The organism is Staphylococcus sp. GDY8P131P, from assembly GCF_017891975.1.
GTDB classification, from domain to species: Bacteria; Bacillota; Bacilli; order Staphylococcales; family Staphylococcaceae; genus Staphylococcus; species Staphylococcus nepalensis.
Map to the genome: position 1 here is coordinate 346,028 of NZ_JAESKF010000002.1, position 57,671 is coordinate 403,698.

The 57,671-nt window shown below is 32.2% G+C and carries 56 protein-coding genes, 1 other RNA gene and 1 riboswitch (2 of these 58 running past the window's edge); of the genes, 49 read left to right on the forward strand and 8 right to left on the reverse strand.

What is annotated here, in order from left to right:
* Positions 1-185: the 3' portion of a ribonuclease Z gene (rnz, locus tag KA894_RS02270; RefSeq protein WP_096809600.1), read on the forward strand. Its footprint begins 736 nt before the window's first position; 185 of the gene's 921 nt are visible here — the last part of the coding sequence; its start codon lies beyond the left edge, outside the window; it ends in the stop codon at positions 183-185.
* Between the two features lie 232 nt (positions 186-417).
* On the opposite strand, the gene proC is transcribed toward rnz, so the two are convergent.
* Entirely contained in the window at positions 418-1,233 is an 816-nt protein-coding gene (gene proC, locus KA894_RS02275; RefSeq protein ID WP_096809603.1) for a pyrroline-5-carboxylate reductase, read from the reverse strand.
* Positions 1,234-1,376: 143 nt separating this feature from the next.
* On the opposite strand from proC, the gene KA894_RS02280 reads away from it, so the two are divergent.
* Entirely contained in the window at positions 1,377-2,135 is a 759-nt protein-coding gene (locus KA894_RS02280) for an SDR family NAD(P)-dependent oxidoreductase (RefSeq protein ID WP_096809605.1), read from the forward strand.
* A 386-nt stretch (positions 2,136-2,521) separates the two neighbouring features.
* On the opposite strand, the gene KA894_RS02285 is transcribed toward KA894_RS02280, so the two are convergent.
* Positions 2,522-3,436 carry an aldo/keto reductase gene (locus KA894_RS02285; RefSeq protein WP_096809607.1) on the reverse strand — a complete coding sequence of 305 codons (915 nt, stop codon included), beginning with the start codon at positions 3,434-3,436 and terminating at the stop codon, positions 2,522-2,524.
* 203 nt (positions 3,437-3,639) lie between these two features.
* On the opposite strand from KA894_RS02285, the gene KA894_RS02290 reads away from it, so the two are divergent.
* From KA894_RS02290 to xerD, 3 genes are all read left to right on the forward strand, one after another.
* Positions 3,640-4,182 carry an NUDIX hydrolase gene (locus tag KA894_RS02290; RefSeq protein ID WP_096809609.1) on the forward strand — a complete coding sequence of 181 codons (543 nt, stop codon included), beginning with the start codon at positions 3,640-3,642 and terminating at the stop codon, positions 4,180-4,182.
* 104 nt (positions 4,183-4,286) lie between these two features.
* A complete protein-coding gene (gene fur, locus KA894_RS02295) occupies positions 4,287-4,733 on the forward strand; it encodes a ferric iron uptake transcriptional regulator (protein WP_096809611.1) in 447 nt (148 codons plus the stop codon).
* A gap of 45 nt (positions 4,734-4,778) precedes the next feature.
* Positions 4,779-5,657 (forward strand): site-specific tyrosine recombinase XerD, encoded by an 879-nt coding sequence (gene xerD, locus KA894_RS02300; RefSeq protein WP_242692936.1) that lies wholly within the window; start codon positions 4,779-4,781, stop codon positions 5,655-5,657.
* 93 nt (positions 5,658-5,750) lie between these two features.
* Here xerD and KA894_RS02305 read toward each other — a convergent pair whose 3' ends face one another.
* Positions 5,751-6,257: a DUF309 domain-containing protein gene (locus KA894_RS02305; protein ID WP_096809615.1), complete on the reverse strand. Its 507-nt coding sequence runs from the start codon at positions 6,255-6,257 to the stop codon at positions 5,751-5,753.
* Positions 6,258-6,349: 92 nt separating this feature from the next.
* Here KA894_RS02305 and KA894_RS02310 point away from each other — a divergent pair, with 92 nt between their 5' ends.
* From KA894_RS02310 to KA894_RS02335, 6 genes are all read left to right on the forward strand, one after another.
* Positions 6,350-7,084: a segregation and condensation protein A gene (locus KA894_RS02310; RefSeq protein ID WP_096809616.1), complete on the forward strand. Its 735-nt coding sequence runs from the start codon at positions 6,350-6,352 to the stop codon at positions 7,082-7,084.
* The gene (gene scpB, locus KA894_RS02315; protein WP_096809618.1) at positions 7,068-7,616 is read left to right on the forward strand and encodes an SMC-Scp complex subunit ScpB; all 549 of its coding nucleotides are present in this window, start codon (positions 7,068-7,070) and stop codon (positions 7,614-7,616) included. Before KA894_RS02310 ends, scpB begins: the two co-directional genes overlap by 17 nt.
* Positions 7,609-8,346, forward strand: coding sequence for a pseudouridine synthase (locus KA894_RS02320; RefSeq protein WP_096809620.1), 738 nt, complete (start codon positions 7,609-7,611; stop codon positions 8,344-8,346). Before scpB ends, KA894_RS02320 begins: the two co-directional genes overlap by 8 nt.
* A gap of 137 nt (positions 8,347-8,483) precedes the next feature.
* Complete coding sequence (locus tag KA894_RS02325; RefSeq protein WP_210133683.1) at positions 8,484-9,209, forward strand: response regulator transcription factor; 726 nt, start codon at positions 8,484-8,486, stop codon at positions 9,207-9,209.
* Complete coding sequence (locus tag KA894_RS02330; RefSeq protein WP_115342144.1) at positions 9,193-10,965, forward strand: ATP-binding protein; 1,773 nt, start codon at positions 9,193-9,195, stop codon at positions 10,963-10,965. The genes KA894_RS02325 and KA894_RS02330 overlap by 17 nt, the downstream gene beginning before the upstream one ends.
* Positions 10,966-11,261: 296 nt before the next feature.
* A riboswitch (FMN riboswitch) is annotated at positions 11,262-11,396 on the forward strand.
* Between the two features lie 64 nt (positions 11,397-11,460).
* Complete coding sequence (locus KA894_RS02335; protein ID WP_096809626.1) at positions 11,461-12,006, forward strand: ECF transporter S component; 546 nt, start codon at positions 11,461-11,463, stop codon at positions 12,004-12,006.
* Between the two features lie 198 nt (positions 12,007-12,204).
* Here the strand turns inward: KA894_RS02335 and KA894_RS02340 are convergent, their stop codons facing one another.
* Entirely contained in the window at positions 12,205-12,453 is a 249-nt protein-coding gene (locus KA894_RS02340; RefSeq protein WP_019468351.1) for a ferredoxin, read from the reverse strand.
* A 109-nt stretch (positions 12,454-12,562) separates the two neighbouring features.
* On the opposite strand from KA894_RS02340, the gene KA894_RS02345 reads away from it, so the two are divergent.
* The 4 genes from KA894_RS02345 (at position 12,563) to ypdA (ending at position 17,663) form a co-directional block, all read left to right on the forward strand.
* Positions 12,563-13,528, forward strand: a complete 966-nt coding sequence (locus tag KA894_RS02345; protein WP_107644067.1) for a helix-turn-helix domain-containing protein — start codon at positions 12,563-12,565, stop codon at positions 13,526-13,528.
* Complete coding sequence (locus tag KA894_RS02350; RefSeq protein ID WP_096809629.1) at positions 13,515-14,894, forward strand: RecQ family ATP-dependent DNA helicase; 1,380 nt, start codon at positions 13,515-13,517, stop codon at positions 14,892-14,894. Before KA894_RS02345 ends, KA894_RS02350 begins: the two co-directional genes overlap by 14 nt.
* Before the next feature lie 146 nt (positions 14,895-15,040).
* Positions 15,041-16,513, forward strand: coding sequence for an elastin-binding protein EbpS (ebpS, locus tag KA894_RS02355; protein ID WP_232164813.1), 1,473 nt, complete (start codon positions 15,041-15,043; stop codon positions 16,511-16,513).
* A 163-nt stretch (positions 16,514-16,676) separates the two neighbouring features.
* A complete protein-coding gene (ypdA, locus tag KA894_RS02360) occupies positions 16,677-17,663 on the forward strand; it encodes a bacillithiol disulfide reductase YpdA (protein ID WP_096809633.1) in 987 nt (328 codons plus the stop codon).
* 95 nt (positions 17,664-17,758) lie between these two features.
* Here the strand turns inward: ypdA and KA894_RS02365 are convergent, their stop codons facing one another.
* Positions 17,759-18,733, reverse strand: coding sequence for an asparaginase (locus KA894_RS02365; RefSeq protein WP_096809635.1), 975 nt, complete (start codon positions 18,731-18,733; stop codon positions 17,759-17,761).
* A gap of 78 nt (positions 18,734-18,811) precedes the next feature.
* On the opposite strand from KA894_RS02365, the gene cmk reads away from it, so the two are divergent.
* The 25 genes from cmk to KA894_RS02490 all read left to right on the forward strand — a co-directional run bounded on the left by cmk (position 18,812) and on the right by KA894_RS02490 (position 44,109).
* Positions 18,812-19,468: a (d)CMP kinase gene (cmk, locus tag KA894_RS02370; RefSeq protein WP_103373237.1), complete on the forward strand. Its 657-nt coding sequence runs from the start codon at positions 18,812-18,814 to the stop codon at positions 19,466-19,468.
* 299 nt (positions 19,469-19,767) lie between these two features.
* On the forward strand, positions 19,768-20,949 hold the full coding sequence (rpsA, locus tag KA894_RS02375) for a 30S ribosomal protein S1 (RefSeq protein ID WP_103373236.1): 1,182 nt from the start codon (positions 19,768-19,770) through the stop codon (positions 20,947-20,949).
* Between the two features lie 193 nt (positions 20,950-21,142).
* Entirely contained in the window at positions 21,143-22,453 is a 1,311-nt protein-coding gene (gene der / locus KA894_RS02380; protein WP_096809641.1) for a ribosome biogenesis GTPase Der, read from the forward strand.
* A 16-nt stretch (positions 22,454-22,469) separates the two neighbouring features.
* Positions 22,470-23,468: an NAD(P)H-dependent glycerol-3-phosphate dehydrogenase gene (locus KA894_RS02385; protein WP_096809643.1), complete on the forward strand. Its 999-nt coding sequence runs from the start codon at positions 22,470-22,472 to the stop codon at positions 23,466-23,468.
* Between the two features lie 169 nt (positions 23,469-23,637).
* Entirely contained in the window at positions 23,638-23,910 is a 273-nt protein-coding gene (locus KA894_RS02390; RefSeq protein ID WP_002483248.1) for an HU family DNA-binding protein, read from the forward strand.
* A gap of 340 nt (positions 23,911-24,250) precedes the next feature.
* Positions 24,251-24,820, forward strand: coding sequence for a heptaprenyl pyrophosphate synthase subunit A (locus KA894_RS02395; protein WP_210133684.1), 570 nt, complete (start codon positions 24,251-24,253; stop codon positions 24,818-24,820).
* A gap of 6 nt (positions 24,821-24,826) precedes the next feature.
* Complete coding sequence (locus KA894_RS02400; protein ID WP_103373243.1) at positions 24,827-25,528, forward strand: demethylmenaquinone methyltransferase; 702 nt, start codon at positions 24,827-24,829, stop codon at positions 25,526-25,528.
* A gap of 26 nt (positions 25,529-25,554) precedes the next feature.
* Positions 25,555-26,508: a polyprenyl synthetase family protein gene (locus KA894_RS02405; RefSeq protein ID WP_170006899.1), complete on the forward strand. Its 954-nt coding sequence runs from the start codon at positions 25,555-25,557 to the stop codon at positions 26,506-26,508.
* A gap of 149 nt (positions 26,509-26,657) precedes the next feature.
* Entirely contained in the window at positions 26,658-27,107 is a 450-nt protein-coding gene (gene ndk / locus KA894_RS02410; RefSeq protein ID WP_096809651.1) for a nucleoside-diphosphate kinase, read from the forward strand.
* Positions 27,108-27,528: 421 nt separating this feature from the next.
* Positions 27,529-28,695 carry a chorismate synthase gene (gene aroC / locus KA894_RS02415; protein ID WP_096809653.1) on the forward strand — a complete coding sequence of 389 codons (1,167 nt, stop codon included), beginning with the start codon at positions 27,529-27,531 and terminating at the stop codon, positions 28,693-28,695.
* A gap of 39 nt (positions 28,696-28,734) precedes the next feature.
* Positions 28,735-29,802 carry a 3-dehydroquinate synthase gene (aroB, locus tag KA894_RS02420; protein ID WP_096809655.1) on the forward strand — a complete coding sequence of 356 codons (1,068 nt, stop codon included), beginning with the start codon at positions 28,735-28,737 and terminating at the stop codon, positions 29,800-29,802.
* 9 nt (positions 29,803-29,811) lie between these two features.
* Complete coding sequence (aroA, locus tag KA894_RS02425) at positions 29,812-31,110, forward strand: 3-phosphoshikimate 1-carboxyvinyltransferase (RefSeq protein WP_115342147.1); 1,299 nt, start codon at positions 29,812-29,814, stop codon at positions 31,108-31,110.
* Positions 31,111-31,114: 4 nt separating this feature from the next.
* Complete coding sequence (locus tag KA894_RS02430) at positions 31,115-32,362, forward strand: tetratricopeptide repeat protein (protein ID WP_115342148.1); 1,248 nt, start codon at positions 31,115-31,117, stop codon at positions 32,360-32,362.
* Between the two features lie 21 nt (positions 32,363-32,383).
* The gene (locus KA894_RS02435; protein ID WP_103372626.1) at positions 32,384-32,944 is read left to right on the forward strand and encodes a YpiB family protein; all 561 of its coding nucleotides are present in this window, start codon (positions 32,384-32,386) and stop codon (positions 32,942-32,944) included.
* A 4-nt stretch (positions 32,945-32,948) separates the two neighbouring features.
* The gene (locus KA894_RS02440) at positions 32,949-33,551 is read left to right on the forward strand and encodes a DUF1405 domain-containing protein (RefSeq protein WP_096809664.1); all 603 of its coding nucleotides are present in this window, start codon (positions 32,949-32,951) and stop codon (positions 33,549-33,551) included.
* 37 nt (positions 33,552-33,588) lie between these two features.
* Complete coding sequence (locus KA894_RS02445) at positions 33,589-34,284, forward strand: zinc metallopeptidase (protein ID WP_096809666.1); 696 nt, start codon at positions 33,589-33,591, stop codon at positions 34,282-34,284.
* Between the two features lie 281 nt (positions 34,285-34,565).
* Positions 34,566-34,883, forward strand: a complete 318-nt coding sequence (locus tag KA894_RS02450) for a nucleotide pyrophosphohydrolase (protein WP_096809667.1) — start codon at positions 34,566-34,568, stop codon at positions 34,881-34,883.
* Between the two features lie 32 nt (positions 34,884-34,915).
* Positions 34,916-36,064 (forward strand): N-acetyl-alpha-D-glucosaminyl L-malate synthase BshA, encoded by a 1,149-nt coding sequence (bshA, locus tag KA894_RS02455; RefSeq protein WP_096809668.1) that lies wholly within the window; start codon positions 34,916-34,918, stop codon positions 36,062-36,064.
* A complete protein-coding gene (locus KA894_RS02460) occupies positions 36,057-37,256 on the forward strand; it encodes a CCA tRNA nucleotidyltransferase (RefSeq protein ID WP_107643889.1) in 1,200 nt (399 codons plus the stop codon). Before bshA ends, KA894_RS02460 begins: the two co-directional genes overlap by 8 nt.
* Positions 37,249-38,220 (forward strand): biotin--[acetyl-CoA-carboxylase] ligase, encoded by a 972-nt coding sequence (locus KA894_RS02465; protein ID WP_096809670.1) that lies wholly within the window; start codon positions 37,249-37,251, stop codon positions 38,218-38,220. The genes KA894_RS02460 and KA894_RS02465 overlap by 8 nt, the downstream gene beginning before the upstream one ends.
* A gap of 23 nt (positions 38,221-38,243) precedes the next feature.
* Complete coding sequence (locus tag KA894_RS02470) at positions 38,244-40,943, forward strand: helicase C-terminal domain-containing protein (RefSeq protein WP_115342149.1); 2,700 nt, start codon at positions 38,244-38,246, stop codon at positions 40,941-40,943.
* A gap of 94 nt (positions 40,944-41,037) precedes the next feature.
* Positions 41,038-42,330: an asparagine--tRNA ligase gene (asnS, locus tag KA894_RS02475; protein ID WP_096809672.1), complete on the forward strand. Its 1,293-nt coding sequence runs from the start codon at positions 41,038-41,040 to the stop codon at positions 42,328-42,330.
* 81 nt (positions 42,331-42,411) lie between these two features.
* The gene (locus KA894_RS02480) at positions 42,412-43,098 is read left to right on the forward strand and encodes a DnaD domain-containing protein (RefSeq protein ID WP_103372620.1); all 687 of its coding nucleotides are present in this window, start codon (positions 42,412-42,414) and stop codon (positions 43,096-43,098) included.
* Positions 43,088-43,747, forward strand: a complete 660-nt coding sequence (nth, locus tag KA894_RS02485; RefSeq protein WP_096809674.1) for an endonuclease III — start codon at positions 43,088-43,090, stop codon at positions 43,745-43,747. Before KA894_RS02480 ends, nth begins: the two co-directional genes overlap by 11 nt.
* A 5-nt stretch (positions 43,748-43,752) precedes the next feature.
* A complete protein-coding gene (locus KA894_RS02490; RefSeq protein WP_107643893.1) occupies positions 43,753-44,109 on the forward strand; it encodes a YpoC family protein in 357 nt (118 codons plus the stop codon).
* Positions 44,110-44,554: 445 nt separating this feature from the next.
* Here KA894_RS02490 and KA894_RS02495 read toward each other — a convergent pair whose 3' ends face one another.
* Together KA894_RS02495 and recU are read right to left on the reverse strand one after the other, a co-directional pair.
* Positions 44,555-46,708, reverse strand: a complete 2,154-nt coding sequence (locus KA894_RS02495; RefSeq protein WP_115342150.1) for a transglycosylase domain-containing protein — start codon at positions 46,706-46,708, stop codon at positions 44,555-44,557.
* Complete coding sequence (gene recU, locus KA894_RS02500) at positions 46,705-47,331, reverse strand: Holliday junction resolvase RecU (protein WP_096809680.1); 627 nt, start codon at positions 47,329-47,331, stop codon at positions 46,705-46,707. The genes KA894_RS02495 and recU overlap by 4 nt, the downstream gene beginning before the upstream one ends.
* A 249-nt stretch (positions 47,332-47,580) precedes the next feature.
* On the opposite strand from recU, the gene KA894_RS02505 reads away from it, so the two are divergent.
* From KA894_RS02505 to KA894_RS02545, 9 genes are all read left to right on the forward strand, one after another.
* The gene (locus KA894_RS02505) at positions 47,581-47,919 is read left to right on the forward strand and encodes a DUF1798 family protein (protein WP_096809681.1); all 339 of its coding nucleotides are present in this window, start codon (positions 47,581-47,583) and stop codon (positions 47,917-47,919) included.
* Positions 47,916-48,482 (forward strand): SLOG family protein, encoded by a 567-nt coding sequence (locus tag KA894_RS02510; protein ID WP_103372748.1) that lies wholly within the window; start codon positions 47,916-47,918, stop codon positions 48,480-48,482. The genes KA894_RS02505 and KA894_RS02510 overlap by 4 nt, the downstream gene beginning before the upstream one ends.
* Positions 48,483-48,493: 11 nt before the next feature.
* Complete coding sequence (gpsB, locus tag KA894_RS02515; RefSeq protein WP_096809685.1) at positions 48,494-48,847, forward strand: cell division regulator GpsB; 354 nt, start codon at positions 48,494-48,496, stop codon at positions 48,845-48,847.
* 134 nt (positions 48,848-48,981) lie between these two features.
* An RNA gene (gene rnpB, locus KA894_RS02520) (RNase P RNA component class B) lies at positions 48,982-49,356 on the forward strand.
* A 299-nt stretch (positions 49,357-49,655) separates the two neighbouring features.
* The gene (locus KA894_RS02525; protein WP_103372747.1) at positions 49,656-50,789 is read left to right on the forward strand and encodes a THUMP domain-containing class I SAM-dependent RNA methyltransferase; all 1,134 of its coding nucleotides are present in this window, start codon (positions 49,656-49,658) and stop codon (positions 50,787-50,789) included.
* Positions 50,790-50,821: 32 nt separating this feature from the next.
* Positions 50,822-51,727, forward strand: a complete 906-nt coding sequence (gene rarD, locus KA894_RS02530; protein ID WP_210133685.1) for an EamA family transporter RarD — start codon at positions 50,822-50,824, stop codon at positions 51,725-51,727.
* A 281-nt stretch (positions 51,728-52,008) separates the two neighbouring features.
* The gene (locus KA894_RS02535; protein WP_096809691.1) at positions 52,009-52,644 is read left to right on the forward strand and encodes an SDR family oxidoreductase; all 636 of its coding nucleotides are present in this window, start codon (positions 52,009-52,011) and stop codon (positions 52,642-52,644) included.
* A gap of 256 nt (positions 52,645-52,900) precedes the next feature.
* On the forward strand, positions 52,901-56,341 hold the full coding sequence (locus KA894_RS02540; protein WP_103372745.1) for a dynamin family protein: 3,441 nt from the start codon (positions 52,901-52,903) through the stop codon (positions 56,339-56,341).
* Positions 56,342-56,362: 21 nt separating this feature from the next.
* Complete coding sequence (locus KA894_RS02545) at positions 56,363-57,244, forward strand: 5'-3' exonuclease (protein ID WP_096809696.1); 882 nt, start codon at positions 56,363-56,365, stop codon at positions 57,242-57,244.
* A 321-nt stretch (positions 57,245-57,565) separates the two neighbouring features.
* Here the strand turns inward: KA894_RS02545 and KA894_RS02550 are convergent, their stop codons facing one another.
* A protein-coding gene (locus KA894_RS02550) for a ribonuclease HI family protein (RefSeq protein ID WP_115342151.1) crosses the window boundary here: on the reverse strand, positions 57,566-57,671 show its 3' end. It continues 314 nt past the right edge of the window; the window shows 106 of its 420 coding nt (coding positions 315-420); the start codon falls outside the window, past its right edge; it ends in the stop codon at positions 57,566-57,568.

Sequence of the window (57,671 nt, forward strand, 5' to 3'; positions counted from 1 at the left end):
ATCACAGCCATATTGATGACGTTTTTGAATTAATCAGAGAAGCTCAAGTAGACTATAGTTTGATTACGCATATCAGTAATCGTTATACCAAAGAAGAAGTTAATGAAATTAGTAAAAGATTAAAATCTTTAGATGATACACCGCCATTTAATTTTGTTAGTGATTTTGATTCATGGCAGTTTTGAAAATAGGATTGAGAAATAAATAATATTTCAATCTCGAATATCATAGTAGCACTAGGTAACTGGAATGCAAATGTAAAGTCTATTTCCATTAAAAAAGCGGGGCAGAAAGTCTGGTTTTTAATCAGATTTCCTGTCCCGTTTCCGTGTAACAAACATAAATGAATCTCAAAGTTAATATGCTTTAGTTTTAAAAATCAATAGTTTTTTATTGCAATTTAAATTACAATTATGCTTAATCATTATCTTGGTTTGATAATTCAATACTTCTATTAACTGCAGCACGTAGACAATCTTCAAAAATACCTTCGATGTCGTGCTCTGCTAACGCATTAAGTCCTGATTGAGTCGTTCCACCTTTAGAAGTAATATTCTTTCTTAACTGTTCCATACTTAATTCTGAACGTTCAATCATTTTACTTGTACCTATAATTAAATTACGAATGGATTCTTCTACTTGGGATTTTTCTAGGCCCAAACGCGTACCAGCAGTAACGTATTGTTCAAATACATGATATAAAAAGGCTGGCCCACTACCTGTAATGGCTGTAACTTGATGCAAATTATCTTCTGAAACTTCAATAGCAGAGCCAAACGCATTTATTAAATCATCAACTTCTTCTTTAGATTTAGCTCCGAAATTATTTGAGAAACTAATACCGGTTACGGAATGTCCTACTTGAGCGTTAGTATTTGGCATAGTACGTGCGATAGGATTGCTTGTTTCTAATTTATCTTTAATATAACTAATCGGTAACCCAGCCATGATTGAAATAAATTTATTTTTTTCGTTGATATGAGGTTTAATTCGCTCAGCTAAACTATCAAAATCATACGGTTTAGTGCCTAAAAACACATAATCAGCATCTTTTAATAAAGCGGCGTCGTCATAACTATAATTAACGCCTAATTCGTCTGCATATGCTTTTAATGCTACTTCATTAGATCGATTGGTTAAATAAATTTTATCGGAATCAATTACTTTAGAGTTAACAATTCCTGTAAATATTGCATGTGCCATATTACCAGCACCATAAAATACGAGTTTCATGTAAAGACTTCACTTCCCCTTTGTTTTTTATGTTTCCATACTAACATAGTTTTAAAATATGGCTAATAATTTTAAAAAATGCATGACAAAATGCAATTCAATACATATACTAGTACTAAGTTCAAAAAGGTAGGGATTTCATTATGATTGGTAAACATTATGTTTTAACAGGTGGCACAAGCGGGTTAGGTCAATCTATTTTACAGTCACTACTTCATAAAAGCGTGTATGTAACAGTGCTTGCAAGAAACCCAGAGAAATTAAATTACATTAAAGCGCAATACGACACAAATCACTTAACTATAATCAAATGTGATTTACAATCTCAAGCACAAATTTTAGATTTAGATATGCATTTTAAACATACAAAAATTGATGGTTTCATCTATAGTTCCGGACTAGGTTATTTTAAATCAATAGAAAACCATACAGTAACTGAAATGCAAGAAACCTATAATTTAAATGTGGTCCATTTTAATATTTTATTAAAAGTGTTACAACCTTATCTATCTAAAAATCCTTCTATTGTTGGTATTGGTAGCCAATCTGCTTTTTTAACACAAGGCTATGCAGCGCATTATGGCGGAAGTAAAGCGGCCTTGAATCAAGTGTTAAACGCATTACGCATAGAAAAACCAAATTATCATGTCATGACTGTCAACACTGGCCCAATAGCAACACCGTTCCATGATAAAGCAGACCCAACCTTAAAGTTTGCTCAAAAATATAAAAAAATGATGCTTAATCCTGATGTATTAGCAGACCAAATTATTAATAGTATCATAAACAAAAAGATAGAACTCAACGAACCCAAATGGATGCATATCATGCTAAAGTTTTATCAATTACTACCTCGTTTTATTGAAAAAAACTTTGTGTCATTGTTTAAAAACAAAGCTTAACCTTTTTACACAATGTCTAAATGATAAATCCAATATATCAAATAATTTTTTTATTATTAAGCTAGAGTTCTATAACTTTTATACTCTTTTTAGTTTAAAAAAGTTTAAAGCAAATAGTTATATCCAAATAACATAAGGCGTATTACTTCGGATAATTCAGGTGAATGGGATAGTCAAAAATGGTATCTATGAAAGTTGTGCTATTTTAGCTAACAATTGAATTGTATTCTAAAAAGGAGATAGGCGTTTTTAAGTTTGAGTCTACTGCTGCTGACAAAAGATGAACTTAAACTATTTATTTCTAATAACGCTATTTTTACAAAATAAAAAAACGTCAAGTTCCTTATAACTTGGAACCTAACGTTTTTGACTAAATGAAAAAAGAATTAATTTAAATGCTGTGTATAGTTTAAATCTTTAACACGATCTTGGGCTGCTTTTAATTTTTCTAGGCTTATATCTTTCGAATGTAGGTAGTTGTTTACATTTTCGTCTAGCTGTTCTGGGCTACTTGCACCAACGATAATAGAACCTAAAGCATCGTGTGAGGTTAAATAATTAAAGGTAAGCGCAGTTAAATTACTTTCTATTTCTTTAATTGAAGCAATTGTTTCTCCTAGTTCTTGATACGTATAATCAAAAATACCTTCGCTAAATTTTGAATCTAACACACTATTACTTTTTGCTGTTAATAGGCCTTTAAATACTGGCCCACGAGCTAAGACTTTTACTTTTTTAGCATGCACATCATCTAATAATGGCTCTGGTCTGTTATCAATTAAATTAAATTGAGACATAAGTGTTTCGATGTCGCTGTGTTTTAAATAATAATCAATCACGTTAGGTCTAATTGACGAGATACCGTAAGCTCGTATGATGCCTTCCTTTTTTAATTCGTCAAAGGCGCTAATCGTTTCATCCAAAGGATCACCGATTGTTCCGCCATGCAATTGATATAAATCTAAGTGGTCTAAACCTAATCGTTGTAGCGAACCTTTAACTGCTTCTTTAATATAAGATTTAGAAGGATCCCATGTTGTAGAGCCATCATCTTTCAAACGATTACCCACTTTCGTTCCAATTACAATATCGTCTCTGTTTTGATATTTTTTTAAAGCTTCTCCTACTATAGCTTCGTTTACACCTTTATCATACATATCAGCTGTATCAAAATACGTGATACCATGTTCTATTGCACGTTCTATGATAGGTTCTGCTTGCTTTTTATCAGTGCCGAGACTCATACAACCTAAACCTAACTCTGAAATTTCAATGCCACTTTTTAAAACATTTTTTTGCATGTTGTTTCTCCTTTCGATACACTTAAATAATAGGGCGTAGACATAATAAAGTAAGATGAACATTTTCATTATTAACTATCTATACATAGCTAAAAAACAAATAAATCATTTAACGCATTGATTTGTTAAATCGCTAACCCCTTAATTACTAATGTGTTTATCTTAACAATATCTTAAACCAATTAAAAGGACTGTGATTATTTATGAACTTATTTGAAAAAACAATACATAGAGCTTCCATTTATAAAGGCGCGATCATCGATTTGGAAGTCCACGATGTTGAACTACCCGACGGTCAAAATTCTAAACGTGAGCTGATATATCACAATGGCGCTGTTGCTGTTTGTGCTATCACGCCAGATGATAAGATTATATTAGTCAAACAATTTCGAAAAGCATGTGAAAAACCACTTTTAGAAATCCCAGCTGGTAAATTAGAAAAAGGGGAAGAGAGAGAAGCTGCAGCAAAACGTGAGCTCCAAGAAGAGACCGGTTATATTGCTGAAGAATTAGAACTTATTTCAGAAATGTATGGTTCTCCAGGTTTCTCAAATGAAAAAATATCTATATATTTAGCTAAAGATTTAAAAAATGGCGAAATGCATTTAGATGAGGATGAATTTTTAGAATTAGAATACTATCATATGAGTGAGATACAAACAATGCTAGATAATAAAGTATTAGAAGATGCAAAAACCATTATCGCGTTACAATATATTTTACTTAATTATAATCATTATAAATAAGAGGCGAGAATACTTGCGCTTTTTATCAATTATTGGTATTTTATATATATAAATCATAACTAAATTAAAATGATTATAATTATTAGTAGGGGAGTGAGGCTTCCGTGGAAGAACGTTTAAATCGCGTGAAGCAGCAATTACAGCAATCATCTTATAAATTGACTCCACAACGCGAGGCAACTTTGAGAGTTTTAATTGAAAATGAAAAAGATCATTTAAGTGCTGAAGATGTTTATTTAAAGGTCAAGGATAAGGCGCCAGAAATTGGACTTGCAACGGTTTATCGTACACTAGAATTATTAGCAGAACTCAAAGTAGTTGATAAAATAAATTTTGGCGATGGCGTAGCTCGTTTTGACTTAAGAAAAGAAGGTGCAAAACATTTCCACCATCATCTAGTTTGTATGGAATGTGGGAAAGTAGAAGAAATCGAAGAAGATTTGTTACCTCGTGTGGAGGAAAGAGTCGAAAATGAGTTTAATTTTAAAATATTAGACCACCGTTTAACGTTTCATGGTGTATGCGCTTCATGCCAAGCTAAAGGAAAATAAATCGAAAATGACTATTTCAGAAATAGAGGTAGTATAGTGAATAATATGATAGATGAATATTTAAAATTTATACAACTTGAAAAAGGATTAAGTGTAAATACAATAGGCGCATATCGCCGCGATTTAAAGAAATATGCTGAATTTATAGAATCACGCAAAATCAGCCATATAGATTTTGTAGATAGACAATTAATTCAAGAATGCTTGGGACACCTTCATGATGAAGGTGCCTCTTCGAAATCATTAGCTCGATTTATTTCAACCATACGAAGCTTTCATCAATTTGCTTTAAGAGAAAAATACGCTGCCAAAGATCCAACTGTATTAATTGAAACACCTAAATATGATCGTAAATTACCAGACGTATTAGAAGTCGAGGAAGTACTTAGATTATTAGAAACACCTAATTTATCTAAAAATAACGGTTATAGAGATAGAACAATGCTAGAATTGCTTTATGCTACAGGTATGCGCGTTTCTGAACTTATCCAAATTGAATTAGAAGATATTAATTTAATTATGGGGTTCATACGTGTATTTGGTAAGGGGAATAAAGAACGTATTGTACCATTAGGCGATACAGTTATTGAATTTTTAAATACTTATCTTGAAACAGTTCGACCTCAACTTTTAAAAAACACTGTAACTAATGCACTATTTTTAAATATGCATGGAAAACCTTTATCAAGACAGGCTATATGGAAAATGATTAAACAAAATGGTATTAAAGCAAATATTTTGAAAACTTTAACACCTCATACTTTAAGACATTCATTTGCAACACACCTGCTGGAAAACGGAGCAGATTTACGTGCAGTTCAAGAAATGTTAGGGCATTCTGACATTTCAACTACGCAATTGTATACACATGTGTCTAAATCACAAATTCGTAAAATGTATAACGAATTTCATCCACGAGCATAAACACAGACCAGTTTATTCGGTTGAATAACTAGTCTGTGTTTTTTAACATAGTATATGTGGAAAATATAACTTCAATAAAAAGCCACTATAATTTTATTGTGCATTATGTCGCGCTTGTAATGCACGTTGTCTAGCAGCTTCAACTTCAGTACGATCTCTTTTTAAATGGTGATCTATAATATAACTATCTTCTATTTTATAAAAAGTCACTATATAATTAGGATATCTTTTTAATATGTCTTCTTCCATTTCGTTTGTAATAGGTAATTGAATTGGCGTAAAAGTTCGTTCTCTATTAACTGTGTTTATCAAAGTTTGTATTTGCTGTTGATATGCTTGTATATCAAGACCAATGTTTAAAGCTGAATCAAATTTTCGAATCACACTTAATGCCTTTTTAAAAGATTTAACAGCGCCTACAAAATTTTGTCTTCTGTAATGATAACAACCTGTCGCAGTTAAGATTAAACTAACAATTGCGTCCTCTTTACTATAATGCGGGTTTGCTTTCCAAGCATCTTCTAAAATGTCATGACAAAGAAAGTAATGTTGTTGCGTATGAAATTGAAAATAAAAATCTTGTAATGCATTTCTTAACATGAATATCGCTCCAAATTTAAATGTTTATACTAAACATGCTATAATATTTTAGTGAATTCCGCACTTAACTTGCTAATATGAGGTAGATAAAAATGTATGAAGTAAAACTCGATGCCTTTAATGGACCTTTAGATTTATTATTGCATCTTATTCAAAAATTTGAAATTGATATATATGATATTCCTATGAAATCATTAACAGAGCAGTATATGCAATATATACATGCGATGAACCGATTAGAAATTAACGTGGCAAGTGAATATTTAGTTATGGCATCAGAATTACTTATGATTAAAAGTAAAATGCTATTACCTCAATCAGAAGACGTTGAGGATATAGACGATGATCCACGTGAAAATTTAGTTGAACGATTAATAGAATATCAAAATTATAAAGCGTATACAGTTCTTTTAAATGAAAAAAGAGCAGAAAGAGAACAATATTATGCTAAACATCCAACTGATTTAACGCATTTAGAATCAAATGAAACTTGGGATTCAAACCATACGATTGACTTAACTGAATTGATCATCGCCTATCAAAAAGTAAAAAATCGTGTCGAATATCAAACGCCTAAAACAGTCGATATTCGAAAAGATACATTTACAATTCAACAAGCTACTTCTCAAGTTACCAAACGTTTGAAAGATCATGAATCATTTAACTTTTTTAGCTTATTTAATTTTACTGAACCATTAGAAATGGTGGTTACTCATTTCCTTGCAATACTAGAAATGTCAAAATCAGGTATTGTAAATATAGAACAGCAAAAAAGCTTTGAAGATATAAATATTTTAAGAGGAGTTAACTATGGCATTGAACGATAAAGGAGTTCTAGAAGCATTACTTTATACAGCTGGGGATGAAGGACTTGAAGAAAAGCAAATTCTAGAGATATTAGAAATTGATCAAAATACATTGCATACTTTAATCACCGAATATGATGCTTCTGGGCTAGAGATCCAACATTTTGGCAATAATTATGTACTTACAACAAAAAAAGATGCTTCAGAATATATCGAAAAATTAATAGAACAAAAATCAAAATTGAAATTATCACAAGCAGCTATGGAAGCTTTATCTATTATTGCATATAATCAACCCTTATCTCGTAGTGATATCGAAATGATTAGAGGCATTAATTCAGATGGTGCCGTTAAAACTTTGATAGCGCGTGGTTTAATTGAAGCGAAAGATGAACAAGATTCTAGAAGCCAACAGCTATATACAACAGAGTTATTCCTAAATGTATTCGGCATTGAACATTTAGATGATCTACCAACTACAGATGAAGAAGATGAAGAAATTGAAGCTTTCTTTAGTAACTTAGTCAACCAAAAAGGAGATAATAATGAGTAAAGAAATAGAAAGATTACAAAAACGTATTGCAAACAGCGGTTATACTTCAAGACGTAAAGCTGAAACCTTAATCACAGAAGGTAAAGTCAAAGTAAACGGTGAAACAGAAACTGAACTAGGTACAAAGGTAAAGCCTACTGACACGGTGGAAGTAGAAGGCGTTAAATTGGAACAAGAAGATAAATTATATATCCTTTTTTATAAACCAGCGCAAGTGATTACGAGTGTGTCTGATGATAAAGGTAGAAAAGTAGTTACTGATTACTTTAAACAAATCAAAACAAGGATTTATCCAGTTGGTCGTTTAGATTATGATACATCTGGTTTACTATTGCTAACGAACGATGGAGAATTCACAAATTTAATGACGCACCCACGTTACAAAATTAAAAAGAAATACGTCGTTAAATTAAAAGGTTATCTTATGCGTGAAGAAGTTAAAGCGTTAGAACAAGGCATTAAATTAGAAGATGGTAAGACGCAACCTGCCAACGTAAAAATTAAAAATCAAGATAAAGACAAAAATTCAACGCTTGTAGAGATTACAATAACGGAAGGACGTAATAGACAAGTTAGACGTATGTTTGAGCATTTTGGTTACCAAATATCAAAATTACAACGTATAGAATTTGGGCCTTTAGATTTAAAAGGATTGAATGCTGGTGAAGGCAGAGTGCTTACACCGCATGAAGTAAAAGTATTACGTCAATTGGCTGAACATGGTCATTAATTGTGAGAACCTATAGGCAACAACCAGATATTGATAAAAAATTCACAAACTTTTCATTCTTAAGCACTTTTATGCTTCAACCTATGATATAATGTGATTGAAATTGAAAGATAGCAGTGTGGGAGGGTACGAAACCTATGTCAAACGAAATACTTATCGTTGATGATGAAGATAGAATCAGACGATTATTAAAATTGTACTTAGAAAGAGAATCTTTTGAAACACATGAAGCTAGAGATGGACATGAAGCGTATAAAATGGCAATGGAACATGATTATTCATGTATTTTATTAGATTTAATGTTGCCAGAGATGGATGGTATTGCTGTTGCATCTAGATTAAGAGAACATAAAGAAACACCTATTATTATGTTAACTGCAAAGGGTGAAGAAACAAATCGAGTAGAAGGATTTGAATCCGGTGCAGATGATTATATCGTTAAACCTTTTTCACCTCGCGAGGTTGTATTACGTGTCAAAGCTTTATTAAGACGCACTCAGGTAGCACATACAGAACAAAGCGAACCCCATGTACGAGATTTAATCGAGTTTGAACATCTTGTGATTGATAATGATGCGCATAGAGTACTGGCTGATAATAATCAAGTAAACCTGACACCAAAAGAATATGAACTTTTAATCTTTTTAGCGAAAACACCAAACAAAGTCTTTGATCGTGAACAGCTTTTAAAAGAAGTCTGGCACTATGAGTTCTATGGTGATTTGCGTACAGTTGATACACATGTAAAACGTTTAAGAGAGAAATTAAATCGAGTTTCAGAGAATGCAGCTCAAATGATTCAAACCGTTTGGGGTGTGGGTTATAAATTCGAGGTTAAATCTGATAATGAACCGACTCAATAATGTCGTAGTAAAACTGTGGTTAACTATAATCTTTATAGTAACGACAGTTTTAATTTTATTAAGCGCAGCCCTTATAACGTTTATACAATCTTACTTTACGCAAGAAACAGAGGATTCATTACTCAAAGATGCAAAAAGAATTAGCCATTTGGTTGAAAGTTCAGATGATAAAGCAACAGCTATTAGACACAGTAAATCATTAATCGAAGGTCCAGTAGGTCTGATTATTATGAATAACAAGCACATGGATAGTGCAAATAAAGATGAAACTAAAGAAAAGATGTTCAGAGAAATTAAAGATAATAAAGATTACGAAAAAGTATTCGACAAAGGAGAGCAAATATCAGAACACGTCACGGTTGATATAAAACAACAACAAAAGACATATGTATTAATTGGCTATCCATCTAAAAATCTTGATTCCAGTCAGCATAATAGCAAGTACAGTGGTGTATTTATTTACCAAGATTTAAAAACGATTGAAGATACAAACAATGTCATTACTGTCATTATTTTAATTATTGCTATAATCTTTTTAGCTATAACGACAGTATTTGCATTTTTCTTATCTTCTCGTATCACAAAACCACTTAGAAAATTAAGAACACAAGCACTCAAAGTTTCTAAAGGGGACTATGCACAAGTTGTTCCTGTTAATTCACGAGATGAAATAGGTGAACTTTCACGGGCTTTTAATACGATGAGCTCTGAAATACAACAACATATAGATGCACTATCATCTTCTAAAAATATACGAGATAGTTTAATTAACTCGATGGTCGAAGGCGTACTAGGATTTAATGATAAAAAAGATATTATTATATCTAATAAAATGGCACAAAACATTTTAAAAATATTGGATAAACATGATTTAGAAAAACTAGATCGTCAAAACGAATTAACATTTAAAACAAAACAAACACAATTCGAAGAATACGAGATTAGCACACGTTATTTTGTTATTATTTCAAGTTATATCGAACAAATACAACCAGACGGTAGAAGCGGTATTGTTGCAATTATTCGTGATATGACAAATGAGCATAATATTGACCAGATGAAAAAAGATTTTATTGCTAATGTATCACACGAACTCCGCACACCCATTTCTTTATTGCAAGGTTATACAGAATCAATCGTAGATGGTATTGTAACTGAACCTGAAGAAATACATGAATCATTGTCTATTGTACTGGACGAAACGAAACGTTTAAATCGTTTAGTAAATGAGTTACTCAATGTAGCACGGATGGATGCTGAAGGGTTAACCGTAGAAAAGGTTGTACAACCCATCGATCCGTTATTAAACAGAATGCAACAAAAATACCAAAAACAAGCAAATGATTTAGGTTTAACTATGAATTTAAATCCCAATACTCAGAATCAATTGTGGTATTTTGATACAGATAGAATTGAACAAGTGCTAACTAACCTTATTGATAATGCTACTAGATATACTGAACCTGGCGATTTAATTTCAATTAGTTATGGCGAATCTGATAATGAAAATATACTTTATATCACTGATACTGGTTCTGGTATAGCACCTGAGCATTTACAGCAGGTATTTGATCGTTTTTATAAAGTTGATACTGCACGTAAACGTGGCAAACAAGGTACTGGCTTAGGGTTATTTATTTGCCGTATGATTATTGATGAACATGGAGGCTCTATAGAAGTAAAAAGTGAACTAGGTGAAGGTACGACTTTCATTATTAAACTACCAAAACCAGTGGATCACGATATTAGTAAATAAATTTGCTAACATATAATTGTAGCAATCTCTCTTAATATTAAATAATTCAGAAATAACGTATTTAATTTAGAAAGAATGGGCAATAAGTTAAACCTGTATCATTTTATAACCATTCCATATTTGTATTTAAAAGTACATGGATACCTTCATCTAAAGTCGAGGTTAGAAATCAGTTAACATATTCTGTTTTCTAATCTCGTTTTTAATTTTATAAATGCTACTGTTTTAATGAATAAGAGCATGTCTGTTGTTTTTATCTGAGTAATAGGCTATGATATATTTATAAAAATTAAGAAATTCATCTTCGGGGCAGGGTGTGATTCCCAACCGGCAGTAAATAAAGCCTGCGACCTATTTATCTTTTAAAGATAGATGGCTGATCTAGTGCGAATCTAGAGCCGACAGTATAGTCTGGATGGGAGAAGATGGAGGGTTTTTGTTATGCAATTAAATCCTCCTTTTCTATGCAAGGTGAATGGAAGGAGATAATTTAATATGCAACAACAAACCAAAAGACTTATTACAATAAGTATGTTAAGTGCGGTTTCATTTATTTTAATGTTTATCAAATTTCCGATACCATTTTTACCACCGTATTTAACGTTAGATTTCAGCGATATTCCAGCATTGTTAGCTACTTTTAGCTTAGGCCCAATAGCAGGAATTATTGTATTGTTTATAAAAAACTTGCTTAATTTTTTGTTTAATATAGGCGATCCAGTTGGCCCTATTGCCAACTTTTTAGCTGGAGCAAGCTTTATTTTAACAGCTTTTTACGTTATCAAACATAAATCTACAATTAAAACACAAGTGGTTGGCTTTAGTATAGCTACGATTGTCATGACAATCGTCTTAAGTATTTTAAACTATTTTGTTTTATTACCGCTTTACGGAATGATAATGAACCTTTCTAATGTAGTTGAAAACATTAAAATCGTTGTTGTTTCAGGCGTTATTCCTTTTAATATTATTAAAGGAATCATTATTTCATTAATATTTATACTTTTATTCAAACGTTTAAAGCATATTTTACCTAAATAAATATATATAATAACCATAAGAAAGCTGGATGAAACCCATTTTATAAATAGGAGTTCAAAGTCCAGCTTTTTTTATGATGTGGTCTTATGGATACAATTATAAAACTAAATTGATTATTTAAAAATAAAAAAACCCAGCGTTTTCATTTGTTTAATGACTACACTGAGTTTTATAAGATGTTTTATTTGAATAGATGCTTTATTCAAATTTTAAAGGGTCTCCGTCAAATGATTCTTCTTCAATTTTAATGGAATCTGTTGGGCAACCTTCTAATGCGTCTTCCATATCTTCATATAATTCTTCTGGTACTTCTGCAGTACCTTGGTTGTCATCTAGTATAACGTACGCGATACCTTCGTCATCGTAATCATATATATCAGGGGCAGCAGCACCACAAGCACCACATGCAATGCATGTATCCATATCAACAATTGTATATTTAGCCAATTTCTTCGCCTCCTTTAACAAACATGCTACACTAATAACACAATTAGTATTGTAGTTACTGTTTTAAATTTTTTCAAATGTTTTCGTTTTATAAAATGAGGGAGTAAACATGTATAATATAATTCACTTATCACTTACACAAGCACACAATTACAAAACTGAAAAAAGCATATATAATATTATCACAGGGAAAAAGTCTCATCAAACCTTTTTTGACGCCTGTAGTCAGCAACTCTTATCATTGTATCATAGCTTACCCAACCTAAAGTATCCATCATTTGTGGGAAATGTTCATGATTTCAAAATGAACGAAGATTCGGAACAACGTATACGCGTTCATCCGCGCCATACATACGATAGCTTATTAAATACATTTAAAGCAATTCAACTGCTAGTCCAAACAGTTTCTAATACAGAACATGGGATGTTTCAATTTATCCCTGTTACCCATCACAGTACAATTCAACAACGGGTAAAAGCAGTATATAAGGAAATTAAAAACGCTGACACACAATATAAATTAATTGAAGAGTTAAATGTTTTATTCAAATCGATTATAGAAAAAAATAACACACTTTACATACACTATTACTTGCAAGGTTTTGAAGAAAGCATGTATACACGACAGCAAATCAGCCTAATAGAAAATGTCTCTCAAAAAAGACTGTTTGAATTAGAATTAAATGATTTGGTCATGATGATGTTTGAATTAGAAGAACAAGCAAAGTATCCCATTTTAAACCAGTTAATCATACTACCGACACTATTATTTAAGACTGAACAAACGTTTAGCGGAATTAAAAATGGTCTGAGCTTTAATCAATTAGCAAATATGCAAAACGTTAAGCCTAATACAATTGAAGACCATATATTAGAGTTATTTATAAAAGGTTATTTATCTAAATACAAAGATTATTTAAATAGTCAACATGACACTTCATTTTTAAGATTTTATATCGGAAATCGTGGTGAGCGGTTAAGAAATTATAAAGAAAAATTTCCAGAACTCAGTTATTTCGAAATTAAATTATTGATTGTTGGATTTGAAAGAGGTGATTTAAATGTTACAACATGAATTACAGAAGTGGTTCGGGTTTGACTCGTTTAAACCTGGACAGCAAGCAATTATCGAACATGTACTCAATGGCAAAGATACTTTAGGCATATTACCTACAGGTAGTGGGAAGAGCCTTTGTTATCAATTGCCAACTTATATTAAGCAAAAACCAACACTTATTATTTCACCCTTAATATCTTTGATGGACGACCAAGTTATGCAATTAAAACTTCATGGTGAACACTATGTTTCGTGTATTCATTCTGGTTTAGATGAAAATGAAAAACAACAAAATATGCAATTATTAAAACATAGTCGTTTTATATTTTTAAGCCCAGAATTTTTGTTGCAACCGCATAATTTCAAACTCATTCAAAACTTGGATTTAGGCTTGATTGTTTTAGATGAAGCACATTGTCTTTCTGAGTGGGGATACGATTTCAGACCTCATTATGCGCTTGTGGGCAAAATTATCGACCATTTTCCTGAAGCCAATGTACTTGCATTAACTGCTACAGCTCCGCCATATTTAACATCTGACTTAAATCAGATGCTAAATAAAAACTTCATTATTGTAAAAACTACAATGAATAGAGAAAACATATCTCTAACCCATAAAAACTTCGAAGACGATCATGCTAAGTTAAAATGGTTGCTACCACTTTTAGAACATTCAGGACCGACTATTATATACGTTTCATCAAAAAAAATGTGTCTCAACTTAGCAAAAGCAATTTATCAGTATGGGTTTTTAACAGGTATTTACCATGGAGATTTAACTTATCAAGAAAGGCACACAGTTCAACACCAATTTATAAACAACGAAATCCCAATTATTGTTGCAACAAGTGCATTTGGGATGGGCATCAACAAAAAAGATATTCGCACTATTATACATTTCCATTTAACTACTAGTCCATCTAATTATATGCAAGAAATTGGACGTGCTGGCAGGGATGGTGCATATAGTCAAGCTATAAGTCTTTTCCAGCCAGATGATAGTTACCTATTAGAAACGTTGCTGTTCGCTGATGTTATTACAGAAGAGGATGTAAACACTTTTGAGTTAGGCATGTTTTTGCCTCCAGAAAAGATAGAAATATTAGAGGTTTTATTTAGCTATTACTCTATTAAACAATTACGGCATATCTTTGCGACTGCGTTTCAAAGGAAAAAACAAGGTTATCATCGTATGCTGGGCTATAAACAGTTAGATCAATGTCGAAGAGCTTATATGGTTGAATTTTTTGGAGAGGAATTATCAGAAAAACCAAACCACTGTTGTGATAATGATTCAGAATTAATTGATATAAATATCGTAAATAGAAAAAAAGTAAAAAGAAAAATGGATTATAATGAAAAATTACAAAATCTTTTCAAATAAAAGATAAATGCTTTACTTCCGTTTTTCAATCAAGCTATAATACTAAATACATACTCATTTTATAGTTGTTTTATATATATAATTTATACATATTTACTACTTTTCAGGGTAAAACTGTATATAATAAATTAAAATACGGAAGGATGATGAATTTGTCTAATAATAATTTTAAAGATGATTTTGAAAAAAATCGTCAATCCATTGATCCAAAAGAACACAAGGATGATGTAGAGAACTCTGTCAATGATTCCGTTGACAATGTAAAAGAGGAAGTTTCTGATAAAAAAGACGAACAATTCCCTCCAAGAAATGCTCAAAGGAGACAGCGTAGAAGAGAAACCGCAACGCATCAAAATGAAGATAATCAATCTAATATTGATGAAAAAGACAGTACATCTAGTCAAGTTGACGCCGATCAACAGCAAGATAATGATACATCATCAAAATCAAATGAAATGAATAAAAACCAAGACCCTTCGGAAAATAATAATATTAATCAAAATCGCAGTGAAAAAGAAAATACAGCAGCTCAAGACAAGCAAACTAAAGATCAAAGTAGCAAGAAAAAAGGCGCTGCTGCCACTGGTGGTGCTGCCGCTGCTGCAGGTGCTGGCGCATACGCTGCGAAAAAACATAAAGATCAAAATAATAACGATGGAAAACAAAACAATGAAAATGAAGTAAAAGAAAGTAAGAAAGAGCAATCAAATAACGCTGCTGCAGGCGCAGGTGTTACCGCTGCTACAACGAAGAAAGATAATCAATATGATAGTTCTGATAAAAACAATACCTCTGAAGATAATAATCAACATAGTGATAAGAAAAAAGGCGCTGCTGCCGCTGGTGCTGCAGGTGTTGGCGCTGCAGGTGCGAGTGCCGCTCATTCAAATGCTTCTGGTGGTAATGATGGCAATAATGATAACAATAACGATGATAAAAATGATGACGACAATAATGATGAAAATAACAAGAAAAAAGGCGGTTTATTCAAAAAAATATTGCCTATTATTGCTGCAATCCTCATTTTAGCTGCAATTGGAATTTTTGCTGGTATGGCCTTAAATGGTAATAATGACGATAGCAATAGTGATGATAAACAAGTAGCTGATAATAAAGATAAAAATGATGATTCTGATAAAGACAGCAAGAAAGATTCTGATAAAGATTCTGGTAGCGATAAATCTGATAAAGATGATGACCAATCAGCATCAGATAATAGTAATGATAGTTCAAACCAAGCAAATTCTGGTTCAGAAAGTAATGCATCTAACAATCAAGATCAAGCTGCTACTTCTGACCAAAATAATCAAAACAATCAAAGTGACCAATCACAACAAGAAGATCAAGCCACTAATCAAAGTGACGGTTCAAATGGTTCATATGACCAAAATCAGAATGCGAACTCGCAGAACAATCAGCAAGATAACCAGCAAAATGATCAAGCATCAAGCAACAATTCAGGCCAACAAACACATACTGTAAATGGGCAAAACTTATACAGAATAGCAATCCAGTATTATGGAAGTGGCTCAACTGAAAATGTTGAAAAAATTAGAAGAGCAAATGGCTTACAAGGCAACGATATTCATAATGGCCAGCAACTAGTTATTCCAGAATAATGTTTGCTTATGATTTAGCAATAAGAGTAGGAATAGGAAATCAAATCTAATTTTGATTTTTGTCCTACTCTTATTTTAATTGTAATTAAATTTTCAAATTCTATCTCTTGGCTTTTTTTTATGTCCTGGTATAATAAATGGGTGGTAAAAGGAGGACAAAACTATGCAAACAGTAGAAAGTATTATCATAGGAGGCGGTCCTTGTGGTTTAAGTGCCGCTATTGAACAAAAGAAAAAGGGAATCGATACATTAGTAATTGAAAAAGGGAATGTTGTAGATGCTATTTATAATTATCCAACACATCAAACTTTCTTTTCTTCTAGTGATAAATTAAGTATTGGGGACATTCCATTTATTGTCGAAGAAAGCAAACCACATCGTAATCAAGCACTAGTCTATTATAGAGAAGTGGTCAAACATCATCAATTGCGTATCAATGCTTTCGAAGAAGTCCTTACTGTTAAAAAAATCAATAATCGATTTACGCTTACGACTACTAAAGACGTTTATCAATGTAGATTTCTGACGGTAGCTACAGGGTATTACGGTCAACATAATGCGCTTGAAGTAGAAGGTGCAGAGCTACCAAAAGTGATGCATTATTTTAAAGAAGCACATCCTTATTTTGATCAAAATATCGTCATTATCGGTGGTAAAAATTCAGCAGTAGATGCAGCACTTGAATTAGAAAAAGCAGGCGCTCATGTGACGGTAATCTATCGCGGCTCTGACTATCCGAAGGCCATCAAACCTTGGATATTACCAAATTTCGAATCATTAGTAAGACATGAAAAAATTAATATGGCATTTGAATCTGACGTTACGAAAATCACTGAAGAAAGTGTCATTTATGAACAAAATGGTGATTTAATTGAAATTCCTAATGATTACGTTTTTGCTATGATTGGTTATCATCCAGATTACAATTTCTTAGAATCAATCGGTATAAAAATTAATAGCAATGAATATGGAACAGCACCCGTTCACAACAAAGAAACTTATGAAACAAATGTCGAAAATTGTTATATAGCTGGTGTTATTGCTGCAGGAAATGATGCTAACACAATTTTTATTGAAAATGGTAAATATCATGGTGGTATTATCACTCAAAGTATATTAGCTAAAAAACAAACACCACTGGAGTCTTAATTTATTAAAAAAGAGTGAGACAAGTTACATAAACTTTAAAATCGGTTTATTCTAAAGTTTGTAATGTGACAAGTCTTACTCTTTTTTGATTTATCTTATAATGGCGCTTCAAAATATTTTTTTAATTGTTCGTCATTTAAATGATTACTTAAACCGATTAAAAGTTTTAATCTTGCTTTTTGGCCGTTTAAGCCATTTGAGAAAATGACGCCTTTTTCTTCTAACGTTGCTCCGCCCCCTTCATAAGCATATATAGGACCTACAATACCGTTAAACGATCTCGACACAAGTATAATAGGGATATTATTCCGTAAACATTGATTTAAACCTTCTAAGCAAGTGGGAGGCAAGTTGCCTTGACCCAATGCCTCTATAATGATGCCATCAACTCGGTTATCACTATGAAAAGTTAGTACGTCGCTTTTCATACCCATATACGATTTAACAAGTGGTATATTTAGATTTTGGTTTATCTCCGTTAATACTAAATGTTCAAATGGGCGGTGATGAAATTGTACACTTTGTTTAGTGATTACACCTAATGGACCGTGATTCGGGCTCTGGAAAGTATTTGTATTGGAAGTATGGGTTTTGGTAACATTTCTAGCTGTATGGATTTCATCGTTAAAGACAACCATAACACCCATGTTCATTGCTTCATCACTTATAGCTACTCTAATTGCAGACAAAAAATTATAAAGTCCATCTGCGCCAATTTCGTTTGAGGAACGCATTGCACCAGTTATAGCAATTGGCTTAGAAATATTTAGTGTTAAATCTAATAAATAAGCTGTTTCTTCTAAAGTATCCGTACCATGCGTGATAACGTAACCATCATAATAGTTCTCTTTTTCAGATTTTATGATAATTTGTTTTAATTCCTCTACATATTTAATATTCATGTGTGGCGAAGGTACATTAAAAGGTGTTATTTCAGTCACATCAGCATATTTTTTTATAATATTTTGATGATTGGAAATAGGATTATCAGTATTCGTTACGACTTTATTTGATTCATCTTGAGACATGCTAATTGTACCGCCAGTATGTATGACAAGAAGTTTTTTCATGTGTGCATTCCTCCTATTTATAAAATACATATTTATGATAAAATATTATTTATAAAACAACAAGGAAGGGTTACTAAAATGAAACCAATTAATATCGCATTAGATGGACCTGCAGCAGCGGGTAAGAGTACAATAGCTAAGCGTGTTGCAGCTAAATTATCTATGATATACGTAGATACTGGCGCAATGTACCGCGCCATTACATATAAATATTTACAATTAAATAAGACTGAAGATTTTTCAAGTCTTGTTCAATCATCAGTATTATCTTTGACATATGATGAAGAAAAAGGACAAAGGGTAATTCTAGACAACCAAGATGTTACGGATTATTTAAGAGAAAATGATGTAACAAATCATGTTTCTTATGTAGCTTCAAAAGAGCCTGTACGTACATTTGCTGTAGAAAAACAACAAGAATTAGCAGAAAAAAAAGGAATAGTGATGGATGGAAGAGATATAGGCACAGTTGTGTTACCTGAGGCAGAATTAAAAGTATATATGATTGCTTCAGTGGAAGAACGCGCCATTCGTCGTCAAAAAGATAATGAATTAAGAGGTATTCAATCTAATGTTGAACAATTAAAGCAAGAAATTTCTGACCGTGATCAATATGATATGAACCGAGAAATATCTCCGTTAAAAAAAGCAGAGGATGCAATTACTATTGATACTACGGGCATGAGTATTGAAGATGTTACAAATGAAATTTTAAATTTAGTCAGTAAACTTTAACCAATTTATTGCACGTTAACCTTTGATTAAGATTTAGGTCTCTTCTATTAAAATAATGTAAAAAAGTTATAAAATACCAAAAACAGGGTATAATATCATAGAACATTTTTTATTAACGGGTACTGCATATATATCAATGTAAATTGCTATTGAAATTAGAATATTAAATAAAGCAAAATATCAATTTACATCATTTTAACGATTGGAATTAGGATGCCTACTATAAAGTGGAATTTCTTGACAATTCTGTCAAATTATAAGATGTTATAAATATGTAGTGTAATAAGGAGGCAGACAAGATGACTGAAGAATTCAACGAATCAATGATTAACGAAATTAAAGAAGGGGATAAAGTTACTGGCGAAATTCAAGAGATTGAAGAAAAACAAGTCGTTGTACATGTAAATGGCGGCAAATTCAATGGTATTATCCCTATAAGTCAACTTTCAACGCATCATATTGACAACCCAAGTGATGCTGTAAAAGTTGGAGACGAAATCGGTGCTTATGTTACCAAAGTAGAATATGATGAAGAAAATGAAACAGGTGCTTATATTCTATCTAAACGTCAATTAGAAACTGAAAAATCATATGAATTTTTACAAGAAAAATTAGATAATGATGAAATCATTGAAGCTAAAGTCACTGAAGTTGTTAAAGGTGGGTTAGTTGTAGATGTTGGTCAAAGAGGATTTGTACCAGCTTCATTAATTTCTACTGATTTTATCGAGGATTTCTCTCATTTTGATGGACAAGTTCTAAAATTAAAAGTTGAAGAATTAGACCCAGCAAATAATCGCGTCATTCTTAGTCGTAAAGCTGTAGAAGCATTAGAAAATGCAGAGAAAAAAGAAGAGCTACTAAACAAATTGGATGAAGGCGATGTAATTGACGGTACCGTAGCACGTTTAACGAATTTTGGCGCATTCATAGATATTGGTGGCGTAGACGGTCTAGTACATGTTTCTGAATTATCACATGAACATGTTAAATCACCTGAAGATGTCGTTTCAATTGGTGATAAGGTGAAAGTTAAAGTTAAATCTGTAGACAAAGATTCTGAACGCATTTCCTTATCCATCAAAGATACGTTACCAAGTCCATTCGAATCACTAAGAGGCGAAATTAACGAAGGTGAAAACATTGAAGGTAAAGTAGTTAGACTTACAAGTTTTGGCGCCTTTGTTGAAATTAAACCTGGCGTGCAAGGATTAGTTCATATTTCAGAAATTAGTCATTCACATATTGGTACGCCTGGAGAAGTATTAGAACCTGGAGAAGTAGTAAGTGTTAAAATACTAAGTATTGATATTGAAAAAGAACGTATTTCACTTTCTATTAAAGCAACATTACCAGATGAAAATGTCGTTGAAAGCGATAGTGAAACGACACAATCTTATTTAGACCATGGTAATGACGACGAAGACAATCCAACATTAGGAGACGTTTTCGGAGATAAACTTAAAGATATTAAGTTTTAATAGATACACTTGAGACCAATTTTAAATCTTGTCCTATTTGAATTAGGGCAAGATTTATTTTTTTAATGTACATAGAAACAACTACGTAATTATTCTATCACTGAATACCAAAATGAATTCATTAATAATTTCTTTTGAAATACTTTCCCCTTATGATAGAATTATAGAGATTAAAAAAGAGAGGAAGTTAGTTATGACTAAACCTATAGTTGCTATTGTAGGAAGACCTAATGTGGGTAAATCTACAATTTTTAACAGAGTCGTAGGTGAACGTGTCTCTATTGTTGAAGATACACCAGGTGTGACTCGCGACAGAATTTATTCATCAGGTGAATGGTTAACGCATGACTTCAATATCATTGATACAGGCGGTATTGAAATTGGAGATGCACCATTCCAAACACAAATAAGAGCGCAAGCTGAAATTGCCATAGATGAAGCTGATGTCATCATTTTTATGGTTAATGTACGAGAAGGATTAACACAAAGTGATGAAATGGTAGCACAAATGCTATACAAATCAAAAAAACCAGTTGTTTTAGCTGTCAATAAGGTCGATAATCCTGAAATGAGAAATGACATATATGATTTTTATTCACTTGGTTTTGGAGACCCATATCCAATCTCTGGTTCGCATGGATTAGGATTAGGGGATTTATTGGATGAAGTAGTTAAACACTTCAAAGAAGAAGAACCAGACCCATACGATGAAGATACCATACGTTTGTCTATTATCGGTCGTCCTAACGTCGGTAAATCAAGCTTAGTTAATGCTATACTAGGTGAAGATCGAGTGATTGTGTCCAATGTGGCAGGTACAACCCGAGATGCCGTCGATACTGAATATAGTTATGATGACCAAGACTATGTACTTATTGATACTGCTGGTATGCGTAAAAAAGGTAAAGTATATGAAAACACTGAAAAATATTCAGTGTTACGTGCACTTAAAGCGATTGAACGCTCTAATATCGTATTAGTAGTTATTGATGCAGAACAAGGTATCATCGAACAGGATAAGCGTGTTGCTGGCTATGCTCATGAAGAAGGTAAGGCTATCGTTATAGTTGTTAACAAATGGGATGCAGTAGATAAAGAAACAAATACAATGAAAAAATTTAAAGATGAAGTTCGTAAAGAATTTCAATTCTTAGATTATGCTCAAATTGCATTTGTTTCAGCTAAAGAAAAGAAACGTTTATCTACGCTATTCCCTTATATCACTGAAGCTAGCGAAAACCATAAAAAACGTGTTCAAAGTTCAACATTAAATGAAGTTATTACAGATGCTATTTCTATGAATCCAACACCAACTGATAAAGGTCGTAGATTAAATGTATTCTATGCTACTCAAGTGGCGATAGAACCGCCTACTTTTGTCGTATTTGTAAATGACATAGAACTAATGCATTTTTCTTATAAACGTTACCTTGAAAATCAAATAAGAGCTGCTTTTGGATTCGAAGGCACACCTGTGCACATTATATCAAGAAGAAGAAACTAATAAATGGAGGGGTTACATGTCTAATATAACTGTATTTGGTACAGGAAGTTTCGGTACGGCGTTAGCAAATGTCTTAGCGGAAAATGGACATCAAGTATTAATGTGGGGAAAAAATAAAAATACTGTTCAAGAAATCAATGAAGAACATTTAAACACAAAATACCTTAAAAATGCACAACTTGAAACATCGATTACAGCAACTCATGATATTAATGCTGCGATAACACATGCAGATGTTTATCTAATGGCTCTACCTACGAAAGCAATGAGAGAAGTGGCTAATGAAATTGATTCACACTTAACCACTCAAAAAATATTTATACATGTAGCAAAAGGAATTGAAAACGATACTTACAAACGTGTATCTGAAATGTTAGAAGACAGCATATCTGAGGAGCATAATGGTGGCATAGGTGTATTATCAGGGCCAAGCCATGCCGAAGAAGTTGTAATCAAACAGCCTACTACAGTCGCTGCTTCTTCTAAATCACCAGAAGTGAGCAAGCTTGCACAAGATTTATTTATGAACGATTATTTAAGAGTATACACAAATGATGACTTAGTAGGGGTTGAACTGGGTGGCGCTTTAAAAAATATTATAGCCGTTGCGAGTGGCGTGATTTCTGGAATGGGCTTTGGAGATAACGCAAAAGCTGCATTAATGACTAGAGGTTTAGCTGAAATTAGTCGCTTAGGTGAAAAATTAGGCGCCGATCCACTTACGTTTTTAGGGCTCGGTGGTATTGGAGATTTAATTGTTACTTGTACTTCTACACACTCTAGAAACTATACACTCGGCTATAAGTTAGGCGAAGGTAAATCTTTAGATAAAGCGTTAGAAGAAATGAATATGGTTGTAGAAGGTGTATATACTACCAAATCTGTTTACAATTTAGCTGAAGCGCACAATATTGAGATGCCAATTACTACTGCTTTATACAAGGTTTTATTTGAAGATCAACCTGTCGATGAAAGTGTAAAAGACTTAATGGGACGTGGCAAAAAGTCAGAATAAAAAAGTACTATTACACTTTTTTGCAAATATATAACATTTTGATATTAAAATCCTATTAATTCAACGTTTTTTGCACATAAATCATTGCAGTTGCAGTAATCCTTGTGTTAAAGTCATAGCATAATGATATTAAGATATCATTATAGACCCCAGGGGAGGTGAATTCATAATGAACAAGACAGATTTAATCAATGCTGTTGCAGAGCAAGCCGACTTAACTAAAAAAGAAGCTGGTTTAGCTGTAGATGCAGTATTCGAATCAATTCAATCATCACTTTCTAAAGGTGAAAAAGTACAATTAATTGGATTCGGTAATTTCGAAGTACGCGAACGTGCTGCTCGTAAAGGTCGTAATCCACAAACTGGTAAAGAAATTGATATTCCTGCAAGTAAAGTTCCAGCATTCAAAGCTGGTAAAGCTTTAAAAGATGCAGTTAAATAATTCTTTACTTAAAAGCGAAGCCCTTTTAAAGGGGCTTTTTCTTTTTTTATAAGCTCTTTTAAATAAATAACTAAAAATTGATTGTTAACTATGCCTCTTAATATGATATCATTCGGTATAATGGTGTTATATTAAGAGCTTTTTAAAAATGATTAAACATAAACTTTTAATATATCGTTTTTCTTCAAAAATAATCAGTAAAAAGCTCATGGTTTATTTCACAAATTTTATAATTCACAAAATACATAAAACGTAAATATTTATCACTTTGAAAACCGTCGATTTTAATTTTCCTTATATAATGTTAATATGTATATTGATAATAACGTGAGGTGTGAACATGGAAACGACATTAAGCATTTTTGAAAAACAAATTACCCAGCGCTTGAAAGGTGTACATTATCATGACACTATTTATGTAAATAAAATGTTAGCTCAAATTCTTGATACCTATGATATACCTGAAGATGCTAAATTAGCTTGCCTCACTATAGATACTGCGATGCGTCATTTAGATGAGGTTTCTAAAAACCTATCCTCTAAAAAATCCATTTTGATTGGCGATTTGCTAAGCGCTCACTTTTATACATTATTAGCTAAGTTAAATGATCCAATTTATCAAAAGGAAATGAGTAAAGCGATTGTGGAAATCAACGAAATGAAATCATCCATTCATAATGGCGCAATTCCAGAAAAAGATATAGGGCATTACATTTTAAAGATAGAAAACAAATTTCCATTTATTACAATTAATCGATATGTGTCCAATAGCAAAATAGCAAATATCGATCAAAAATTATTAACTAACTTGTTAGAAAATCATCCTTCATATTTAAAAAATTATTCAAAAGATGAATTAAACACAATTTTAGAAGAAGTTAAATCAGAAATTTATTCAAAAAAGAGGTAATCAAACATGGCAGATAATAAAGCGAAAAAAGAACAAGTCCATAATGTGTTTCAAAATATTTCTGGAAAATATGATCGTCTCAATAATATCATTAGCTTTGAACAGCATAAAACATGGAGAAAACGTGTTATGAAAGAAATGAATGTTAAACCAGGTAGCAAGGCATTAGATGTTTGCTGTGGAACGGCAGATTGGACTATTTCTTTAAGTAAAGCAGTGGGGCATACTGGTGAAGTATTAGGTGTAGATTTTAGTGAAAACATGTTGGAAGTAGGTAAAAATAAAACAAAGGATATGCAAAATATTCAGCTTATTCACGGCGATGCTATGAATTTGCCCTTTGAAGATAATGAATTTGATTATGTCACTATCGGCTTTGGTTTACGTAACGTACCTGATTATTTAGCTACGCTTAAAGAACTCAATCGAGTTCTAAAACCTGGTGGCATGGTTGTTTGTTTAGAAACAAGTCAACCGAGTGCTCCAATATTCAAACAGTGTTACAAATTATATTTTAAATTTGTTATGCCTGTATTTGGAAAAATATTTGCAAAATCAAAAGATGAATACGAATGGTTACAACAATCTACTTTTGATTTTCCAGATAAAGAAAAATTAAAACGCTTATTCTCACAAGCTGGATTTAGTAACATTAAAGTACGTAGCTTCACTGGTGGCGTTGCAGCGATGCACCTAGGCTATAAATAAAAATGAAACAACCAAAGGTGATTACTGTGTCAAAGTTAAATATAAATAATGAAATTAAGATAATTGAAAAACAATTAGAAAAATCATTGATAAGCAAAGACCAAATCCTAGAGAAAGCTTCTTATCATTTATTTTCATCAGGAGGTAAACGTGTAAGACCTGCCTTCGTTATTTTGAGCAGTCAATTTGGTGAGGAAATGAATGAAGACGTGTACCGTGTAGCTGTTGCGCTTGAATTAATACATATGGCGACATTAGTCCATGACGATGTTATTGATAAAAGTGATAAACGCCGAGGTAGTCTAACAATCGCTAAAAAATGGGACCAGGATACAGCAATACTTACTGGAAACTTTTTATTAGCTGTGGGTTTAGAACATATTTCGAACATTGAAGATAACCGTGTACATAAAGTAATATCTAGTGCAATTGTTGAAGTATGTATGGGTGAGTTATACCAGTTTCAAGATCAATTTAACGCGAAGCAAACGATCACTAATTATTTAAGAAGAATCAATCGCAAAACGGCATTGCTAATCCAATTATCTACAGAAGTAGGCGCTATCGCTTCTCACGCTGATCACAAAACCATTCGAAACTTAAAAATGATCGGTCATTACATCGGGATGAGTTTTCAAATTGTGGATGATATTTTAGATTTTACTAGTACAGAAAAGAAATTAGGAAAACCAGTAGGTAGTGATTTAATGAATGGTCATTTAACGCTTCCAGTATTACTAGAAATGCGTAATAATCCAGATTTCAAACTAAAAATTGAACAACTTAGTCCTGAAAGCGAACAATCATTATTCGATGAATGTATTCAAACAATCAAAAACTCAGATGTCATTAAGCAATCACAAGCGATAAGTGATCGATATTTAGAAAAAGCACTTTATCTCATTGATCAGTTAGAAAAAGATGATGCGAAACCATTATTTAAAAAAATAATCAAAAAAGTAGGGAAAAGAAACGGGTAATTATGTGAAAACCATTGAAAGCGTTTTAATTAACTGTTAATATATTAATGTGCTATAAAACATAATAATGTTTTGTTTTATATTTTTGTTCAAAGTATTTAATTTTATCTTTGTACATTATACATAATTAACAGGGGGATAAACACACAATGGAAAGAACATTTCTAATGATTAAACCGGATGCGGTTCAACGCAATATGATAGGAGAAATTGTTTCTCGTATAGAACGTAAAGGGCTTAAACTAGTAGGCGCTAAATTAATGACAGTACCTAAATCACTTGCTGAAGCACATTACGCTGAACATACAGATAAACCATTCTACGGTAATTTAATCGACTTTATTACTTCTGCGCCTGTGTTTGCGATGGTAGTAGAAGGTGAAGATGCTGTCCATGTCGCTCGTCATATCATTGGCGCAACAAATCCATCAGAAGCAACACCAGGTACTATTAGAGGGGACCTTGGTTTAACTGTCGGAAGAAACATTATCCATGGTTCAGATTCAGTAGACTCAGCAAATAAAGAAATCAATCTTTGGTTTAATTCTGAAGAGTTAAGTGAATTTACAGAATCACGCGAAATGTGGTTGTACGAATAATCGTTTACAAGATAACTCAAATAATGTAGTTAATATGAAAATAAATAAAGTACATAAGTGTAATTTTAAGCGCAAACATATTAAACATTTGAAAATCTACTTTTACTTTCCATTACATTAAAAGTAAATAGGAAAGAGAACAGCTGACTGTATAGATTAAATTACAGTCAGTTTTTTTATTTTAAGTATCATACTATTGGAATAGCAATATTGCTTTCTAAAATAACAATTGAAATCCATGCTCAAGTCATTTAATATCATAAGTTATTACTGAAAAAATATTCAAATGTTATCATTGTACGTAGGTATATCATATAAACATTAACAATTTTGAAATTTTTCTGTTAATTTGAACTATTGAATATGATAAGATAAAGGACATATAATCATTTAAAGTACTAAAGAACGGAGTGGGTAAATAATGAGATATTTAACTTCAGGAGAATCGCACGGTCCACAATTAACGGTAATTATTGAAGGTGTGCCATCAAATTTAGAAATCAATGTATCAGATATTAATGAAGAAATGTTTAAACGTCAAGGCGGATACGGTAGAGGGCGTCGTATGCAAATTGAGAAAGATAGTGTTGAAATTGTATCAGGCGTACGTAATGGGATTACACTTGGTAGTCCAATTACGCTTATTGTTACAAATGATGATTTTAAACATTGGAGAAAAATTATGGGGGCAGACCCAATAAGTGATGAAGACCAAGAAAACATGAAACGCGTCATTACCAAACCACGACCAGGTCATGCAGATTTAATTGGCGGTATGAAATATAACCACAGAGATTTAAGAAATGTATTAGAACGCTCTTCTGCTAGAGAAACAGCAGCACGCGTAGCTGTAGGTGCAGTTTCTAAGATTTTACTTAAACAACTTGATATTCATTTTTATAGTAGAGTCATGGAAATTGGCGGTATTAAAGATGATTTAGAATATGACCTTGAAACAATTAAATCTAATGTTGATAAAAATGATGTCCGTGTAATTAACGATGAAATCGCACAACAAATGAGAGATAAAATAGATGATGCGAAAAAAGCAGGTGACACTATAGGTGGAGTTGTCCAAACAGTTATTGAAGGTGTACCTGTAGGCGTTGGTAGCTATGTGCATTATGATCGCAAATTAGATGGTAGAATAGCTCAAGGTGTAGTGAGCATCAATGCATTTAAGGGTGTGAGCTTTGGTGAAGGCTTTAAAGCAGCAGAAAAACCTGGAAGTGAAGTACAAGATGAAATACTTTACGATACAACAAACGGCTACTATAGAGGGTCAAATCATTTAGGTGGGTTTGAAGGTGGCATGTCTAACGGTATGCCTATCGTCGTTAATGGTGTGATGAAACCTATCCCAACATTATATAAACCGCTTAATTCAGTAGATATAAATACAAAAGAATCTTTCAAAGCCTCTGTTGAACGTTCTGACAGCTGTGCTGTACCTGCTGCAAGTGTTGTAGTAGAAAATGTAGTTGCTTTCGAACTTGCAAAAGCGTTGCTAGAAGAATTCCAGTGCAATCATATCGACCAATTAAAAACACAAATTGAAGAACGTCGTTTATTAAATATTGAATACTAAGATTAATTTAAAAATTTTAAGATTAACTAGGTGATATCTATGAAACTACAAACCACTTATGAATCAAATAATTACCCTATAATTATAAAACATAATGCTTTAGATCATTTACATCAATACATTAAGCAATATAAGGATATTGTGCTTATCGTCGATGGTACAATTGATAAAGAATGGAATGAAACTTTAAATTTCATCACGTCTGAATACGATGCACACAAACTTGTTATACCATCTGGAGAATCTACTAAATCTCTAGATTTTTATGGACAGTCAATAGAGACCTTGCTCAGTAACAAGTTAACTCGAAATACTTGCATTATTGCAGTGGGCGGAGGCGCTACTGGAGATTTTAGTGGTTTCTTAGCTGCTACATTGTTAAGAGGCGTCGACTTTATCCAAGTACCTACAACGATATTGGCGCATGATTCTAGTGTAGGAGGAAAAGTAGGCATTAATTCAAAACATGGCAAAAATTTAATAGGCGCTTTTTATAGACCTAAAGCAGTTATCTATGATTTGAATTTTCTTTCAACATTACCTTATACAGAAGTACTCAGTGGTTATGCTGAAGTATATAAACATGCTTTGTTGAACAATGATAATGATGTAAATGAGATTGAAACTCATTTTACAAATAAAAAAACATTAGCTTCTTTAAATGAAATTGAATATTATATTTATAAAGGTATCGAGACAAAATTGAATCTTATTGTCCAAGATGAAAAAGAATCGCATGTACGTAAATTTCTAAATTTAGGTCATACGTTTGGTCATGCAGTAGAGTATACATTTAAAATTCCACATGGCCATGCTGTGATGATAGGCATTATTTTTCAATTTATTGTAGCGAATAAAGTTTTAAACCAAAATTTTGATATAGCCCATTATATTAATTATTTAAAATCTTTAGACTACCCTTTAAATATTATAGAATCATTTGAATTCGACCCGCTTTATGAGCTTATGTTAAAAGATAAGAAAAATGATCAGTTAGGTGTGCAAATGGTCTTATTAGATGGCATTGGTCATCCTGTGGTTAAGCACGTAGGTAAATCAACTTTGTTAGAGAGTTTTAAAGATTTACAAACATATTTTAAAAAGTAGGTGGCATATTTGGTTAATAGTAAAACAGTTGATATAAAAGGGCCTCTTGTTGGAGATATAGAAGTCCCTGGGGATAAATCTATGACGCATAGAGCAATTATATTGAGCTCACTAGCATCAGGAAAGTCAACGATATATAAACCACTATTAGGCGAAGATTGTATTCGTACTGTAGAAATTTTTCGTTTGCTTGGCGTCGAAATAGAGGTCTTAGAAGATAAGATTGAAGTTAATTCCCCTGGATACAAATACTTCCAAACACCACACCAAGTACTTTATACCGGTAACTCTGGTACTACGACACGTTTAGTTGCTGGTTTATTATGTGGGCTCGGCATCGAAACGGTACTCTCCGGAGATGCTTCTATTGGGAAAAGACCTATGGATAGAATTATGAAACCTTTAGGCTTAATGAATGCTAATATTACAGGCATAAATGATAACTTCACGCCATTAATCATTAAACCCGCACGTATTAAAGGGATAACATACCAAATGGAGGTTGTCAGTGCGCAAGTAAAAAGTGCCATATTATTTGCGAGTTTATTTGCAAATGAGAAAACAATGGTTTCTGAAATAGGCATTACACGTAATCATACAGAAACGATGTTCGAACATTATCAAATTCCAATCAAAACAGACGGGCAGACAATAACATTGCCTGAAAATAGCATTGAACACATTAAAGCAGCAGATTTCCACGTACCTGGTGATATTTCATCAGCAGCTTATTTTATCGTCGCGGGCTTGATAACACCTGACAGTGATATTACAATTCACAATGTTGGCATAAACCCAACTCGTTCAGGTATTATTGATATCGTGACACAAATGGGTGGAAATATAACACTATTCAATCAAAATGATAATCCAGAACCAACCGCTTCTATCAGGGTACAATATACACCAGATATGAAACCATTACATATCAAAGGTGATTTGGTACCAAGATCGATTGATGAATTGCCAGTCATCGCTTTACTTTGTACTCAAGCTAGTGGTACAAGTATTATAAAAGAAGCAGAAGAATTGAAAGTTAAAGAAACAAATCGAATTGACACAACAGCAAACATGTTGAATCTATTAGGCTTTATGTTACAACCTACAAGTGACGGCATAATTATTCATCCATCTGAATTTGAACAAACAGCTACAGTAGATAGTTTTACCGACCATCGTATTGGCATGATGCTTGCTGTCGCTTCATTATTGACTGATGATTCATTAACAATTGGTCAATTTGATGCTGTCAATGTTTCCTTCCCAGGTTTCTTACCTAAATTTAAACAATTAGAAAACGAGGGATAAAAGTATGGAAGATATCTATAAACTTATAGATGATATCAACTTACAGAAGTTAGATAACTTAGATACACGTGTAAATGACGCGTTAAGTTCTCCAAAAGACGATGCACTCTTTATTCTTGGTGAAACATTATACAATTATGGTTTAATGCCACAAGGACTTGAGGTATTCCGCACGCTTTACCACAAATACCCAGACGAAAGTGAGCTCTTAATCTATTTTATTGAGGGACTTATTGCTGAAGATCAAACTGATGAAGCTTTAGAATACCTTAGTACAGTGGAATTATCTACAGAGCGTTTGATGTTAGAAGCAGATCTATATCAACAATTAAATATGCTTGAAGTAGCCATTGATAAATTAGTAGAAGCCATTGACATTGAACCCAATGATCCAATTATACATTTTGCATTGGCAGAATTACTTTATTTTGATGGCCAATATCTACGCGCTTCTTCAGAATATGAAACTGTGCTTGAAACAGGCGAATATCAAATAAACAACATTAATCTATTCTCACGTTTGGCTATTTGTAGTTTGCAAAGTGGTAATTATGGTGATGCGATTAAAATGTTTGATGAAATTAATGAAGATGAAATGGACTCTGAAATATACTTTAAAAAAGCGATTGCATATGAAAAGAATGATTTAACTCAAGAAGCCATCAAATTAGTTCAAACATTATTATCAAAAGACCCAGATTTCCTCCAAGGCTATTTTTATTTACAACAATTATATGAAAACGAACATAACCATGCAGATGCGATTGAAATTGGTAAAGAAGGATTACGACTAAGTCAATTCTATAAAGAATTAATGGTCTCAACAGGTAGTATTGCTATTGAACATGGTGATGCAAATGAGGGTGTAGAATTGTTATTACAAGCTTTAGAAGTAGATAACGCATACCAAGAACCACTCTTAATCTTAAGTGATTTCTTTAGACAAGAAGAAGATTACAACGCACTTATTGGACTATTGCAACATGTTGACGAAGAAGACTTAGATCCAGTGTTCATGTGGCATTTAGCACATGCGTTAGGCCAAGAAGAACGAGATAAAGAAGCTCAACACTTTTTTGAATTGGCTTATCCAACAATGCGTACACAATCTGCATTCTTAAGCGACTATTACTTCTATCTTGTAGAGATTGGTTATATTAAACAAGCTCAAAATATTTTAAATCAATTACTTGAAATGGACCCGTCAAATGAAACTTGGCACGATGAAGCTGAGCGATTGCAATCATTCTAATTAGTTAGGAAGGTGAGTATAATGACTGATACACTACAACAAGTAAAGGCTAGTTTTATTGAATATATATTATTCCAATATCGTTTTAAATCTAGAATAAGTGTATGGGTATTGAATTTAATAAAATCCTCACCTGAGTTATTGCAACACATTCACTTTGTTGATGCATATATTTCTAATCACAACACGCTAGAAATCGCGACAGATAATACAAGTCAACCAGCGATAAAATTCACAATGCAAAATCAAGTAATGATTAACAATGACAAAATATTTGATTATATCGCGGATCAAAAGATATCTTTTGATATTAAATTATATTTAAATCAAGAAGAAGTGCGAGATACAAAATTAGATGAATTATTATTAACTCAATTGCTAAATTCGCCATATTATGCGATATATATTCAAGATATATATCGCATTCCATTATCGAAACAAAGCGAGTCTTCTATCATCAAACATTTACAAGATAACATTGACCTTAGTTTACAATTGCACGACAAGGATTTATTTTATCAATTATCTCAAATTCTTAATACTTTTAAGTTAAGAAATTTAAATATATTACCGAAGGATTGACAGTATGAATATGAATACGCTCTGGCAACTTATTATTTATAACAAAGGTATGTTGTATTTCTTATTAGTATGTAATTTATTAGGGACAATTTATGGGTATATTTGGTATGGTTCACAAATAAGTATTACACAATGGCAATTCATACCTTTTGTGCCCGATAGCCCAACTGCATCGCTTTTTCTATGTATTGCTATCGCAGGTTTGATTATAGGCAAGAATTTGCCTATTATTGAAGCGCTCGCATTTGTTTCACTCATTAAATATGGTGTATGGGCTGTCATTATGAATATCATTTTATTTATTCAATACGATATGATTACAATCACAGGTTGTATGCTCATACTATCTCACGGTATTATGGCAATTGAAGCTTTCATTTTTTATCCAAGATTTAAAGTGACTATCGTAGCATTTTTTATAGCGATGGTATGGGTTTTCCACAATGACATCATCGATTATGTATTTATGCAATATCCTTATTATGATTTTATTGCGAGTCATGTCGAATCAATAGCTTATTTGGCATTTTGGTTAAGTATTATGCCTTTAGTGTTATATTTAAGTTTAACTCGATTTAAAAAGGATAAAATATTTGACCATTATTAACGTCCACAGTAAAATATTAATAAAGGAGTGAGGATTTTTGTCTTTTATTTATATGATTATATACTTTGTTATTTTAATGGTCTTGCCTCTATGGGCACAGCACAAGGTTAAATCTAACTATGAAAAGTATTCACAAGTAAGATCTACTAGTGGTAAAACAGGGCGAGAAGTGGCTCTTGAGATACTTCATTCAAACGGTATTTACGACGTAGATGTTGTAGAAGGAAAAGGTTTCTTAACAGATCATTATGATCCTAGTAAAAAAGTGCTTGTCTTATCACCAGCAAACTTTAGCAGACCTTCAGTAGCTGGTACTGCCATCGCAGCGCATGAGGTAGGCCACGCGATTCAACATGCGCAAGGTTACTTCTTCTTAAGATTTAGAACTTCGCTGGTACCTCTAGCTAATATTGGTAGTTCATTAGGTTATATGGCAGTATTTGCTGGTATTATTTTAACTAGTTTACAGAGCACATTAGGCTCTACCGCACTTTGGATTGGTATTGCTTTAATGTCATTTGCAGTATTGTTTTCAATTATCACATTACCAGTTGAATTTGATGCAAGTAGTAGAGCGATGAAACAAATTAAAAGTTTAGACATCGTTAACGAAAATGAATATCGACATGCTAAGAAAGTACTATCTGCAGCTGCTATGACATATGTAGCATCAACTGCTGTAGCATTAGCAGAACTTGCACGTTTCATTTTAATTGCTAGATCAAGTGAATAAACTATTAAGATATCTCCTATCATGTTTACATGGTAGGATTTTTTTATACCGCAAATATGATTATTGATTATAAAGACAGTGAAAATCTTAGATGTGCCACAAACCGCACTATGTTTCGTCCTTATTTGAAGTGTACGTGTAATGAGTCCTTTTTAAATTATCCAAAATGAATAAACTATCAACTGATTTTTAAATATAATCTAAGGGTTGCAGGAATAATGCATGAAGCATAAAATTAGTCTATACTATATAAGAAACCGTTAGAATGTGAGGCGTTTAATATGAAATCAATGAAAGATATGCAAACTGAAGTTGATACGTATATCAGTCAGTTTAAGACAGGTTACTTTTCTCCTCTAGCAAATCTGGCAAGATTATCTGAAGAAGTAGGGGAATTATCAAGAGAAATCAACCACTATTATGGGGAGAAGAAGAAAAAGGATACAGAAGAGGTTAATTCAGTAAAAGCTGAGCTCGGTGATAATTTATTCGTGTTATTGTGTATTGCTAATTCCTTAGATATAGATATGACTGAAAGCTTTAACGAAACTATGGAAAAATTTAATACACGTGATAAAAATCGTTTCGAAAGAAAATAGATTAATATAATCAAAGAAAGGGTGTTCCACCTATGAAAATAGGCATTACATGTTACCCATCTATGGGTGGTTCTGGTATTATCGCAACTGAATTGGGTATCAAGTTAGCGGAAAGAGGTCATGATATCCATTTTATAACATCAAATATACCTTTTAGAATTCGCAAACCTTTATCGAATATTACATTTCACCAAGTTGAAGTAAATCAATATGCAGTGTTTCAGTACGCGCCATATGATATCACTTTAAGCACAAAAATTGCTGAAGTCATTAACGAATATGATTTAGATCTATTACATATGCATTATGCTGTACCACATGCGGTTTGTGGTATATTAGCTAAACACATGTCTGGTAAAGACATTAAAATAATGACAACACTACATGGAACTGATATTACCGTATTGGGTTATGATCATTCTTTAAAAAATGCAATAAAGTTTGGAATAGAAGGTAGCGACATTGTTACAAGTGTAAGTAAATCACTTGCACAACAAACAACAGATATCATTGAAACTGATAAAGAAATTATTCCTATTTATAATTTCGTTAGGGAAAAAGAGTTTCCTACAAAAGGTGATACACCAAGCAAAGCAGATTTAGAATTAAAAGCATGTTATGGTATAAATCCTGAGGATAAAGTGATTATCCATGTTTCTAATTTTAGAACTGTCAAACGCATTGACACAGTTATTGAAACGTTTGCTAAGATACATCAACAGTTACCTTCAAAACTTATTCTTTTAGGTGATGGCCCGCAATTAATGGATATGAAAGAAAAAGCACGTGAACTCAATATAGAAGATTCGGTACTTTTTTTAGGTAAACAAAACTGGGTAAGTGAATTTTATCAGATTTCTGATTTAGTGTTATTATTAAGTGAAAAAGAGAGCTTTGGCCTCACGTTACTTGAAGCAATGAAGTCAGGTGTCTTACCTATTGGTTCAACAGCAGGTGGCATCAAAGAAGTCATCAAACATAAAGAAACAGGGTTTATTGTTGATGTAGGAGATAGTAACACGGCAAGTACATATGCATTGGAATTACTAACGAATGATAAATTGTATAACGAAATGCAACAACGTATGTTAGAAGACGTTGCAAAACGCTTTTCTTCTGATTTAATCGCTGACCAATATGAATACTATTATAAAAAAATGTTAGAGGATAATAATGACTAAATCAATATTTGAACAAGCAAAACCTATTTTAAAAACTTTACAATCAAATGAATATCAAGCATTTTTTGTTGGTGGGTCCGTCAGAGACTTTTTAATGCATAAACCAATTCATGATATCGATATTACTACAAGTGCGATGCCTGAAGAAATCGAAGCCATATTTGAAAAGACAATCCCTATTGGTAGAGAGCATGGCACTATTAATGTAGTTTATAATGGCGAACATTACGAAGTTACAACTTTCCGAGCAGAGGGTGACTATGAGGATCACCGTAGACCTAACGAAGTTTTTTTCGTTCGCGAGTTATACGAAGATGTTAAAAGACGTGATTTTACGATGAATGCTATAGCAATGGATGCAGACTACCATATCCTCGACTACTTTGGTGGTCAACAAGATATCGATCACCATATCATAAGAACTGTGGGAAATGCACACGAACGATTTAATGAGGATGCTTTGAGAATCATAAGAGGCTTACGTTTCCAAGCACAACTAGGTTTTACAATAGAAAAGAACACTTTTCATGGTATGAAATCACATATCAGTGATATTAAATATCTATCAATTGAACGTATTGTTATTGAACTTAAAAAATTAACATCGGGTCGCTATATCGATCGTAGTTTCCAAAATTTACAATATTTTAAAGCGTTTAACTACATCCCATTTTTTAAGCACTATGATTTATCGCAAATGATTTTAGATGAATCGGTACCATTTTCATTGTTTATAGCTTTATTAAAAGTACAACAACCGAATGTAAAAGGTCATCTTAATGACTTAAAAATAAGTAACAACGAAAAAAAACATATAGGTAAGTTAGAAAGCATATTGACCCAGTTACCGAACATTAAATCAAAATCGGATTTTAAATTATTTGTTTACGATTATAGTCAAAAAGACATATTAAATGTATTAACCTTTACAACGTTAATCGTCAAAAATAATTTGCCAAATGTTTCACCGTTAATCGTTAATGCACAATCTGTCAAAGAGATCGCTAATCAGCTCCCTATTCAATCTAGAAAAGAAATCGACATAAATGGTAAAGATTTGCTTAATCTCGTAAATAAACCAAGTGGCCCTTGGCTCAAGACAGCGCTAAGAGAAATTGAGTGTGCCATTATAGATGGAGACGTCCAAAATATTAAACCAGAACTCATTAAGTGGGTGAAAACGCATGTCTAAATATAGTAAATATGTGATGCAACTGTTATATCAACATCAATCCAATTATATTTCTGGTCAATTTATTGCGGAACATCTCTCTATATCTCGAACAGCAGTTAAAAAGGTGATTGATCAACTTAAAAGCGAAGGGTGCGATATAGAATCTATTAACCACAAAGGTCATTGTTTAATTGAACTCCCAGATAAATGGTATAGTGGGATTGTAGAGTCTTTAATTGATGCACAAGCGATGTTCAACCATGTCGAGGTGTTAGAACAGATTGATTCCACACAATTATTAGCCAAACAAAAACTGGTAGGGAATTCAGAGACCTTTATGATTTTAAGTGACGAGCAAACAAACGGTAAAGGGCGTTTCAATAGACCATGGGATTCACCCCGTGGTAATGGGCTATGGATGTCTATCGTTTTGCGTCCCAAAGTATCATTTGAAATGATTACTAAATTTAATTTGTTTATGGCATTAGGTATTAAAGATACAATGCAACGATTTTGTAATGATAAAGTAACTATAAAATGGCCGAATGATATCTATATAGATGGTAGAAAAGCATGTGGTTTTTTAACTGAAATGGTGGCTAATAGTGATGGTATAGAAGCAGTTATATGTGGTATTGGCATCAATATGAATCATTTACCTGATGATTTTCAAGGCGAGCTACAACAGAAAGCTACAAGTATGAGAATACATGCTAACCAAAAAATACATCGTTATCAATTATTAGAAGTATTGATTCATCAAATCGAAAAACGTTATAACCAATTTCTAAATCAACCATTCTCTACTATTCGAAAAGAGTATATTGAAGCTTCGAATATTTGGAATAGAACCCTAAAATTTACTGACAATGGAAACCAATTTCAAGGAGAAGCAATCGATATTGACGACGAAGGTTATCTTATCGTTATTGACAACCAAAAAGAATATCATAAATTAATGAGTGCGGATATTGAACTTTAATATAAAAGAAAGGAGGAATGCATATGACACAACCTTGTTATGCTGTTGTTGATTTAGAAACAACAGGTAATCAATTGGATTATGATGAGATCATTCAAATAGGAATTACTTTTGTGCGTGAGAATAAAATCATTGGCACCTACCATTCTATGGTTAAGACAGATTTAGAAATTCCTCCTTTTATACAGGCATTAACTTCAATTGAAGAAGAAATGCTAGATCAATCACCATATTTCCATGAAATTGCCGAAGATATTTATAAACAAATTGAAGGTTGTATTTTTGTAGCGCACAATGTAACTTTCGATCTAAATTTTATCAAAAAATCTTTTAAAAATTGTAATATTAAATATCGACCAAAGAAAGTGTTAGATACTTTGGAATTGTTCAAAGTAGCTTTTCCAACAGACAAAAGCTATCAGTTGAGTGAATTAGCTGAATCGCACGGCATCGCTTTAAACAATGCGCATCGCGCTGATGAAGATGCGGCTACAACTGCACAGCTTATGATTTTGGCATTTAATAAATTTGAAGCATTGCACATAGATACTTTGAAACAACTATATTATCTAAGTAAAAATTTAAAATATGATTTACATGATATTCTTTTTGAAATGGCAAGAACTCATACAAATAATGTATTAGAGGACGATTTTACACAATTCGAACAAATTATTTACAAAAAACAAAAAGATTTTAAAGCGCCAACAGCAAACTTTAATGGCACACTAAAAGATTTATATTCCGACCTCACAGAGAAACTCAATTTGACCTATCGGCCACAACAATTATATTTATCTGAAATTATATTAGAACAATTGATGAATAGCGAAAAAGCAATGATAGAAGCACCGTTAGGCAGTGGTAAATCATTTGCTTATTTACTTGCATCACTCATGTATAATATTGAAACAGGCAAACATGTAATGATTTCAACTAATACAAAATTGTTACAAAATCAATTATTAGAAAAAGATATTCCAGCAATTAAATCAGCTTTAAATTTTAAAATAAATGCGTCGTTGATTAAAAGTAAACGAGATTATATTTCTTTGGGATTAATGAGCCAAATTTTAAAAGATGAGTCTAATAATTATGAAGTCAGTATTTTAAAAATGCAATTACTCATATGGATCACAGAAACTAATACTGGTGATATTCAAGAGTTAGACTTAAAAGGCGGTCAAAAAATGTATTACGAACAAAAATTAGAGACTTATGTGCCAGTTCGTAATGATATCAATTATTTCAACTTTATTAAACGCAATGCTCAAAATATTCAAATCGGTATTACCAACCATGCTCATTTAATCCACGCATCACACGACAATACAATTTACCAATTATTCGATGATTGTATTATAGATGAAGCACACAGATTACCAGATTACGCATTAAATCAAGTCACAAACGAATTAAGTTATGCTGATATTAAATATCAATTAGGTCTGATTGGTAAAACTGAAAATGAAAAATTGTTAGCAGCTATAGACCATTTGGAGCAACAACGTATCCTCGAAAAGTTAGATATACCTCCAATTGATGTTTTTGGCTTAAAAACGAATATTAATGAAATACATGATTTAAATGAGCAACTGTTTAGCACTATGTTTCATATGATACAACAATCGGAAGTTCACGATGATGACGCACATAAAATTCATTTCGTATATCATTTTGATGTAACTCCAATTTTGAATGATTTACATTCTATTATTCATAAATTAAATATGACATTAGAATTCTTCAATGGTATGAGCCACAAAACAATTAAAACAGTTAGAAAGCAACTATTATATATCACTGATAGGTTTAGAGCGATTGAAAATAGCTTAAAAAATAGTCATATTAGTTATTTATCAATTAAAAATATCCATCAAAAATCTACAATAAAATTGAATGTTAAAGATTACGATGTCAAAGAGATATTAACCAAACAAGTATTAGATAAATTTAACGCTTTAACCTTTATCTCTGGTACATTAACATTTAATCACTCATTCGAAAATTTCAAACAATGGTTTAATAAAGATATAACATTCAACACCTATGAAATTGATACTTCTTCAGTGTCTCCGAATCAAACAACTGTCTTTATACCAAATGATGTAGCGTCATATAACTATAAAAATATAGACGATTATGTGAGTTCTATCGTTAATTACGTTATTGAATATACTACTATCGTTGAATCAAAATGTTTAATACTATTTACAAGCTACAAAATGATGCACATGGTACAAGAATTATTAAATGAGTTACCTGAATTTGAAGATTATGTCGTATTAACACAGCAACAAAACCAAAACTATAAAATTGTACAACAATTTAATAGTTTTGATAAAGCAATTCTATTAGGTACTGGCACATTTTTTGAAGGCTTTGATTTCCAATCCAACGGAATAAAATGTGTTATGATTACAAAATTACCTTTTATGAATCATAACAATACAAAATATTGGTTAATGGAATCTGAATTTACTTCAACATTTAAAGACTTTGTTTTACCGGATGCCGTTACTCGATTTAGGCAAGGTTTAGGAAGGTTAATAAGAAATGAACAAGATAAGGGTATTATAGTCTCTTTCGATGATCGTTTAATCCGAAGCAACTACAAACAATTCTTTGAACAATCATTAGAAAATTATCGTCAAAGAAAAGGCGATATCAAACAATTCTCAAGTTTACTTAAAAAGTTACAAAAAGAGACAAAACGCCGCTAAAAGTTGATACACGCAACTAGAACTTGCAACTTGATTTTGTTAAAATATATAAGGATTAATAAAAGAAGATTACAATAAAATTAGGAGTTTAGTTATGAAGACAACGATAAAAGAAGCAAAACATTATATTAACCAAGAAGTAACTATTGGTGCTTGGTTAACAAACAAACGTTCAAGCGGTAAAATCGCATTCTTGCAATTAAGAGATGGCACAGGTTTTATGCAAGGCGTTGTGGTCAAAGCTGACGTAGATGAAGATACTTTCCAATCAGCTAAAGATATTACGCAAGAATCTTCACTGTATATTACTGGTGTTATCACTGAAGACAACCGCTCTGATTTAGGCTATGAAATGCAAGTTAAATCAATTGAAATCATTTCAGAAGCACACGATTATCCAATCACACCTAAAAATCATGGTACAGAATTTTTAATGGATCACCGCCATCTATGGTTACGTTCAAAGAAACAACACGCGGTTATGAAAATTAGAAATGAAATTATTCGTGCAACATACGAATTCTTTAATAATAATGGTTTTACAAAGATTGATCCACCAATATTAACAGCAAGTGCTCCTGAAGGCACAAGCGAATTGTTCCATACCAAATACTTTGATCAAGATGCCTTTTTATCACAAAGTGGACAGCTATATATGGAAGCGGCTGCGATGGCACATGGCAGAGTATTTTCATTTGGTCCAACATTCCGTGCGGAAAAATCAAAAACACGTCGTCACTTAATTGAATTCTGGATGATTGAACCAGAAATGGCATTTTGTAACCATAATGAAAGTTTAGAGATTCAAGAACAATATGTGTCACATGTTGTTAAATCAGTTTTAAATCATTGCAAATTAGAATTAAATGCATTAGAGCGTGATACATCTAAACTTGAAAAAGTCGCGACACCGTTTCCACGTATCACATACGATGATGCAGTTATATTCTTAAAAGAACAAGGCTTTGATGACATCGAATGGGGTGAAGACTTTGGCGCTCCCCATGAAACTGCAATTGCAAATCATTATGATTTACCTGTATTTATCACTAACTATCCAACAAAAATCAAGCCTTTCTATATGCAACCAAACCCAGAGAATGAAGAAACAGTCCTTTGTGCTGATTTAATCGCGCCAGAGGGTTATGGTGAAATCATTGGTGGTTCAGAACGTATCAATGATCTTGCATTGCTAGAACAACGTATCAATGAATTTGAATTAGACCCGGAAAGCTATAGTTACTACCTAGACTTACGTCGTTATGGTAGTGTGCCACATAGTGGTTTCGGATTAGGGCTTGAAAGAACAGTCGCATGGTTATCAGGGGTAGAACACGTGCGTGAAACCGCGCCATTCCCTCGTTTATTAAACCGTTTATATCCATAGTACAATCAATGAAACTAACTACGTCCAGTCTATTTATGGCTGGACGTTTTTATAACAACTATATAGGTAGGAGGAAATCATTTGGATAAAGATATACTTAAAACAAGGCCTGTGGTTATTCGTAAAGAATTATTAGATCACTACAATGAGTTAGGTATCAATGAGCGTGAACTAGTCATTCTAATTAAATTAATCTACGCATCTGAAACTACGAATAAACAGCCGCCCATTGAATCTTTACAAAGAGGCACATCACTAGATTCAAGAGAAACTACTTCTATCATACAAAGTCTGATTCAGCACGACTTATTAGAACTAAATGTTAATAAAGATGAAGAAGGTAAGTTCACTGAATATATGAACCTCGACCAATTTTATAATAAATTAAGTGATATAATCGATCAAATTAATGTAGATAAAAGTCACAAGCAATCTGAGCTTGAATTTAACACGCTTTTTCAAAAAATTGAGCAAGCATTCGGTAGGCCTTTATCACCATACGAAATTGAGACTTTAAACCAATGGTTGGATGTAGACAAACATGAATTAAGTATCATTCAAGCAGCTTTGGATGAAGCACAAAGTCAAAATAAACTTAATTTTAAATATATTGATAGAATATTATTAAATTGGAAAAAGAACAATGTAAAAACCATTGAAGATTCAAAAAAAATAAGCCGACAATTTAACCAACCTAAAATGAAACACACAATTAAAAAAGTACCTAAATTTGATTGGCTTAATGAGGAGAATCAAGATGATAAGTAATAAAAAAGCATTAGAAATGATCGATGTTATTTCAAATATGTTTCCAGATGCAGAATGTGAACTTGTACATGAGAATCCATTTGAATTAACCATTGCAGTATTGTTGTCAGCACAAACTACAGATGTTTCAGTAAATAAACTGACTAAACATTTATTTAAAAAGTATAAAACCCCCGAAGATTATATTAATGTTGATATTTCAGAACTCGAAAACGACCTTCGCACCATTGGTTTATATAGAAATAAAGCTAAAAATATTCAAAAGCTATGTCAATCATTGTTAGAAAAATTTAACGGCATTATCCCAGAGACACATGCTGAACTTGAAAGTCTAGCAGGTGTGGGGCGTAAAACAGCAAACGTAGTTATGAGTGTAGCTTTTAATGAGCCTTCGTTAGCTGTGGATACACATGTAGAACGTGTATCTAAACGATTGGGTATATGTAGATGGAAAGACAACGTAAGACAAGTTGAAGATAAATTATGTAAAGTAGTCCCAAGAGAGCGATGGAATAAAACACATCATCAGCTCATTTTCTTTGGACGCTATCACTGCCTAGCACGCAGCCCTAAATGTGATATATGTCCATTATTTGATGTATGTAGAGAAGGACAAAAACGATATAAAGCAAGTTTGAAAGAAGTGTGAACTGATTGATTTCAAAAGAAGACTTTAAAGACATGGAATTACAAATTGATGCATTTTCTAAACAGAAAAAATTAAAATCACCACAAGCTAAAGCATTATTAGATCAATATTTTGATATGATTGAAACTTTTTTTTTACAAATCAATGGTATTAATACAATTGACTTTAATCATTTATCCGACTATCCTATTGTGCCTATGAATTTTGAAGAGCGTTATCATTATATGGTTGCTCGGAAGTATCATTTTATGGGCTATAGACAAATGAAAACACTCAAATCAGAATTAATTAAAATGAATGCTTCGTATCAAATTCGTCAAAAAAAGAAGGGAACGGGACAAAAATCACATTTTTCTGAGTAGATGACGAAGATTGGTTATGGCTTTGGTTACTAAATAGAATATAAACGTACTGCTATAAAAGTAATTGTCTCCATAAAAGGTGTGTAAAAGAAATTTTAGACGTAGACGCTTAACCTATTATTATGGTTACGCAGCCCTTGGCTCATGCGTAAGTATGCTTTATATAACCACCAAAATAAAAGAGAGGTCTTTGAAGCATAAATGTCTCTAACTCATAAAAAAACGTCAGTTTGTATTGTCACTGAACCAGATTTCTACGCTTTTTTTACCAAAAAACAGGACTGATTTTTGTATCAGTCCTGTTTAGTATAGAGCCTATAAAATGAGCCCCAAAAAGTTTTCTAACTAAAGCATTCTTTTTGGGGCTAAATTTTGGGATGGGTATCCCAAGCACTTCTTATTGTTATGAGTTCATATTAATAACTATTTCACTCAAAACATTTAATTAATCGTTACTCGAACTATTTCTATTAGAATCGGATGATGAGTCACTGTTACTATTACTGTTACTACTGCTGCTTCCACCTTGACCTTGTGGTTTTTTGCTCGTTGTATTGTCATCAGAATGACCTGCAACAGATAAACTATCTTTACTATCACCATTTACTGAATCAGGTTTTGTAAAGTCTTGACCATCTCTAGGTGAAATTGTACTCATTACATCTTCAAATAAAAATTGTGGATATTCTTGTTCTTCGTGACCAACAAATGAGTTGACGCCACCTTGTTTAACTTCATTGAATCCCATCCAAACGGACATACTATATTTTGGTGTAAATCCATTCATCCAAACGTCTTTTGCGGCATCATCAGGTAATCCGTACTCTTGATATGTTTGGTTACCATAAGTACCTGTACCAGTTTTGGCGCCAACATTCACACCAGAAATATTATGACCATAAGCAGAACCATATGCTTCGAATGTACCTTTAAGTACCTCTGCTAGCATGTAAGAAGTAGAGTTTTTCATCGCTTTTTTACTAGTGTGATCATAATTAATTACTTCTCCGTTTTCTTTTTCTACTTTTTTAATTGAATGCGCATTATTATATTCGCCGCCATTTGCAATAGCTGCAAATGCTGATGCTAATTGAGTAGGGGAGAATTCTGATGATGAACCACCTAGTACTTCAGAAGGCCCAATCTCTCCTTCATAATCTAAACCTACATTGTTAGCAAATTGTTTTGGTGCATCATTACCAGCATTTTCTTTGGTAGATTGCCAAGTTTTTAACGCTGGTATATTGAAACTTTGACGTAGGGCATCATATAACTTAACTTCTCCGTGACCTTCCATATCATAGTTTCTAAATGTCACGCCATCTACTTGATAAGATTCTTCGTCCTGGATAGCATGATTTGTAGCCCAATTCATATTTTCTATAGCTGGGCCATAAGCTAAGAACGGTTTTAATGATGAACCAGTAGGGTGCGCGTCAGTAGCCAAGTTTCTATCAACAACATCTTTGTAATTTCTACCACCAGATACTGCAACTAATCCACCAGATTCACTATCTACGATAGAAGCACCAACTTGTTGGTCTTCATTTTTATAGTAGCTACCATTATTTACACGATCTTGTAAAGTTTGTTGAACATCTTTATCCATATTTGTGTAAATTTTAACACCACTATTTAGAACTTCGCCTAAGTTTTTACCTTTAAATTCCTTATTATTCATTAATTCTGATTTTACGAAGTTAATATATGAGTCATATTCTTCAGTTGAATTATCTTCGCTGACTTTGCGTTCTTCAGAACTTCGGTTAACTAAGTTATCTTCTATAGAGGTGTCTTGCGCTTCTTCTTTTTCTTTCTTAGAAATTCTATTATGATATTCCATTAAATATAAAACAGTGTCTTTACGCGACTCTGCTGCTTCTGGATGATCATAAATATTATATGTGTTCGGAACTTGCGGCAATCCAGCAAGATATGCTTGTTCAGCTAAATTTAAATCTTTTAAATTTTTATCAAAGTAATACTTAGCTGCAGCTTTCACACCATAAACACCGTCTGAATAGTAAATTTTATTTAAATACATTTCAAAAATTTCATCTTTACTATATTCTTGTTCGAGCCTATACGATAAGTAAGCTTCTTGAGCTTTACGCGCAATTGATTTTTGATCCGTTAAGAACGAACGTTTAACCACTTGTTGCGTTAGCGTTGAAGCACCTTCTGAACCAAATCCACCTGTAAAGTTTTTAGCTACGGCGCCAAACAAACGTTTGTAATCAAGTGCACCATGATCATAGAAACGATTATCTTCAGTTGCTAATACTGCAGCTTTCATGTTTTTAGGCACTTCGTCTAAATCAACATGTTCTCGTCGTTGTCCATTATCAATGGTTTTAATCAAATCACCGTCTTTATCGTATATTTTAGCAGGAATTGGATCTTGTAATTTTGATTCTGTAAATGCAGGCGCTTTCCAAGCATAATAAGCAAATAACAAAATACCAATTAATGCTAGAACAATAAATGCTATGATGAGAAATCCAATTATCTTGATAATTGTTCTTTTTATATTCCTATTCTTTTTTTCTCCAGACTTACTATTCTTATTAGAATTCGTAGTCCTTTTCTTCTCCGTCATACGCGGTCCTCACTTTCATCTAATATCAACTTATCAACTGCTTTGAGGTAATTCAATCTTGGTTGATACTGATAAGGAATATAGTAACCATTTTTTCTTATTTCTTCAACCGTAATCGACTTTTTAATCTCTTTTTTAAACCGATGCCAATAATATTTAAATTTGCTATAAGGCAATAAATAAACTTCATCTATTAATTTAAAGCGTATTAATAAAAACACTGTACCTCCTTGTTCAAAACAAGCATCCATATGTAACACTTGATGTTCATGCATGTTATTTAATGGAAAGGAAGTTTTATTTTTTGTTTCCTTCGCTTCAAAATCTAAGTAATGCCCGTTATAAATACCATTATAATCAGTAGTCGAAGGCGTTCTGAAATAAGCCTCATTAATCACTGCCTTACTTCTCATAGGATAATGAACGTTTACTATTTGTACCGGCGTTGGCTTTTTATGTATAACAGCTTGTCCGAGTTTCAAATAGTGGGTGTTTGATAATTCAATATCATTCTCTAGTGACATGCCTCTGCCACCATAGTTTATTTTACCCTTTTCTTCCTTATGAGTTCGTCCGACTTGAGACTTATTTCCATAAAATGGTTTCCCATTAGGATAATTCATCGTTTTTCACCACTTTAATTTGGTTTCAAAAACTTTTTTCATTATACCTGAAAACTGTCTTTTTTTCCAAACTATGATATATAAAGCAATGTATCTGTACATACATCATGTATATTTTAACGTGCTTTGTTCAATTAAACAATATTAGACGTTAAATATGCTTTATATATGACATAAATGTAAGGTGTGCATTTCAAAAATGACTATTAAATTCATTTGTGGTAAATTTAGTATGTAGGAGGAAACTTCATGCAACAATTATTCACCCAACTATTAAATGATGTACAAGTTATGCAAGACAGATATGAATTTGTCAAAGCAGATGTCGTAGACTATGACTTTTATAAAGACGTTGTACCATTCACTAGAAACATAGATGAACTATTAGTTTCATTAAAAGCTTACGAAGCTAAAATGCTTCAATTACCTTATATGAATAAGAGAAAATTTGATTTATTAATATCAAACATTGAAGCTTTATCAGTAGAATGTCATTTCAAAAGAACAAGCCGAAAGCTATTCACTGAAAAAGTGAAAGCTGTACAATATGATTTAAGTTATATACAAAGAAGTGATATCAACTTATGATAAAAACAATTTATGTCACAGGTTATAAATCGTTTGAACTTAATATTTTTAAAGATGACGCACCTGAAGTTTCTTATTTAAAAAAATTTATTGCTCATAAATTAAAACAGTTGATTGAAGAAGGACTTGAATGGGTATTAATACAAGGACAGATGGGTATAGAATTATGGACGGCTGAAGTGGTTATTAATTTGAAAGCAACATATCCTGATCTCAAACTTGGTATCGTTACACCATTTTATGGCCATACTGATAAATGGAATGAACAAAATCAAGCAAAATATAACCGAATTGTACAACAGTCTGATTTTGTAGATAGCGTGTTTCACACGCCTTATGTAGGGCCACATCAATTTAAACAGACAGATCAATTTATGCTCGATCATACAGATCAATCGCTACTCATTTACGATGAGGAACAAGAAGCCAGTCCAAAATACTTTAAGCAAATGTTAGTTGATTTTATGGAAAAAACAAATTATACTTGTGACATTGTTTCGTTCGATGAATTAACGGAATTTATTAACGATTTGCAGTGGTCTCAAGAACAAAGTTTCGAATGAGGTGGGAAAATATGTCAGATATTTCATTAAAATTATCAGCTAAAGATATTTATGAAAAAGATTTTGAAAAAACTATGACACGTGGCTATAGAAGGGAAGAAGTAGATGCTTTCTTAGACGACATCATAGCTGATTATCAAAAGATGGCAGATTTAGATAATGAAGTTGTTAAACTTTCTGAAGAAAATAATAAACTAAAAAAAGAACTTGAAGAATTGAGATTACGTGTAGCCACATCTAGACCACAAGAAAATAAAAACTTTTCATCTAATGGTAATGTCAATAACAATTCTAGCAATAATGGGAACAACGTAGATATTTTAAAAAGAATTTCCAACTTAGAAAAAGCTGTGTTTGGAAAGTAATACAACCATTATAATTTAAACGAATATACCAACGTAGATTTGTAGTATCTACATAAAGATAAGTTTTGAAAAATCAAAACTTATCTTATTTTATTTGTTTTGAAATGTTAAAAATGATATACTACTAAGGATGGTGTTTTGGGTAATCGCTATAGCGATATAGAGGAAAGTCCATGCTCACACAATCTGAGATGATTGTAGTGTTCGTGCTTGATGAAACAATAAGTCAAGGCATTAAGTTGACGGCAATGAAATAACCTAAGTCTTAGGATACGGTTAAAATAGTTTGAAAGTGCCACAGTGACGTAGCTTTTATAGAAATATAAAAGGTGGAACGCGGTAAACCCCTCGAGTGAGCAATCCAAATTAGGTAGGAGCACTTATTTAACGAAATTCAACGTATAAATAAGGCATACTTTTTATAGTATGTAGACAGATGGTTACCACCGGCGTACGAGTGTAACTAGTACACGTTGGCAGTACAAAGGTACAAAACATGGCTTATAGAAACATCATTACTAGGCCCAAGCTCTCCCATACAGGAGAGCTTTTTTAATTGTTAAAAATACGAATTTAAGATAAATTATAACTTTCTAATAAAAACTTCTTACACAAAGTGGGCAAATACGTCATAATTGTGATTGAACAGACTTGAAATAATCATAATTTTAATTCAATCATTTTCTGTTAAAAAGATATTTGAGACTAAGATATTAAGTTACATCATAACCTCTAGAATATGGTCATATCTATTTAAAATAACTTTTGATAAAATATAATTAAAACAATATAAAAAAGGAGCAAAACAATGTATCAATTACTAGCTGTATGCCCTATGGGATTAGAAGCCATCGTTTCAAAAGAAATTCAAGAGCTTGGTTATGAAACAACTGTGGAAAATGGCAAAATCTTTTTTGAAGGCGATGAAACTGCAATAGTTAAATGTAACTTATGGTTGCGTACTGCAGACAGAATAAAAATTGTAGTAGGTCAATTTAACGCTAAAACATTCGATGAATTATTCGAGAAAACGAAAGCATTACCTTGGGAAACATTAATTGAAAAAGAAGGGAATTTTCCAGTACAAGGCCGTAGTGTTAAATCAACATTGTTTAGTGTTCCAGATTGCCAAGCAATCGTCAAAAAAGCGATTGTAGAACGTTTAAAAGAAACTTATCAAGAAAAAGGTTGGTTAAATGAATCTGGTGCTAAATACCCGATTGAAGTCTCACTATTAAAAGATAGCGCCTTACTCACAATCGATACTTCTGGCTCAGGGTTGAATAAACGTGGTTATAGGTTGGCACAGGGCGAAGCGCCAATTAAAGAAACGCTTGCTGCTAGTTTGATTAGACTAGCAAATTGGACTGGAGATACACCCCTAATTGATCCATTTTGTGGTTCCGGGACAATCGCAATTGAAGCATGCCTAATTGCTCAAAACATTGCGCCAGGCTTTAATCGTGACTTTGTTTCAGAAACTTGGGAGATCATGCCTGATGGATTATATGACCAATTACGAGATGAAGCAGATCAACAAGCGAATTACGATAGACCATTAGAAATCTATGCGTCCGATATTGATCCAGAAATGATAGAAATAGCTCGCAGAAATGCTGAAGAGGTCGGTTTAGCAGATATTATTAATTTTAGCGTTAAAGATGTTAATACATTATCGATAGAATCAGAAGAACCAATCGCATTAATTGGTAATCCACCTTATGGTGAGCGTATTGGTGACAGAGAAGAAGTTGAAGCAATGTATCGCTACATCGGTAAGTTAATGCAACAACATCCTTATTTATCATCATATATATTAACAAGTAACAGTGAATTCGAATTTTTAGTTAATAAAAAAGCAACTAAAAGAAGAAAATTATTCAACGGTTATATCGAATGTACATATTATCAATATTGGGGTGATAAAAAACCTAGAAAGTAAACCATTTTAATTTTTAGAAAGAGGTGCCACAATTGAATAGTGAATTTAAAAAAGGTATATTATTTGCTTTTAGTGCCTACATATTATGGGGGATCCTTCCTATATATTGGGATTTAATAGAAGACATTGGCGCATTTGAAATATTAGCGTTTCGGATCATACTATCAATGATATTTATGTTATTGGTTGTCGTATTCACTAAAAATACCGCGCCTTTCAAACGCGATGTCCAACAACTGATAACTAACCCTATACAACTTGTAGCTATAATTGTAGCTGGTTATGTAATCACGGTTAATTGGGGGACGTTTATATGGGCAGTTACAAATGGTCACGTGTTGCAATCGAGTTTAGGATATTACATCAACCCACTTGTAAGTATTTTACTAGCGTTGATATTTTTAAAAGGACGTTTTAATAAATTCGAATGGATAGCTATTGGATTTGCAGTAATTGGTGTATTATATATGACTATTAAGGTAGGAGTATTTCCTGGCATTTCATTACTACTTGCTTTTTCATTTGGTATATATGGCCTGATTAAAAAGATTGTACCTATAGATGCGATTAGCAGTATTACAATAGAATGTATCGTTACTGCTCCAGCTGGGATTATATATTTATGGTATATATGGCAACAAGGTAGTCTAACATTTGGGTATAATAGTTCTTCATTTTGGTTGATTTTCTCAGGTGCCATAACTGCAATTCCGCTTATACTATTTTCAGCAGGTGCTCGAAGAATACCACTTTCTTTAACTGGTTTCATTCAATATGTTGGTCCTACAATCATGTTTATATTAGGTGTTTTCTTATTCAAAGAACCATTTAGTATGGACCAATTTGTTACATTTATTTTTATTTGGGTTGGTATCATTATTTATAGTACTTCTCAATATATTAAGATCAAAAAAAATAAAAACCCAGCAATCAATTAAAAACACTCATTATTTCTCTAAAGGTAATGCTCGTATAATTACCCTTAGAGATTTTTTATAATATATTAAATCGATATATACATTTAAAATGCACAAGCTATTAACTCTTTTTTAAAAAATAATACACCAAATATATTATTAGTATAAATAGCTTATTTGTAGTATTGTTAAAAGAGATAGAGAAAACGGTTGATTCAAAATAAACATTATATTATCAAGATAATTAAAAAATAAAATTTATTTCGCTATTTTTAAAGCATATATAATAATGGAGTGATTTTATGACAAGAGTATTAATATTAGGGGCAAATGGAGCTGTTTCTAAAGCCGCTATTAATTCATTTTTAGAGAACACATCTTATACATTGAGATTATTCTTAAGGGATGCGAATAGATTACCTGACTATGCATCAGACCGTATAAGAGTACGTGAAGGCGATGCTACAAATTTTGAAGACGTTAATCATGCGATGGAAGATGTTGATATCGTCTTTGCCAGTCTCTCTGGAGAATTAGACAAAGAAGCAAGCAATATTGTTAAAGCAATGGAACAAAATAAAGTTGACCGTTTAATATTTGTGGCTGCTTTAGGTATATATAATGAAGTTCCAGGTGAATTTGGACAGTGGGTCGATGAGCAGATTAGAGATTATTTACCTGTTTACAGAAAAGCAGCCGATATCATAGAAAATTCAAATATTAATTATACTATTTTAAGACCAGCATGGTTAACAGATACTAACGAAATTGATTATGAAATCACACATAAAACAGATCAATTTAAAGGGACAGAAGTTTCTAGAAAAAGTGTGGCTGCTGTAGCAGTTAATATCGCTAAAAATCCCAAACTTTATTTAAAAGACAACATTGGTATTAGTAAACCAAACACCAATTTTAATAAGCCGAGATGGAAATGAATAACGTTTATAAATAAACGAGGCATCATTTCAATCTAATTTTTCTCTCGGTATGTAAATGCCACCATTTTAGGTGGTATTTTTTAATTTGGAGTTTATAATATATTGCGCATATTTTTCAGTAATAAAATATATTTTCACAGTATGCCAAAGAAATACTAAATACAATCTAATTTCATAAACTTACTTTAGACCCACATTAATTTGTTATACAATAGAAATAATTACATAAAAGTAATAAAGGGGATACAATCTTATGTCTAAAACGAAGCAACTCGATATTTTATATAAATTAAAAAAAGAGGTTGAAAAATCCAAAAATCATAGACTTGTCCATATTATAAACCAAGTTATTAAAAAAGTGTTTTTAGAACAATATACAGCGACTTTCGTAGGGCATTTTTCAGCAGGTAAATCAACATTAATTAATTTATTATTAGAAGAAAGTATACTACCTAGTTCACCTGTACCAACAACTAGTAATACAGCTATTGTTTCAGTAGCTGAAGAACCAGGCATAATCGCAAACTTAACTAATCAGAGGTATACATTATTAAATAGTTATGATGAAGTTAAACAAATGAACCGCGAAAATATAGATGTGGAATCAGTAGAAATTAAATTTCCATCCAAGAAGTTTAACAAAGGGTTTACGCTACAAGATACACCAGGTGTAGATTCGAACGTCACAACGCATCAATCTAGCACTGAAGAATTTATGTATACAAGCAATGTATTGTTCTATACAGTAGACTATAATCATGTCCAATCAGCAATGAATTTCCAATTTATGAAACAACTAAACCACGCAGGTGTTCCTGTCGTTTTTATAATTAACCAAATCGATAAGCATAACGAAGACGAAATACCTTTTGATTTATTTAAAGAAAGAGTTGAAAAATCAATAAACGAATGGGGCATTGATTTAGATCAAACTTTTTATGTTTCTAAATTTGATCATAAACATAACCAAATCCAAACATTGTCAGATTATCTCGTTAAAAAAGATGAAGATAGAGAGCAAATGTCAGATTATGTCAATCGTATTGTTAATTTTATAACAGAAGAACAATTATCATTTATTCAACATGAAATTCAACACATATTAACAGAACTTGATATTTTTGAAGAAGATTTTGACCAAGCATATTTAAATTTTCAACAGCATCAACAAGTTAGCGAAGAAGCCAAATTATTAAATAATCCAGATAAACTATACGACTTCTTGAAACAAAAACGCAAAGCTATCTTGGATAATGCGTATGTAATGACACATGACACTAGAGAAAAGATAAGGACTTATTTGGAAAGCCGCACAAAAGATTTTAAAGTAGGTGGCATATTTAATAAAAAGAAAAAGACTTTAGAAACACAACAAATTAGACGCCAAGTGCTTCTTGAACAATTACAAGAAAAAGTTAATCAAGAAATACGTCAACCTTTAAGAGAAGACATGTCATTTTTAACTAGATTTATCAATGCTTCAAAAGTGAACGACGCGATTTTAAATCAACATTATACTATACCATCTAAACTTATAGATGACTTATATCAAATGCAGATTTCAATTAGTAACCAGTATGTATTAACTTTTTCAGACGACTTAATGAAATCTATTAAACAGTTTATCTCTAAAGAAACGGAACCATTATTTAAAGAAGCAATCCACCATTCTCAAGCCAATGATATCGGTATTGAGCAAGAAGATGATTACAATGATTATGTAAAATTTATTGAAATGCGTAATTTAAGAGACTCCTTAGAAACGCAAAATTATATGCATTACTACATCCATATTGATGATTCATTAGACAAGTTGATAGATAGAGAAAAGATCACCTATCAGCCCAAACCACAGCAATCAGAAACTAAAAAACGTAACAATGTGAAAACGAATGTCGCTTCAAACGATCAACCATCAACACAAGACATTAGATCTTCTTTAAAATTAATTAAGGATATACCACTGTTTGAACAAACAAAAGAAGACATTCATAATACATTGGAACGGCTTGATAATCAAACAGTTAAAATTGGTGTTTTTGGCACGTTTAGCGCTGGAAAAAGCAGTTTAATTAATGCACTTCTGGGAGGGACGTATCTTGTAAGTTCTCCAAACCCTACGACAGCAGCAATGACAGAATTAAGCTATGGTGATGAAAGTCAAATTACACTTAAGCCCGAAGCGCAAATCCTAGAAGAACTAAATCAATTATTTGAAGTTGATAACCGAAGTTTCGACACAATCGAATCATTTTTTAAACAAAATACAAATAAGCTAACATCTTCATTAGAAAAAAATAAATTAGCCTTTATCAACGCCATTGAAAAGCACTATGCAATGTATCAAGATATGTTAAAAGAAGGTCTGACGCACGCAATCAATCAAGATGAAATTAAAAAGTGGAGTGCAGAAGATGAATTCGCAACATTTGTGAATACCGTTCATTTGAAATTACCTTTAGAATGGTTAAAAGACAAAATCATTGTAGATTCACTCGGTTTACATTCTAATAATCAACGTCACACAAACGAAACAGAAAAGATTTTGACTTCTTCTGATTTAATACTTTACGTGAGTTATTTTAATCATTCTTTCACGGAAAATGACAAACGTTTCATTGAACATATGAAAGAAATGAATCAATTAAATGAAAATCAGGCCTTTAAGATGGTGGTAAATGCCACTGATTTAGCAGAAACTGAAGAGGATCTAAACGCTGTTATTGAATATGTAAGTGATGCGCTTAACCAAGTGAATATGCATTCTGATATTTTTGCTGTTTCTAGCCGAGAAGGCCTGAAAAATGGTGATTCAGGTATTGAAAAATTAAAAAGTAGCGTAACATATTTTACAGAAGTGGCATCAAAAGGTATCTTACAACAACAAATGGTCAAACAACTAACACACATTTCAAAAGCATTTGACCAAATGATTGAAGAAGCACAACACAATCAAACTCAAATCAAGCAACGCAAAAGCAAACTTGAAAATTATCAAAATCAAACGATAATGAATTCTAATATCTTACAAATTGCTGAACAACGTGCTGCAAATGAAGTGGAAGATCAAATTTATCATTTAAATGAACGCTTAAAAATACAATTATTGGACGAAGTTAAATCCATTTATAATGGTCAAATGACTCGAAGTAATAATTTTAATGAACAGAAACGTAAATCTACAAAATCATATTTAGATCAAATTCATCAAAGGTTATATCTAGAGCAATCTTTACTCGTTGAACGTGTTAAAAAATATTTTATCCAACAAATACATGAAGAACTTGCCCCTTTAAAACAAAAATTAGCACAGGTACATGTATTTATTGAGCCTGAATTTAATAAATCCAATATCGATTTAGAAAACCCTTATCTAAAAATTGAATTAAGTGAAATGATTTCATCTTTACCTAAAACACTTACGAAAAAAAATATAATACAATCTAAAACACAGAATGAAATCCAAAGAGCAATTACTCAAAATACAATAGAATTGCTCAAACCATGTATTGCTGATTTAAGAAAAGGACTCATAGAGATTATAGATATCTTAAACCAAGATATTGAGAAGAAATTCACCCACTACGAAAAAGATATCCATTCACAAATTAAACAACTATTATCATTTGAAATGGACAACACATTAATTCAACAGCTTCAAGAAACCAACCATAAATTAAAAGCACAATTGTAAATTGAGAAAGAGGTACTCACAATGTCTAAAAAAATATTATTAATAGATGGCATGGCTTTATTATTCCGCCACTTTTATGCCACAAGTTTGCATAAACAATTTATGCGTAATTCTTATGGCACTCCTACAAATGGTGTTCAAGGATTTGTTCGCCATGTATTCACAGCAATAAATGAAATTCAACCTTCACATGTAGCTGTATGTTGGGATATGGGAAAATCTACTTTTAGAAATGATATGTATGATGGTTATAAACAAAATCGCCCAGCACCACCTACAGAACTGATTCCTCAGTTTGATTATGTTAAAGAAATTTCAAAACAATTCGGTTTTGTAAATATCGGGGTTCAAAACTATGAAGCGGATGATGTTATAGGTACATTAACTCATCAATATTCAGATCAAAACCAGATTTATGTAGTTACCGGAGATAAAGATATCCTACAATGCATTAATCCAAATGTAGAAATATGGCTCACTAAAAAAGGATTTAATATTTACAATCGCTACACGCTGGATCGGTTTCAAAGTGAATATGGGTTAAACCCATTGCAACTAATTGATGTCAAAGCATTTATGGGGGATAGTGCTGATGGCTATCCTGGCGTTAAAGGAATTGGAGAAAAAACTGCTATAAAGCTCATTCAAAAACATGGTTCTGTTGAAGCAGTTTTAGATGCACTACACGAATTAACGCCTAGCCAACGTAAAAAAATTGAAGACAATATATATAACTTAAAATTATCAAAGAATTTGGCGAAAATTCATACCGAAGTGCCATTAAATACAAATGAGTTATTAAGTGATATGAAATTTGGTACTGATTTAGCAGAGGTGCTAAATATTTGTAAACAGCACGAACTATACGTATCTGGCAAATATTTATCGACACATTTTAATTAATACAGGTTGAAGTATAGCGTAGTGATCTAATCTTTATTATTACATTTTTGATTCGTCCGACTTAAAAACGGATCCAAGTTAAGAAGTATCGATATAATGATTTGAGTCAATCTCGTGTATATACGATGCTAAAGCAAAAAAATGATATGAACCAAGGATTATATTTACTTACCGTTAATGTATGAAGAAAATGTACAACATTCAAAGCACTCGCGTAAGTATTATTCGTTTTCACAAATAAAAAATAGTCATTTAGAAATGAGTTTATGCGTTTTTATCCAAGCCATTTACTGTCCATATGTGATGGAAGCTGAGACATGTTTATTTATGTCTCAGCTTCTTCTTATTAGTTTGGGTGATTTTATATAATGCATTTTTAGCATGATGATTTGCTTCTTTATTTTGGTTTCTTGGAACCCATCTCACA

What these genes read in the sequence shown, in the direction of transcription:
- proC (WP_096809603.1), bottom strand. Translation starts at nt 1,233, where the DNA reads ATGAAACTCGTATTTTATGGTGCTGGTAATATGGCACATGCAATATTT.
- KA894_RS02280 (WP_096809605.1), top strand. Translation starts at nt 1,377, where the DNA reads ATGATTGGTAAACATTATGTTTTAACAGGTGGCACAAGCGGGTTAGGT.
- KA894_RS02285 (WP_096809607.1), bottom strand. Translation starts at nt 3,436, where the DNA reads ATGCAAAAAAATGTTTTAAAAAGTGGCATTGAAATTTCAGAGTTAGGT.
- KA894_RS02290 (WP_096809609.1), top strand. Translation starts at nt 3,640, where the DNA reads ATGAACTTATTTGAAAAAACAATACATAGAGCTTCCATTTATAAAGGC.
- xerD (WP_242692936.1), top strand. Translation starts at nt 4,779, where the DNA reads ATGATAGATGAATATTTAAAATTTATACAACTTGAAAAAGGATTAAGT.
- KA894_RS02305 (WP_096809615.1), bottom strand. Translation starts at nt 6,257, where the DNA reads ATGTTAAGAAATGCATTACAAGATTTTTATTTTCAATTTCATACGCAA.
- KA894_RS02310 (WP_096809616.1), top strand. Translation starts at nt 6,350, where the DNA reads ATGTATGAAGTAAAACTCGATGCCTTTAATGGACCTTTAGATTTATTA.
- scpB (WP_096809618.1), top strand. Translation starts at nt 7,068, where the DNA reads ATGGCATTGAACGATAAAGGAGTTCTAGAAGCATTACTTTATACAGCT.
- KA894_RS02320 (WP_096809620.1), top strand. Translation starts at nt 7,609, where the DNA reads ATGAGTAAAGAAATAGAAAGATTACAAAAACGTATTGCAAACAGCGGT.
- KA894_RS02325 (WP_210133683.1), top strand. Translation starts at nt 8,484, where the DNA reads ATGTCAAACGAAATACTTATCGTTGATGATGAAGATAGAATCAGACGA.
- KA894_RS02330 (WP_115342144.1), top strand. Translation starts at nt 9,193, where the DNA reads ATGAACCGACTCAATAATGTCGTAGTAAAACTGTGGTTAACTATAATC.
- KA894_RS02335 (WP_096809626.1), top strand. Translation starts at nt 11,461, where the DNA reads ATGCAACAACAAACCAAAAGACTTATTACAATAAGTATGTTAAGTGCG.
- KA894_RS02345 (WP_107644067.1), top strand. Translation starts at nt 12,563, where the DNA reads ATGTATAATATAATTCACTTATCACTTACACAAGCACACAATTACAAA.
- KA894_RS02350 (WP_096809629.1), top strand. Translation starts at nt 13,515, where the DNA reads ATGTTACAACATGAATTACAGAAGTGGTTCGGGTTTGACTCGTTTAAA.
- ebpS (WP_232164813.1), top strand. Translation starts at nt 15,041, where the DNA reads ATGAATTTGTCTAATAATAATTTTAAAGATGATTTTGAAAAAAATCGT.
- ypdA (WP_096809633.1), top strand. Translation starts at nt 16,677, where the DNA reads ATGCAAACAGTAGAAAGTATTATCATAGGAGGCGGTCCTTGTGGTTTA.
- KA894_RS02365 (WP_096809635.1), bottom strand. Translation starts at nt 18,733, where the DNA reads ATGAAAAAACTTCTTGTCATACATACTGGCGGTACAATTAGCATGTCT.
- cmk (WP_103373237.1), top strand. Translation starts at nt 18,812, where the DNA reads ATGAAACCAATTAATATCGCATTAGATGGACCTGCAGCAGCGGGTAAG.
- rpsA (WP_103373236.1), top strand. Translation starts at nt 19,768, where the DNA reads ATGACTGAAGAATTCAACGAATCAATGATTAACGAAATTAAAGAAGGG.
- der (WP_096809641.1), top strand. Translation starts at nt 21,143, where the DNA reads ATGACTAAACCTATAGTTGCTATTGTAGGAAGACCTAATGTGGGTAAA.
- KA894_RS02385 (WP_096809643.1), top strand. Translation starts at nt 22,470, where the DNA reads ATGTCTAATATAACTGTATTTGGTACAGGAAGTTTCGGTACGGCGTTA.
- KA894_RS02390 (WP_002483248.1), top strand. Translation starts at nt 23,638, where the DNA reads ATGAACAAGACAGATTTAATCAATGCTGTTGCAGAGCAAGCCGACTTA.
- KA894_RS02395 (WP_210133684.1), top strand. Translation starts at nt 24,251, where the DNA reads ATGGAAACGACATTAAGCATTTTTGAAAAACAAATTACCCAGCGCTTG.
- KA894_RS02400 (WP_103373243.1), top strand. Translation starts at nt 24,827, where the DNA reads ATGGCAGATAATAAAGCGAAAAAAGAACAAGTCCATAATGTGTTTCAA.
- ndk (WP_096809651.1), top strand. Translation starts at nt 26,658, where the DNA reads ATGGAAAGAACATTTCTAATGATTAAACCGGATGCGGTTCAACGCAAT.
- aroC (WP_096809653.1), top strand. Translation starts at nt 27,529, where the DNA reads ATGAGATATTTAACTTCAGGAGAATCGCACGGTCCACAATTAACGGTA.
- aroB (WP_096809655.1), top strand. Translation starts at nt 28,735, where the DNA reads ATGAAACTACAAACCACTTATGAATCAAATAATTACCCTATAATTATA.
- KA894_RS02430 (WP_115342148.1), top strand. Translation starts at nt 31,115, where the DNA reads ATGGAAGATATCTATAAACTTATAGATGATATCAACTTACAGAAGTTA.
- KA894_RS02435 (WP_103372626.1), top strand. Translation starts at nt 32,384, where the DNA reads ATGACTGATACACTACAACAAGTAAAGGCTAGTTTTATTGAATATATA.
- KA894_RS02440 (WP_096809664.1), top strand. Translation starts at nt 32,949, where the DNA reads ATGAATATGAATACGCTCTGGCAACTTATTATTTATAACAAAGGTATG.
- KA894_RS02450 (WP_096809667.1), top strand. Translation starts at nt 34,566, where the DNA reads ATGAAATCAATGAAAGATATGCAAACTGAAGTTGATACGTATATCAGT.
- bshA (WP_096809668.1), top strand. Translation starts at nt 34,916, where the DNA reads ATGAAAATAGGCATTACATGTTACCCATCTATGGGTGGTTCTGGTATT.
- KA894_RS02460 (WP_107643889.1), top strand. Translation starts at nt 36,057, where the DNA reads ATGACTAAATCAATATTTGAACAAGCAAAACCTATTTTAAAAACTTTA.
- KA894_RS02465 (WP_096809670.1), top strand. Translation starts at nt 37,249, where the DNA reads ATGTCTAAATATAGTAAATATGTGATGCAACTGTTATATCAACATCAA.
- KA894_RS02470 (WP_115342149.1), top strand. Translation starts at nt 38,244, where the DNA reads ATGACACAACCTTGTTATGCTGTTGTTGATTTAGAAACAACAGGTAAT.
- asnS (WP_096809672.1), top strand. Translation starts at nt 41,038, where the DNA reads ATGAAGACAACGATAAAAGAAGCAAAACATTATATTAACCAAGAAGTA.
- nth (WP_096809674.1), top strand. Translation starts at nt 43,088, where the DNA reads ATGATAAGTAATAAAAAAGCATTAGAAATGATCGATGTTATTTCAAAT.
- KA894_RS02495 (WP_115342150.1), bottom strand. Translation starts at nt 46,708, where the DNA reads ATGACGGAGAAGAAAAGGACTACGAATTCTAATAAGAATAGTAAGTCT.
- recU (WP_096809680.1), bottom strand. Translation starts at nt 47,331, where the DNA reads ATGAATTATCCTAATGGGAAACCATTTTATGGAAATAAGTCTCAAGTC.
- KA894_RS02505 (WP_096809681.1), top strand. Translation starts at nt 47,581, where the DNA reads ATGCAACAATTATTCACCCAACTATTAAATGATGTACAAGTTATGCAA.
- KA894_RS02510 (WP_103372748.1), top strand. Translation starts at nt 47,916, where the DNA reads ATGATAAAAACAATTTATGTCACAGGTTATAAATCGTTTGAACTTAAT.
- gpsB (WP_096809685.1), top strand. Translation starts at nt 48,494, where the DNA reads ATGTCAGATATTTCATTAAAATTATCAGCTAAAGATATTTATGAAAAA.
- KA894_RS02525 (WP_103372747.1), top strand. Translation starts at nt 49,656, where the DNA reads ATGTATCAATTACTAGCTGTATGCCCTATGGGATTAGAAGCCATCGTT.
- KA894_RS02535 (WP_096809691.1), top strand. Translation starts at nt 52,009, where the DNA reads ATGACAAGAGTATTAATATTAGGGGCAAATGGAGCTGTTTCTAAAGCC.
- KA894_RS02540 (WP_103372745.1), top strand. Translation starts at nt 52,901, where the DNA reads ATGTCTAAAACGAAGCAACTCGATATTTTATATAAATTAAAAAAAGAG.
- KA894_RS02545 (WP_096809696.1), top strand. Translation starts at nt 56,363, where the DNA reads ATGTCTAAAAAAATATTATTAATAGATGGCATGGCTTTATTATTCCGC.